Raw genomic sequence first — 54,050 nt, 5'->3', positions numbered from 1 at the left:
CGACATCGTCCTGATGCTGGCCCGCACGTCGGCCCTGGACACCGCGAAGGTCCGCACCTGGGAGCTCCCGCGCGACCCGGCTGCGGTGGCGCGGGCACGGAAGTCGGCGAGCGAGCAGGTGACGGCGTGGGGGCTGGGCGATGCGGCCTTCGCGACGGAACTGATCGTCAGTGAGCTGGTCACCAACGCCGTCCGCTACGGCGACGACCCGGTCGTCCTACGGCTGATCCGGGACGCGGCGCTGATCTGCGAAGTGTCCGACGGCAGCAGTACGGCTCCGCATCTGCGGCGGGCGAGGGTCTTCGACGAGGGTGGGCGGGGGCTGCTGCTGGTCGCGCAGATGGCGGAGCGGTGGGGGAGCCGGCAGACGGCCACGGGGAAGACGATCTGGGCGGAGCTGGGGTTACCGGGCGATTAGGTTGCCCTGGTTGCCCGGTGTGTACGGGACGGCAAACGGAACGGTGAATTCACCCGCCTGTGCGACGATGCGCCCGTGAACGCACCCTCCAGCCCTTCCCCAGGCGGACCGCCCACGGTGTCCGCCCCCAAGTCCCCTGGTTTCGCGGCCGAGTTCAAGGACGCCGTGACGTTCAGGGCCTTCGGCCTGGTTCTCGGCGGCCTGTTGGTCCAACTGGCCTTCGTCGTCTCGTACGTAGGCGCCTTCCACTCCCCCACCCCTCAGCGGATCCCCGTGGCCGTGGTGGCTCCTCAGCAGGCGTCCGCGAAGATCGTCGCCCAGTTGAACGCCCTGGACGGCGACCCGGTGAAGGCGACGGCGGCTTCCAGTACGGCGGTTGCCCGCGAGTGGGTCCTGACCCGCCGTACGGACGCGGCGTTCCTCTTCGACGCGGCGGGCACCCATGACACCCTGCTCGTCGCCTCGGCGGGCGGCCCGTCGGTCTCCCAGACGGCGACCCAGATCGCCCAGAAGATCGAGGCGTCGGAGAAGCGCCGGATCACGGTGACGGACATCCGCTCCCCCAACTCCGGCGACGGCCGCGGCATGACGTCCTTCTACCTGGTCCTGGGCTGGGTGATCGGCGGCTACCTCACCGCGACGATCATGGGCATGGCGTCCGGCTCCCGCCCGGCGAACCGCCCCCGCACTCTGATCCGCCTCGCGGTCCTGATCCCGTACGCGGTGGTGTCGGGCGTGGCCGGAGCGGTGATCGTGGGCCCGGTGTTCGACGCGCTCGGCGGCCACTTCTGGGCACTGAGCGCGATCGGAGCCCTCACGGTCATGGCCTCGGCGGCGACGGCACTGGGGTTGCAGACCCTGCTGGGCCTGCTCGGCACGGGACTGGTCGTCCTGCTGTTCGTGGTCCTCGGCAACCCGAGCTCGGGCGGCGTCTACCCGGCCCCCCTGCTCCCCGACTTCTGGAGCGCGATCGGCCAGGCACTGCCGCCGGGCGCGGGGACGACGCTGGTCCGCAACACGGTGTACTTCTCCGGGCATGCGACGAGTTCGGCGCTGTGGGTGCTGGGGGCGTACGCGGTGGGAGGAGCGGTGTTGGCGTGGGGGGCGTCCTGGTGGCGGGAAGGCCGGGGGGCCGACTCGGGGACGGGGGCGTCGGTGGCTGTCTGAGTGGAGCCCTGTTCCACGTCGGCGGGTACGCGTGTCGCCTGGTGGTAGTACATCCGCCACCCCGCGGCCCCGTCTCCCTTGCGCCAGATCGAACTGTGCCTGGTCCTGCGCTCGCCGAGGATGGTCTCGAACGTCAGATGGACCAGCCCCGGGGCCAGCAGCACGCCCGACATGTCCGAGGGCTCGTAGCGGGGACCGCTCGGTGAACTGCCCGGATTGTCGGGTAGTTCGGCGAGCATGGTCTCGTACGTCGACCGGCGCCCGGACCCGCCCACCTCTACGAACTGCGGGTCGAGAAGCTGTCCGGCGAGTTCACGCGAGCCGCGGACATGCGGATCCATGAGCTGCAACTCACCCGCGATCGCCTGGTCCACGTCGTCTCTCGCACTGTCCATGGACGTATCTCACCGGGCTCACCAGGACTACCGCAATCGAGTATCGCTGCGCCCGCCTCGTGATCATGTCACCGGCCTGTGACAACGCTGTCCTCAAACGGTGGCTCCGGGATCCCTTCGGCTCGCGGTCCCCTCATAGTGATCGAGCAGCACCGAGAAGCCGCAACCGCTTCGGCTTCAACCAACCGATTTCCAGGGGGATTTCATGTCCGGCAACCGTCGCAAGGCCTTCCTCGTGTCCGCCGCTGTCATAGGTGGAGCCATGATGATGACGGCGTGCCAGAACGCGGATGCGGGCGCCGCGCAGGGCTCTTCGTCCAGCAGCCCGGTCGCCAATGCGGCCACCCCGTCCGGCTCGTCGACCGGGGGCGGCGGCCAGAGCTCCGACGCGACGAACAACGACACGAGCACCGGCACCGGCACCGGCACCGGCAAGGGCTCCGAGGACGGAGCCGGCTCCGGCGTCGACACCGGGGGCGGCAAGCGCGAGCCCGTCGAGCAGGGCTGTGGGGCCAACGACATCTCCTGGAGCACCAGGTCCGAGAGCCAGGCCGGCGGTTACATCCTGGTCGTCGCGAAGGCGAAGGCGGGGATCACCTGTTACCTGCCCGCCGCGCTGCCGACCGTGGCGTTCGGATCCGACGGGACCCAGGCGGGTCCCGCGGAGCAGTCCGTCGGCGAGCAGATCAAGCTGAGCGGGAGCACCGCCGCCTACGCCGGGGTGAATCCGAAGACCACCGGCACCGACGGCGGCAAGGAGTTGGACAGCATCATCGTCGGCATCGGTGACGACGACTTCGACCCGGTGTCCCTGCCGGTCGGCACCATCACCGTCGACGAGCCGGTCGTCACCAACTGGCACACCGACCCCGCGGACGCCGTCCCCTTCAGCTGAAGCAACTCGAACACCTCACAAGGACCGGCTACACCTCGGCCGTGGCGAACAGTTCGAGGTGTCCGCACCTGGGGCAGCGGAACGCCACTATCTGCCGCCGGGGGCGCCCCATCCGCTTGGCGCCCCCGAAGATGCCCCGCTCCAACGCACCCTCGATCCAACGCGCGTATCCGCGCGAGTGCCCGCCGGTGTCCTCGATGAAACCGTCCACCAGACCGACGGTGCCACAGTGGGTGCATGGGTAGTAGTCAGAGTTGTTCATCCCGCGAGTTTGAAGTGCTCTCCCTCGTGAACGGGGGAGATTCCTGCCTACCTTGCGGTGGCGGGCTTGACGCCACGGGGACGCCTGACGACTGCCCTCCCGGCAGCCGGGATGAGCGCGTGGCCCATCCAGTACTGGTGCAGGACGTTGCGGGCTGCGTTCCAGTCGGCGTTGCCGGACCATCCGCAGTCGGAGTTCTTACATACGAACGTGGCCTGGTCCTCCCGACTGCCCGGCGTGGTGCAACCACAGGATGAGCAGCGTAGGGAGGTGCCGGGGGCGGGAACCTGGTGCAAGGCGCCGCCACAGCGGGCGGTCTTGTATGTCAGCATCGTCACGGTGCGGCCCCATGCCTCCTGGCTGATGGAGCGGTTCAGGCCGGACTTCTGGGCGACGTTCTTCCCGGGTTCCTCGATGGTGCCCTGGGCGGACTTGACCATGTCCTTGATGTTGAGCTGTTCGACCACGACGGTGCCGTAATGCCTGGCGATGGCGGTGGTGGTCTTGTGCTGCCAGTCAACGGCGCGGCGCGTGGCTCTTGCGCGGAGCTGCTTGATCTGGTCGTAGGTGTGCTGCAAGCGGCGAGATGTCTTCTCCCCACGCCCTCGGTGCTGCTTACGCTGGGCGGCGCGCCGTTCCAGGTGCAGCAACTTGGCCTTCTCGTCCGGGTTCAGCCACTTGTCCCGGTCGGCCTTCCCGCCGGGGAGGCGAGGCGGTCGGCCGTGGTCGCGGTGGTTGCCGTCCGAGAGAGCCAGAGGCAGGTTCACCCCGGCGTCGATGCCGACTTCCGGTCCCTGGTGGAGCTCGGGCTTGGGCTCCAGGGTCTGGACGCGGAAGGCGATGTGCCAGCCGAGCGCATCCTTGACCAGCCGGGCACCGGTAATACGGTTTTCGGTGTTCGCCCGCTTGCCGACCGGCAGGTCTTTGGTCCAGCGGAAGCGGACGCGGCCGATCCTGGGGATGTTGACCATGCCCCAACGGCGATGCACACGGGTGATGTTCAGATCCCGGCCCTGCGGGATGTCCACCGACATCACCGTGCGGAAGCGGGCCTTGAAGTTCGGTTCGCCGGCACGGCCGTCCCAGCAGTTCTTCCACGCCTGAAAGTACGTCTTCAGCACCGCCTGCGCGGCCTGGGCGGGCAGCGCACCGAACCAGTCGATCTCCTTGCGGGCCTGGCGGATCGCGTCATCGGCCGCAGCCAGGGAACGCTTCTCCTTCGCCAGCATCGTCCACCAGTCGTGCAAGCAGTTCCACAGGGTGCGAGCCGCGTGCGCCTGGTCGTCGATGAGCCGGGTCTGCGCGGGCGTCAGCGCCAGTCGGGCGCGATGCCCGAACCGCCGCTTTTCCTGCACACGTTCCGTACTCACGCCGTCACTCTATCATTTGGTTCATGTCACCACGCTGGAACCCAAATCCCGATGTACGCACCGGTCGTCATGTCGTCTACAACCTTCACGTCCACTTGGTGTTCGTAACCAAGTACCGGCGCAAGGCGTTCACGGACGAGATGCTGACCAGGTGCGAGGAGATCATGCGCGAGGTCTGCCAGGACTTCGAGGCCGAACTGAAGCAGTTCGACGGCGAAGAAGACCACGTGCACCTGCTGGTGCACTACCCGCCCAAGGTCCAGCTCTCCAGGCTGGTCAACTCCCTCAAGGGCGTCTCCTCCCGGTACCTGCGCAAGGAGTACGACGCGCATGTCCGCCGATACCTGTGGGGCGGACACTTCTGGTCCGGCTCGTATTTCGCCGGAAGCTGCGGCGGGGCACCACTGACTGTCGTACGCCGGTACATCGAGAACCAGCAGCACCCCGCGTGACCTGACTGAGGCGTCAGAGCTGTGTCGAGATGGGCCTCACCCCACCCGTGAACGGGGGAGCACTGCGCAAGATCAAAGGTAGAAACGGTGCCCTACGTCACCGCCGGCGCCGGCGCCGGCGTCGGTGCCCGCCCCACCCGCGCCCTCCGCAGGAACGGCTTCTCGATGGCGTAGTACGACAGCAGTGCCATCAGCAGCGTCAGCACCACGGTCGCCGCCAGCCGTCCCTCCTCCACGCCGAGGGAGGCGAGGAGCCGTACGACCGGGTAGTGCCAGAGATAGATGCCGTAGCTCAGGTTGCGGCCCACCCAGGCCAGCGGGGTCAGGGCCAGCAGGCGGGACATGGGGGCCTCGGGGCGTAGTTCGAGCGCCGTGACCAGCGTGGCGGACAGGGCCGCCACCGCGAGGAAGCCGACCGTGTACCACACGGCCGTCCAGACACCGAGGTCCTCCGTGACCGGTACCTGCCAGGCGACCAGTCCCAGCAGGGCGAGGGCCGGCCACGCGAGGCGGCCGGACCAGGTGCGCAGCAGGGTCAGACGGGGGTCGTCGGACCGCAGACGTGCCAGGGCCACGGCGACCAGAGCGCCGGCCAGCAGCTGGTCGGCGCGGGTGTCGGTGCCGTTGTAGATGCGGTGGGCCGCATCCGGGTTCCACAGGACGCAGCGCCACAGCAGCGGCAGCATGCACAGGGCCGCCGTGCACAGGAGGACCGTACGGGCCCGAAACCGTCGTAGGACAAAGAGCAGAACGAGCGGCCACAGCAGGTAGAACTGCTCCTCCACGCCCAGCGACCAGGTGTGCGCGAGCGGGCTGGTGAGGTCGGAGTAGGGGCCGGACTCCATGGCCCGTACGACGTTGGTGAGGAAGACGGCCGACAGGCCCGCGGCCGGGAGCGAGCCCCTGAAGCCCCACAGGGACGTCGTCGACGCCAGCAGCACGGAGACCGCGCACACGGCCAGCAGTGCGGGCACGAGTCGCAGCCAGCGGCGCCGGTAGAACGACATGAGGGAGATGCCACCGCGGCGGACGTACTCGGCGAGCAGCAGGCGGGTGATGACGAAGCCGCTGATGGTGAAGAAGACGTCCACGGCGACCGCGCCGCCCGGCAGCACATCGGGCTCCACGTGGTGGACGACGACCAGCGCCACCGCGAGGGTGCGCAGTCCGTCCAGCCCGCTCACCCGGCCGGTGCGGGACACCGCGGACGGAAAACCCCGGCTCGCACGGGGTGCGACCGGGGCTGGGGGTCTGCGGACGCCGACCGCCGTATCCGCTCCTTCCTGCTCCTTTTCCGCCACGGCCGTCGAGTCCGGTGCCTTCGCCATGAAAGAGATCTCTTCTCACCTGCCCGCTGAATCGAGTAATCCCGGTGCGCCTAACCGGAAATCACGCTCGCATGCCTCTCTGGGCGTGGGCTGTGAGGACTAATGACGTGTTCATGACAATAAAGGCTTGACGACCAACGGGGCCCGGGCCCCTGGCCGGCGCGTACGGCGCGAGCCAGGGAGACGGCCCGACCCGCAAGCGCGTCCGAAGAACGAGCTAGGCCGCCTCGGGTCGCGGAAAGTCCTCGTCCTCGTCCTCCCCGAAGTCCGGGGCCTGGAACGGGTTCGTGGTGGGAGGCGGCAGAGCCACGGGGGTGCGCTGGGGCTGCCCTTCCGGAGCGGAGAACAGCGAGGTCAGATCGATGAGAGAGGGTCCTTTCTCCTACAGCTTGGTCATCTTGGAGTACGGACTCAGGATCCGCATCTGCGACGAGCCGAAATCCACGAGCACGGCGATTCCGTCCTCGACGCCGATCACTCGGCCGAGGCCGTACATGTCGTGGGTGACCTGGTCACCGACGGCGAAGTGCTTCGGCGCGGGGGCGACCGGGGCTTTGAAGGGACTGGTGGGCAAATGACGCTTCGGTGCAGCAGGCTTTGTCATCCTCCTCAGTATGCGCCTACGGCGGCCCCGCCCGCTCCGTCTGTCCAGGTCCCGATTCGAACACGGACGGGCTACGGACCCGTGGAGCGCGTCGCGACCTCCGCTCCAGCCGATCAAGAAGTCGGTAAGAACCCGTCCCCGCCTACAACTTCCGCTCCGGCCGCGTCGTCCAACTCGCGCCCGGTGCCGGATCACCGCACCGGGGTCCTTTTGTCCCATGTGGGGTATGTCATGAGTTTTGTCCGTACCGGGGTCGTGGGGGCGCTGGTCGTCGCCGGGCTCGGGAGTGGGGTCGCGTTCGCCGATGACGCGGCGCAGAGCGACGGGCTGGAGATCCAGGCGCCGTACGAGCAAACGGCCGTCGTCGCGCCTGGTGACGGCGGTGCGGCGCAGTACCGGTCGATGGCGCTCGGGCTTCAGCACTACAACAGCGACTTCACCGTGACCGACGGGCGGCTGACCGTCGACGCCTCCGGGCTCGCCGGGGTCGCCGAGATCGCCTGGCCCGCCAACTGCGTACCGGACGACGCCGGTACAGTCGCCGTGTGCGACACCGGTGACGTGCCGGTCCGCTACAGCCCGCAGGTGCAGCTGAAGGTGCGGGCCGTGGCCGGCGCCGCCGTGGGCGCGCAGGGCGCGATCGAGTACTCCGCCACCGCCACCGGCGGTCCCGACGGCACTCTGACCGCCCCGGAGTACTCCGCTGAGACGTTCGTCACTGTTGGCTCCGGCCCCGACCTCGGCGTCAGCGCCCCGCAGGACGTCACCGGCGTCGCGCCCGGCACCGACCTCTCCGTGCCGTTCTCCGTCACCAACACCGGCAACGAGACCGCCCACGGCTTCAGTGTGAAGCTGTGGGCGACCTACGGCCTCGACGTCACCACCCGCTACCCGCAGTGCACCTACACGGGCCCGGACGACGCCGACACCCAGTACCCGGCCATGACGTACGTGACCTGCTCCTTCGACACCGATGTCGTGCCCGGCGCCACCGTGGAGCTGCCCGAGCCGCTGCGGCTCGCCGTCACCGGCCACGCGCTGTACGAACGGTTCGACTACGAGGTCGAGCCCGGCGGTGACGTCACCGACCTCGACACCTCGGACAACGGCCGCGCCTGGCACATCGACGCCGACAACACCGCCGACTTCGCCGTGCACGGCACCGAGGTGAGCGGTGCGCAGGGCGACACCGTCGCCGCCGGTTTCCGCTTCGTCAACCACGGCCCCGCCTGGGTCGCCGACGTCGCCTCGGGAGACCCTGTCCCCGCGATCGACTACTACCTTCCGCCGGGCACCACCGCCACCTCGGTGCCCAGCACCTGCCACAGTGCCTCGCCGTCCGCCGACGCCCCGGCGATCCCCCACTACGTCTGCACCCTGCCGACCTGGACCAAGCCCGACCTGAAGGTCGCCTTCCCGTTCCGGCTGCGCGTCGACCAGGTCGTCCCCGACGCCGAGGGCCGGGTCGTCGTCCGTCCCTACGACGGCAGTGCGGCCTTCGCCTTCGACCCGAAGACCAGGAACAACTCGGCGAAGGTGGTCGTCAACCCGTCCGCCTGACGGCGGTGAGGGGGGCGGGCCCGCGGCCGGCCCCCCTCATCCCCGTACGCTCCCCATCTCCGCCATGAATCCCGTCGGGTTGCTGTCGAACCCCCGGATCAGCTCCCTGAGGCGCCACGCCCCGGTCGCGTCCCTGGTGAACTCCGCGACGGTCGCGGCCGTGGCGTCCGCGACGCCCGCGAAGTCGTCGGCCAGCAGCCGGCGGTAGCCCTCGACGACGAGCACCCCGGCGTGGGAGAGGTCGCCGAAGGTGCGGGGGCCGCCGGTCTGGTGGATGGCGACGCCGACCACCACCCGCCCGTAGGCGGACGACAGGCGCTCGAACTCCAGCTCCATCACCTCGACGACCCCGAGGCCGAGGCCGGTCTCGCTGTGCCGGATCATGGTGATGGTGCCGTCCGGCGAGCGGCTCTCGGTGTGCACGACGTACTCCGGCCGCCCGTACGGGGCGTCGACCGCGTAGGTCGCGGCGACGATGTCGAGATGCCGGGCCGGTTCCCCGTAGGCGCTCGGGTCCCACTTGAGCCGCACCTGGACCTTGCCCAGACCCACACCGTCGGCACGCATCAAGCCGCTCCCCGTCAGAGTTCCGCCGGGACCCTCCCGCATGCTGAAGTATGTGCTCCGAGCAGCCTCTTGATACCTCACTGACGGTTATCTCCTGGTCAGATCTCCTCCAGGAAGCCGTCAGCCGGCCGCCGCCCCCGACCGGTGCCAGAGGTCGGTCGTCTCCTCGGCGGCGCCGGGCGCCACGAGCAGCAACGGCTGGTTGTGAGAGGGCAGTTCCGGCAGTGCCACCGCCCCCGCCTCCTGGGCGATCAGCAGCGCGGGGAGTCCGTCGACCGCGTGGAAGGAGCCGATCGCGGCCGCCGTCGCCCGGCCCGCCGCGACCTGCGCGAGGGAGAGGGCCGTGGAGCCCATCACGCGCACCGTGCAGTGCCGGTCGGCGAGTTCGGCCAGCAGGACGTCCATACCGGGCCAATGGGCGTGCGCCGCCCACTCGGTGAGGAAGACATGGCCGGTCAGGGTGGTGTGGGTGGCCACGTGGACCCGGGTGCCGTTCAGATACGCCCCCCTGCCCCGGACCGCGGTGAACGTCTCGCCGCGCCACGGGTCCGCCACCACGCCGAGCAGCGGAGTGCCGTCGGGGGCGGCCAGGCCCAGCGAGAAGGAGCACCAGCCCAGTCCGTGGGCGTAGTTGGTGGTGCCGTCGACCGGGTCGATCACCCAGTGCGGGGCACCGGCGGAGCCCTCCGTCGTGCCGTACTCCTCGCCGACGATCCCGTGGTCGGGGAAGACCCGCCCGAGCACCTCGCGGGTGTGGGTCTCCACCGCCTCGTCGGTGGCGGTCACGATGTCCGCGGGACCGTCCTTCTCCCGCACCTCGGCCCCCGGGTCACGCGGGCGCCGGATCGCCTCCGACGCCCGGGCCGCGAGTTCCGCCGCGACCTCCAGGGCCCTGTCGAGATCCACGTCAGCCATGCCGGCCACCCTACGGGGACGGGGCCCGGCGGCCGGCGACCTCCCGGTGAACCCCGGATGGATCCTGCCCCACCCTCACGCCGTCTCCTCCCCGCTCACCGAAGGCCGCAACGGCAACGCCGTACTCACCTCGAAGCCGCCCTCGGGCCGGGGCCCCGCCCGGAGTTCACCGCCGATGGAGTGGGCGCGTTCGCGCATGCCCATGACGCCGAACCCCTTCACGGGCTCGGGAGCGGCCGCGGTGGGCGGGCCCTCGTCGGTGACCGTGATGAGGAGGCGGGTGCCGGAGTAGACGAAGCGGACGTGCGCGGTCTGGGTGGCCGCGTGCTTGGTGACGTTGGTGAGCGCCTCCTGCACGATCCGGAAGGCCGTCAGGTCCACCCCCGGCGACAGGGCCTGCGGCTCCCCTTCCGTGGCGACGGTGACGGTGATGCCCGCGGAGGCGCACGAGGAGACCAGTTCGGGCAGCCTCGCGAGGCCGGGGGCCGGTTCCGGCGGTGCGGAGCCCTCGTCGCCGGTCTGCCGCAGCAGGCCCAGCGTGGCCTTCAGCTCACGCAGCGCGGACGAGGTCGTGCCGGTGAGGTCGTGGAGGATCTGCTTGGTCTGCGGCGGGTTGACCAGCGCGAGGTGCTCGGCGGTACCGGCCTGGGCGTTGGCGAGGGCCAGATGGTGGGCGACGACGTCGTGCAACTCCCGGGCGATCCGCATGCGTTCCTCGGTCACCCGGAGCCGCGCCTCCTCCTCCCGGGTGCGTTCGGCGTGCTCGGCGCGGGCCTGGGTGGCCTCGAGGTAGGCCCGTCGCAGCCGGGTCATGGTGCCGGCCGCCAGCGGCAGCAGCAGCCAGAAGAACGGGCCGATCGTGCGGAGCAGCAGCGACAGGTGGTCCATGGAGTCGGACACGGCCGCCGCGATCGTCAGCGCCGCCATGGTGGCGATGCCGTAGGAGCGGATGGTCTCCCGTTCGGTGCGGGTGGCCAGCAAGTACAGGGACGTCATGACCGGGGCGAGGAGGAGGGGGGTGAGCAGATAGCCCTGCGCGATCACGACGGTGGCGCAGGCCGCGTTCACCACGACGGTGACGCGGGGGTGGCTGCGGTGCAGGAACAGCGCGAGGCAGGAGACCCCCAGGAGGAGGACGGCGGTTCTGTCGTCGCCCGGCGTCTCCGCGTTGGGCAGGGTGAGCGAGGCTCCGAGGGTCGCGGAGCCCATCAGTACCGCGATCAGCGCCAGGTCGACGAGGAACGGATGGCGGTCCGCGAACTCCTCCAGGCGGTCCGTGTAGCGCCGCTCCGGGCTGGTGGTCATCGGGTTCTCCGGTGGGTGGGCTCAGGGACCCATGGTGAGGGAACGGGGCCGCCCGCGTCGTACGACGACACGGGCGGCCCCTGGTGGGGGGTGCGGGTCAGACGCGTGCGGCCTCCTGCTCGGCGGGGGCGGTCTCGGGGCTGTCGGCGCCTCTGGTGAGCGCCTCGCCCTCCACGTCCACCCGGGGCAGGATCCGGTCCAGCCACGTCGGCAGCCACCAGGCCCTGTCGCCGAGGAGGGCGAGCACGGCCGGCACGATGGCCATCCGGACCACGAAGGCGTCCAGCAGGACGGCGGAGGCGAGGCCGAAGCCGATCATCTTGATCATGGAGTCGCTCTCGCCGATGAACCCGGCGAAGACGGCGATCATGATCAGTGCGGCGGCCACGACCACCCTGGCGCTGTGCCGGAATCCGGAGGTGACGGCCTGGTGGGACGTCTCGCCGTGGACGTACGCCTCACGCATCCGCGAGAGGAGGAACACCTCGTAGTCCATGGCCAGGCCGAAGACGATGCCCACCAGGAAGATCGGCATCAGGCTCATGATCGGGCCGGTGGTCTCCACGCCCAGCAGTCCGGCGCCGTGCCCCTCCTGGAAGACCACGACGACCGCGCCGAGGGAGGCCAGGACGGAGAGCAGGAAGCCGAGAGCCGCCTTCAGCGGGACGAGCAGGGACCGGAAGACCACCAGCAGCAGCACGATCGCGAGGCCCACCACGACGATCAGATACGGCACGAGCGCGCTCTGCACCTTCTCGGAGATGTCGATGTTCAGCGCTGTGGTGCCGGTGACCTCGTAGGTCGCGCCGGTCTCGGACTCGATGCCGGGGCGCTCGCCGCGGATGGCCGTGACGAGGTCCTTGGTCTTCTCGTCGGTCGGCGCGGTGGACGGCACGACCGAGAAGACGGCGGTGTCGCCGGCCTCGTTGAAGCGGGCCGGGGAGACCGACACGATCCCCTTCGTCGCACCGATGTCCTTCGAGATCGCCGCCGCGGCCGCCTTCGCGTCGTCGTCGCCCTTCGCGTCCACCACGACGGTCAGCGGACCGTTGAAGCCCGGCCCGAAGCCCTCGGCGAGCGCGTCGTAGGCCCGGCGCTCGGTGGTGGACGTCGGCTTGGCCTCGTCGCCGGGCATGCCCAGCTGGAGGGAGGTCATCGGCAGGGCGAGGGCGCCGAGGCCGACCACACCGAGGATCAGCACGGGCAGCGGGCGGCGCAGGACGAACCGGGCCCAGCGGGTGCCGCCGTTGTCCTTGGCCTCTTCTTCGGTACGGCGCGGCCCGCGGTCCTTGCGGCGCAGCACCGCGTTCGGCCAGAAGCCGAGGAACGCCGGGACCAGGGTCAGCGCGATGAGTACGGCGACGACGACCGCGCCCGCCGCGGCCAGGCCCATCTTGGTGAGCATCGGGATGCCGACCACCGCGAGCCCGGCGAGGGCGATGACGACGGTGAGACCCGCGAAGACGACCGCGGAACCGGCCGTACCGACCGCGAGGGCCGTCGCCTCCTGGGGTGCCCTGCCATTGGCGCGTTCCTCCCGGTACCGGGAGACGACGAACAGGGCGTAGTCGATACCGACGGCGAGCCCCAGCATCATCGCGAGGGTGCCGGTGGTGGTCGACAGGCCGAGGGCGTCGGAGAGGGCGAGGATCGTGGCCATGCTGACGCCGACGCCGATGAGCGCGGTCAGCAGGGGCAGTCCGGCCGCGGCCAGTGAGCCGAAGGTGACGAGGAGGACGACCGCGGCGATCGCGACACCGATCAGCTCGGCCGTACCGCCCGCGCCACCGCCGTCGGCCATGGCGGAGCCGCCCGCGTCGACGGTCAGCCCGGTGTCCCGGGCCTCCTGGAGGGCGTGCTCCAGCTGCTCCTTGCTGGCGTCGGTGAGGTCGTCGGCGGCGACCTTGTAGGTGACGGTCGCGTACGCCGTCGTACCGTCCTTGCTCACGGCCTTCGCCTGGAACGGGTTCACGGCGCTCGCGACCTGCGAGCCGTCGGCCAGGCCCGCGACGGTGTCCTCGACGGCCTTCTTGTGGTCGGCGGCGGTGACCTTCTGGCCGTTCGGCGCGACGAAGACGACCCTCGCGGTCGCGCCGTCGGCCGTGGCCCCCGGGAAGCGCTCTTCCATCAGGTCGAACGCCTTCTGGGACTCGATGCCCGGCATCGAGAACCCCTCGTCGGCGGCGCCGGGCGCCTTCAGGGCTCCCAGCCCGACGGCCGCCAGGACGGCCGCCCAGACCAGGGCGACGTACCAGCGTCGCCGGAAGGCCAGGCGGCCCACGCGATAAAGGAAAGTAGCCACGGCGGGGAATCTCCACATCTGGTGCCGGACGGTCCACCCAGACTGTCCGGACGAGAGGCGCCGAGTCGTCGTGCGCCTGCCGACAATCCCCGCTACTGAGAACGCAGTACGCGGCGGTCCCCGCGTCCACCTCCGGGACTACCGCCTTTTCCGTTCCCTCACGGCCCGGCGGGAACCGGAACGTGTGTTCCTCTGTGTGTTCCCTGTGAGACCACCAGTTCTTTGAGGCTTGACCAGCCCAAGGGGGAACGAACACAGTGAAGTTCAGACGACTCAGACTCGCCGGAGCCGCGGCGAGCGCGCTCGCCGTGGCCTGCACCGGGCCGCAGGCGTGGGCCTCCGAGCAGCACGAGACCGCCCCGGTACCGACCCTGACCTGGTCGGACTGCCAGGGCGGTTTCGAGTGCGCCGACGCCCAAGTGCCCCTGGACTACCGGGAACCGCAGGGCAGGACCATCACCCTGGCCGTCATACGCAAGAAGGCCGCCGACCCCTCGAAGCGCAAGGGCACACTGTTCCTGCAGCCCGGCGGCCCCGGCAATTCCGGCGTGGACTTCGTGCGCGGCAACTACGACGACCTGCCGGCCGCGCTGCGCGACGACTTCGACGTCTTCGGGTACGACGTGCGCGGGGTGGGCCGCAGCTCCCAGGTGGTGTGCTGGGACGACGCGACGTACACGAAGGCGGTCACCGCCGCCAAGGGCGTCCCGGGCCCCGGCGCCTACAAGCCCGCCGTCCAGCAGGCCGCCGACTTCGACCAGGCCTGCCAGGACAACGCCGGCGTCCTGCTGCCGTACGTCGGCACCCAGTACGTGGCCCGGGACATCGACCTCCTGCGGCAGGCGCTCGGTGAGGACCAACTCACCTACTACGGCCGCTCGTTCGGCTCCTACATCGGTACGGTCTACGCCGCGATGTTCCCGGACCGGGTCCGCGCGCTCGCGCTCGACGGGGCGTACGACCCGGAGCACTACACCAGCCGGCCCTACGCCTACGACCGGCCGCAGTACCTCGCCCTGGACGGCGCGATGGGCCGCTTCCTGGACTGGTGCAAGGCCGACCAGGCGACCTGCGGTTTCGGCGACGGTGATCCGCGGGCCGCGTTCCAGAAGCTCAAGGCGCACCTGGACGCCAACCCGGTGCCCACCGCCAACGGGGGCCAGGCCAACGGCTACACGCTCGTCTACCGGCTGATGTTCAACATCAACGAGGGCAAGGTCATCTGGCCCTCCTTCGGCGAGGCCCTGCGCAAGGCGCAGCAGCGCGACAACACGTCGTTCCTGCTGCGGCCGCCGTCCCCGGCCAGCTTCGACTTCCTCAACCCGAACGTCGTCGTCGAGTGCGTCGACAAGAAGTACCCGACCGACCGGGCCCTGCTGAAGCGCGAGGTCACGACCAACGCCAGGCTGGCCCCGCTGCTGGGTCCCGCCATGGCCTACGGTCCGCCGACCTACGACCACCAGCACGCCACCGCGTGCGTCCAGTGGAAGGGCGAGCACACCAGCCGCTACGACGGCTCGTTCCGCGCGAAGGGCTCCGCACCGATCCTCGTCATCGGCAACACAGGTGACCCGGACACCCCGTATCAGGACGCGGTGGCCCTGTCCCGTGAGCTCGACAACGGCCGCCTGCTCACCTTCAGGGCCGAGGGACACACCGCCTTCGGCCGCAGCGCCTGCGCGTCGGACGCGATCACCAGCTACCTGGTGGACCTGAAGGTCCCGGCCCGCGGCGCGAGTTGCGCGGACGAGACCCAGCCGCCGTCCTCCGAGCCTACGGTGGCTCCGCCGGGGACGACGCTGAGCGAACTCCGCAACGGCGTCAACGAGCGGGTCGACCGCATCGGCTCGCTGCACTAGGCGGTACGGCGTCATGGAAGGCCCAGGTCACGGGAGTGGCCTGGGCCTTTCGGCGTTGGAGGTGGGGGTGCGTGATGAGGAGCAGCAACCTCGGTTCCGTCGCCTTTAGCTGTTCATGTCACGGGCCTGTGACGGTGTCGTCCTGGATCAAGGACGAGGCAACCGTTCGGATCCCGGGCCCCTCATAGTGATCAAGAACGCGCTGAGGAACCCGTCCGGCTTCAGCCCCCAACACCTCGAACACCCAAGGGAATTGCCCCATGATCCGCAACCGCCGCAAGGCATTCCTCGTCTCCGCCGCACTGCTGGGCGGCACCCTGTTGATGACGGCGTGCAACCCGGGCGACGACACCGCCGACAGCTCGTCCAGCACCTCCGCCACGCCCACGGCGACGAGCACGTCCGGCACCACGGGGGGCAGCGACACCTCCGCGACCCCCTCCCCCTCGGGTTCCGGGGGCACGTCCGGCGGCAGCGGCACGTCCGGCGGCTCCAGCACATCCGGTTCCGGCGGCACGTCCGGCGGCAGCGGCACATCAGGCTCCGGCAGCACGTCCGGCTCCGGCGAGACCGTCGTGGAGGGCCTCAACAAGGGCAAGGGCGTCAGCGGCACCTGGTACGGCATCGTGCGGTACGTGGCACCCGGCAAGTACCTGGTCGACGGTCCCGCGGCCAAGGGCTCCGGCGGTGCGCAGCAGGAGTTCTTCACCGCAGAGGACACCGTGATCCTGGGCGGGGGCCAGATCTGCGGCGTCGAAGGCTCGAAGGTGGACGCCCCGTGCGAGGAGGCCGACCTGGAGAAGGCCGCCAAGAAGGGCGTCGAGGCCCAGGTCGTCCTCAAGAACGGCATAGCCACGCAGATCACCGACGGTGCGCTTGTGTGATCCGTTGGCTCGCAACGAGCAGCGGCGTGACAGCTCATACGCGGAAGGGGTGCCCCTCGAGGAGGGGCACCCCTTCCGACCATCTGGTCAGGGTGCCGTCGCCGGGATCAGCCGTAGAGCGCGACCCTCGGCTGAACGGTCCCCCGGGCCTCGGGGTTCGTGACAGTGACCCCGTAGACCTGCTTGAGGGTCTGGCCCGGGTGCAGGGTGCGCCGGGCGTTCGTCAGGTCGGTGAAGAGGGTGCCGGTCTGGCTCGCGGTCGGGACGGTCCGCCAGCAGCCGTGCGCGGTGCGCTGCTCGACCACGAGGTCCGACGGGGCGAGGAACGGGCCCGCGTCCGGCGACTCGACCAGGAGCTGCGGGGCGACGGTGAGGTCCGCCGCGGTGTCGTTGCGGTAGGTGACGGTGACCTCGTGCCGCTGACCGTCGGCCAGGAGGGCCGTGGTGGGCAGGTCCACGAAGTCGACGGGCACGGCGGTCTGCTGGGCCTGCGCGGTGGCCGCGGCAGGCTTGGCGGGAGCGGCCGCGGCGGCGGGACCGGCGGCTGCCAGACCGGCGAGTGCCACGGCGACGGAAACGAATGCGATCTTGAGACGTCTGGTGCTCTTCGACACGTTCACTGTTCCTCGTGATGTGTGGGGGGTTTCGGGGATTACCCGTAGATGAGACCTCAACAAGGAGTAATACGTTGCCCGGATCTCGTGGATATTCCGTGGATACCGCCCGGTAGCCGACCTCGAACTCCCGTTGCCGTCATGGCGGACTGATAGCTTCCGCGGCACCGGCCTGGGGGAACTTCGTTGCCGGTAACCGACCTTCACAAATGAATCCAGGCGGAATTCCTTGCGCACGACTCGTGAATATCCAGGAGGAAGGCACCGCTGGGTGCCGAAAAGCCGGCGCGGGAGAATACTCGCGGCTTCGGGCATGTCCGTACTGGCGTTGGCCCTCGTCGCCCCTCTCGCGTCCGCGGCCCTGACCAGCCCCTCCGACCCGGCCACCCCGACACCGGGGGACCGTGTCACCAACACCTCCCAACTGCCGTCCGGCTGGCAGAAGTCCGGCGACCGGATCGTCACCTACGACGGTGACGGCACCGGGCTGCACGTCCTGGTCGCCGACGCGGCCGACGCCTACACGTGGCACACCGCGGCCACCCTGTCCGAGCCGGGCATCGACACCGACCAGTGGATCGGCCAGACCTGTGTGACCGGGTCCGGCGACCGTGCCGTCGTGGTCTACGCGCCCCGGCAGGCCGTCAACGACCAACAGGGCTTCCAGCAGGGCGCGTTCGCGGCCGTGGTCGACCTGGCCGACGGCACCGTGACCAAGCTGCCCGAGCTGGTCTCCCTCGCCTACTTCAACCCCGGCTGCGGCGACGGCGAACAGGCCGTCCTCACCCGCCCCGAGGGCACCGGCACACAACTGCTCACCGTCGACGCCCAAAAGGGAGAGCTGGTCGGCCAGCAGACCGTCGCCGGTCAGCTCACCTCCGCCGTGCCCTTCGGGAACAGGATCGCGGCAGCCCGGGGCGACTCCGTGGTCTCGGTGGACGCCAAGGGCGCGACCAGCACCCTGGCCAGGACCGACGGCACGCCGTTCCGGCTGGTGCCGGACGCGCACAGCGGGCTCGCCTACCAGGTCCCGGCCGGGAAGAAGGTGCAGGTCCGTCGGGTCACCTCGGCCGGCTCCGACAAGCTCCTCGGCTCCGGCGCGCTGGGCGCCCTCGCGGTGCACGGCAACGGCGGCCGGGTCTTCGTGACCGGCAAGGACGCCGAGGACGCCGTGCCGACCCTGCCGAAGAGCTGGCGGACGCTGGACGTGCCGGCCTCCGCCGAGGTCTCCACCACCGGGGACCTCGCGCTGACCTCCGTCGGCAACGGCACCGAGGCGGCCGGCGGCAGGAAGGCCGCCGCGGACATCGCCCAGTCGGTCGGGATCAACGCGGTGGTGCCCGGCTCCGACACCTCCTTCGGCTTCCGGGTGAAGCCCAAGACGCCGAAGGGGACTCAGGGCGATGAGCAGTCCCCGGCCCTGACGGACGGGATCCACACCAACAGCATCACCCCCGGCGACGACGACCCGTCGACCTCCACCACCGACCCCGACCGCGCCTGCGCCGTCACCCGCAACGACCCGAAGCTCCAGTCGCTCCAGCCCTCGACCGCGCAGGCCGAGTGGGCGACGGACCTCGCCGTGCAGGGCAAGCTCGACGTGCGCCGCCGCAGCGGCTGGAACGGCAGCGAACTCCCGTCGTACACCCCGCAGGGCCTGTTCCCGTCCACCGCGCTCAAGGGCGGCGGCCGGGTGCCCGCGCAGATCATGCTCGGGGTGCTCTCCCAGGAGTCCAACCTGCTCCAGGCCAGCTCCCGGGCGGCCGCGGGCGAGAGCAGCAATTTCATCCAGGGCGGCTACTACGGCAACGCGGGCAGCGTCCACACCGTCAACTGGGCGGCCGCCGACTGCGGTTACGGCATCTCGCAGGTGACCAGCGGCATGGCGAAGGCCGACACCACGTACACCGCCGAGCAGCAGCAGGCGATCACCGTGGACTACGCGGCCAACATCGCCGCGGGGCTCCAGATCCTCCAGGACAAGTGGAACCAGCTGTACGACAAGGGTCTGCTCGTCAACGGGGGCGACCCGCAGTACCTGGAGAACTGGTGGCTCGCGCTGTGGGCCTACAACAGCGGCTTCAACCTGCCCAGTGCGACCGACGCGAGCGCCCCGTGGGGTCTGGGCTGGTTCAACAACCCGGCCAACGGCATCTACCCGGCCGACCGGAAGATGTTCCTGTCGTCCGGCTACGACGACGCCCGCAACCCCAACCTGTGGTCGTACCCGGAGCGGGTGCTCGGCTGGGCGGCCTACTCCCAGCAGAAGACCGACCCGGCGACCGGGGCGACCGTGCGGGCGTTCACCGTCGGCGACTGGCCCACCGGCAACGCGCCCGACGCCCAGCCGCCGCACGACACGTTCTGCAAGCCGACGCTCAACGACTGCGACGTCACCAAGCCGCGCAAGGTCGAGGGGTCGAGCCAGCCCGAGGGGCCCTGTCAGCGGGACGACTTCAAGTGCTGGTGGCACCAGCCGGTGAGCTGGACGGACTGCACGACCACCTGCGGCACCGAGGTGCTGAAGTACCAGGCGACCGACCCCGAGCCGGCGGTCGCGGCTCCGCACCCGGCGGCCTGCGCGTCCACCCTCCCGGCGAACGCGCTGATCGTGGACGACGTGCCGAACACGGTGAAGTTCCGGGTCGGTGACGCCAACCCGTGTGCGGGCGAGAAGAACTGGACCAGCCGGGGGACGTTGAAGTTCACCTTCGGGTCGGCGCAGCAGAACGGCGCGACCGTGTACCCCTCGAAGATCGACTTCCATCAGCTGGGCGCGGGCTTCGGCGGACACTTCTGGCTCACCCACACCCGGGTGCCGAGCTACACCGACTCGGTCGTCACCGGCACGTGGACGCCTGACCGGAAGCTCGGCGGCTGGGCGGAGGTCATGGTGCACCTGCCCGACCACGAGGCCAACACCCCGTCGGCGACATACCGCATCGACGTCGGTGACGGCACGGTCGTGGAGAAGACGATCTCCCAGGACACCGGCGGCAAGAACACCTGGGTCTCCCTGGGCTCCTACGAGTTCAAGGGCACCCCGAGCGTCTCCCTGACCTCGGCCACGGCGGACGGCACCGGCGACGCCTCGATCGCCTGGGACGCGCTGGCATTCGTCCCGCTGAAGGGCAAACCGACGGACACGCCGTCCCCGTCCCCGTCCACACAGAAGTAACCCGCGAGGGAGCGAACTCCGAAGCGCCCGCCCCGGTCGATCTGACCGGCGGCGGGCGCTGTGGCGTGTACGGCGGATCCGCGGGCACGCACCAGCGGGCGGCACCGGCCACCTCACGAATGGGCCGAGCGGCACCGGGCGACGAATACGCGCCGCCCGACGACACCGGCCAACGCCGATCCCCCCGGGCCCAGGCCCGCCGGCCGCCGAACGGACCGAGGCGGCACCGCCAGAGGCAGACTTGCGGCCCCACACCCGCAGATGACACCGGATACCGACGAACGGGCCAACCACCACCGGCCAACGGCCGACCTGCGAACACGGGCTCGCCAACGACACCTGCCAACCCTCGAACGCGCCGAGACGGCACGACCAGCAGCCCGACCCACGACCACAGGCCGACGGACGACTCGGTCAACGGCCGATCCGTGAAGACAGGCCGGCCGACGACACCGCTCGGCCAACGAACGGACCGAGCCAGCACCGGCCGGCGGCCGACCCACGACCACGCGTAAGCCGACGGCACCGGGCATCCCACGTCACCGCTCGACCGACCCGGTGGCGGCCTTACCCGACCCCCTCGGCTTCAGGGGCTCACCCCCTGGCGTCGGCCCCGGCCCGCGCGGCCTCGACGAATGTGGTGATCAGGGTCGGGTCCTTGACGCCGCGGCTCGCCTCCACGCCGCTGGAGACGTCGACGCCCCAGGGGCGGGTGACGTCGACGGCCTCGCGGACGTTCTCCGGGGTGAGGCCCCCGGCCAGGAGCCACTTCTCGCCGGCGCCGGCCACCTGCTTGCGGGACCAGTCCCAGGCGATGCCGGACCCCGGCACCGGGGCGTCGAGCAGCAGCATGTCCTCGCCCAGTTCCCCGCAGCGCGGCACGGAGTCGCCGAAGGCGGCCGCGCGGATCAGGGTCCAGCCGCCGGTCGCGAGTGCGGCGTAGTAGTCGCGGTCCTCGGGTCCGTGCAGCTGGACGGCCCCGATCCCCGACTCCACGGCCACGGACCGTACGTACTCCAGGGGTTCGCGGCGGAACACCCCCACCGTCATGACGCTCTCGGGCACCCGGGCGGCCAGCCGCGCCGCCGTCGCGGGGTCGATGCGGCGCGGGCTGTCGGAGAAGACGAACCCGATGGCGTCGGCGCCGGCCTCGACGGCCGTGTCGACGTCCTGCTCGGTCCTCAGGCCGCAGATCTTCACGAAGAGCGTCATGCCGCCACCGTATCCAATTCGCGTCCATGAACAACGATCACATACATAACCGTTGACGCGACCATGGCAAGCGCTTACCTTCCGAACGATACGTGCCCCCGTCGCCGCACACCATGGAGACGAACGATGCACCTGAGACCAGTCATCACATCCGTCGGCCTCATCGCCGGCACGCTCGTCGCACTGTCCGGCACCACGGCCCAGGCCGCCACCACCCGCTACGAGGCCGAGTCCGCGCCCGCCACCTGCACCGGAGCCATCGAGACCGAGTACGCCGGATACTCCGGCAGCGGATTCTGCAACGGCACCAACGCCACCGGCGCGTACGCCCAGTTCACCGTGTCCGCACCCGCATCGGGCACGGCGACCCTGAGCGTCCGCTTCGCCAACGGCACCACCACCGCCCGCCCCGCGGACATCATCGTGAACGGCTCGACGGTCTCGTCGGCGTCCTTCGAGTCCACCAGTACCTGGACCGGCTGGACCACGAAGACGCTCACCGTCCCGGTGAACTCGGGCAGCAACACCGTCCGGCTGAACCCGACCACCGCGAACGGCCTGCCCAACGTCGACTACCTGGACGCCGAGACATCCGGCACGACGACCCCGCCGCCGTCGAGCAGCGCCCTGTACGTGTCACCGAGCGGCACCGACGGCGCGGCCGGCACGGTGACCGCCCCGACCACCCTCACCTCGGCGATCAGCCGCATCTCCGCCGGCGGCACGATCTACATGCGCGGTGGGACGTACCCCTACTCCTCGACGGTGACCATCCCGGCCGGCAGCAACGGCACCTCGTCCGCACGCACCACGCTCTCCGCCTACCCGGGCGAGACCCCGGTGCTCAACTTCTCGGCACAGACCGAGAGTTCGACCAACCGCGGGATCCAGCTCAACGCCAACTACTGGAAGATCTACGGCCTCGTCGTCGAACGCGCCGGGGACAACGGCATCTACGTCGGCGGCAGCAACAACGTCGTCGAGCGCACGGTGACCCGCTTCAACCGTGACACCGGCCTCCAGCTGGGCCGGATGGCCTCCTCCACCCCGGCGAGCCAGTGGCCGGCCAACAACCTGATCCTGAGCGCCGAGTCCCACGACAACGCCGACTCCGACGGCGAGGACGCCGACGGCTTCGCCGCGAAGCTCACCACCGGCACCGGGAACGTGTTCCGGTACGCCGTCTCGCACAACAACATCGACGACGGCTGGGACCTCTACACCAAGACCGACACCGGGGCGATCGGACCGGTGACCATCGAGTACTCGCTGTCCTACGGCAACGGCACGCTCAGCGACGGCTCCCAGGCCGGCAACGGCGACCGCAACGGCTACAAGCTCGGCGGCGACGACATCGCGGTCAACCACGTGGTGCAGCACAGCGTCGCCTACGGCAACGGCCATCACGGGTTCACCTACAACAGCAACCCCGGCTCGATGACCATCACGAGCAACGTCTCCGTCGCCAACACCGAGCGCAACTTCAACTTCGAGACCGGCACCTCGGTCTTCCGCGGCAACACCTCGTGCAACAGCGGCGCCAACGACCGGTACGCCGGTGACGCCGACAGCTCCAACCAGTTCTGGTCCGGCACCAACGGCTCCCGCTGCTCCACCTACGCGGGCGCCCTGGGCTGGTCCTTCGCCTCCAACGGCAGCCTGGTCGTGACCTTCGGCGGCAAGCAGGTCACGCTGTAGGACACGGCGGGGACCCCGGGATCCGTACCCGGGGTCCCTTCGCCGTCACTGCTTGGGCGCGGCCTGCTGGACGACCTCGAAGGTCCACAGCGTCGAGCCGGATGCTGCGGGCCTGGGGCGGCCCTGCTCGCCGCCGCCCCCGTGCGAGGCCTGTGCCATCCCGGACATCCACTTCTGGAAGTCCTCCTCGCCACGCCAGCGCGTGTAGACGAGGTAGGTGTCCGTGCCCTCGACGGGCCGCAGCAGCTCGAACCACTCGAATCCGTCGGAGTTCTCGACGGTCCCCGCGCGGGAGGCGAACCGCTTCTCCAGCGTCTCGCGCTGCTCCTCGGGGACCGTGAGTACGTTGATCTTGACGATGCTCATGGCGCCAATTGTGCGCCAAAGGGCATCAGAGGGACGTCAGCGTGCCGCGGCCCGGGCAGGCACCTCGCCCTTCGCGCCGACGACGGCGGTCTCCATCACGGCGCTGGTGCCGGCCAGGGTCTCGGTCGTGATGCCCCGGTCCGGGTCGGTGATGTAGAAGCGGGCGCCGAGCAGGGCGAGGGTCTCCTTGTCGAAGATCCACTCGTAGCGGGTGGCGAAGCCGGTGTCGTCGAGGGTGATGGCGATCCCGTGGCGGCCGGCCGCGTCGACGGCGTCGGGGATCTCCCGCACACCGGGCAGTTTCGCGGCCGCCTGGTAGAAGGCGGCCGCGTTCGCGGGCGGCATGACGGTGCCACCGATCAGGTCACCGATCAGGGAGAAGACCGCCTGGTCCCGCGACTCGCCCTCGACCGGCCTGGCCTCCTCGCGGAGCCTGGCGAGCAGGGCGTCGGGGTCGGTGGGCAGCGAGGCCAGCCACCGGTAGGTGGGGTGGTCGACCCCGACCGGGACGGGGTCGGTGGACTCGATCGGGCCCATCTGGCCCGGCATGATCGCGTCCTTGCCGCTGGCCCTGATCCACCCGGTGACACGGAGCGGGCCGGGGTCCTGGGAGGTCCAGCGCTCCTCGGTGTGCAGGGCGCCGAGCCTTATGGGGCCGGTGAAGGCGCCCGTGTTCTCGCGAACCAGCGTCCTGACGTACACGAACTGGTCGTCCCGCACCCGGACCGTGTCGCTCGCCATCGCGGCCGTGGCGATCCGGTTGAGGGTGACGGAGGCGCCGGCCGCGGTCGCGGACGGGGCGGGCCCGGTCGCCGGGCCACCGCCGTCCACGGAGAGGGTCACGAGCAGGGCGCCGGTCAGGGCCGCGGAGGCCAGCGGCACCAGTACCGCGGGCCGCAGGAGCCGGCTCCGCCGGGGCGTGACCGCTGTGTCGTGATCGATCTGCTGCATCAGTACGTCCTTGAAGTGACGGTGGCGCTCCGGCGGGAGGTCCCACTCCGCCGGGGTCGACAACAGCTCCTCGGCCTCGCTCATCGGGTCTCCTCCCGCAGGAACAGGGCCGCGAGCGCGGCCTCACTCTCCATCTCTCCGTGGGCCCGGGGTGGTTCCATCCCGGTTCGCCCCTGTTCCTCCGCGCTCAGTCGCGCGAGCCGGGCCCGGGCGCGGGACAGCCGGGAGCGCACCGTGCCGACCGGGACGCCGAGCGCCTCGGCGGCCTGCCGGTAGTCGAGCCCGGCGGACACGCACAACGCGAGCACCTCACGGTCCCGCCGTCCGAGCCGGCCCAACGCCCGGTGCACGACGGCCAGTCGGCGGGCGTCGTCGATCCTGCCCGCCGACTCCTCGGCGAAGTCCTCGACCGGGCGCGGCTCAGGACTGCGGGCCAGGAAGGCGAGCCTGCGCCGCAGACCCCGGTTGGCGTTGTACGCCTTGTGCGTGGCGATGCCGAGCAGCCAGGGCTTGAGCGAACCGCCCTCCGGCTCCACCGTCTCCCTCGTCCGCCAGGCGGCGAGGAAGGTCTCGGACATCGCCTCCTCGGCCTCCGCCCAGTTCCCGGTCAGCCGCAGGGCGTGGTTGTAGACCGCCCGCGCGTACCGGTCGTACAACTCCCCGAACGCCGCCCGGTCCCCGCCCCGAATCCGCGCCCGGTCCGGTTCCGCCACTTCTGTTTCCCTCACACCCGTAACGCTCCGCACCCCGCCCCGGAGTTCCTGTGCTCTACGACACACGCCTCGCGGCACACGCCGCCGACATCGCCCCGCCCCAGCCTCCCCGCGGAGCGCTTACGCTGCGTCCATGGAGCAGCGAGAGGTCATGCAGAACGTCGTCGGCATCCTCACCGAGGCACTGGAGATGCGACGGCAGGTCCGCGAACACCCCGACCGGCAGGCCGCGCTGACCGGGGCGATCTCCGCGCTTCTCGTGGAGACCCTGCCACGGATCCACCTGCCCGCGGACGCCAGTGGCCTCGCGGCGGCGGACGCCGTGGCCGAGGAGCTGGGGCCCGCCATCGCGAGCATCGCCAACTGCTTCGCGTTCGCCTTCGTACAACTGGCCGAGGTCCACGACGCGGGCCGCACCGACACCTCCGCGGAGGTGCTGCGGCGCATCTCCCTCCAGTTCGCGGGCGGCGCGCAGAAGTAGCCGCGAGCCCCGTCGACATTTCTGCGGCGAAACGACATCCGATCCGGCGCGAGCGACGAACAGCACCAGGGGAAGCACCGGAACGGGCTCCCGGGGCGACGAGGGAGGCGCCGGGAGCCCGTTCGTGTGCGCTGGGCGCGGGTCACCTTTTGGGCGGGCCCAGCCGGCCCCGACTCCCTGTACGGCAGGCTGTACTTCAGCGGGCCCTGCGCGCGTCCTCCAGGTAACGCAACACCGCCGCCACCCGCCGGTCCACCTGGTCCGTCGGCGCCAGGTCCAGCTTCGCGAAGATGCTCCGGATGTGCTTGTGCACGGCCCCGTCGGTCACGAACAGCTTCTCCGCTACGGCGCTGTTGCCCAGGCCCTCGGCCATCAGGGCGAGTACGTCCTTCTCGCGCGGGCTGAGCCGCTCCAGTCGCGCGTCCTGACGGGACCGCGTGAACAACTGCGCGACGACCTCGGGGTCGATGGCAGTACCGCCGGACGCCACCCGGCGCAGGGCGTCGAGGAACTCCTCGACCCGGCCGACCCGTTCCTTGAGCAGATAGCCCAGCCCGCCGACCCCGCCGGTCAGCAGCTCGGTCGCGAAGCTCTGCTCGACGTAGGCGGACAGCACGAGGACGGCGAGTTCGGGTCTGCGCCGCCGGGCCTCGACGGCCGCGCGGATCCCCTCGTCGGTGTGCGTGGGCGGCATCCGTACGTCGAGGATGGCCACGTCGGGCTTGTGCGCGTCGATGGCGTCGAGCGCCCCTTCGGCGGTGCCGGCGGTGCCGACCACGTCCAGCCCCTCGGCACGCAGCAGCAGGGCGAGCCCCTCCCGCAGCAGCGGGTCGTCCTCGGCGATCACGATCCGCATGACAGTTCCCTCTCCGGGCTCATCGGGCCACCCGACACACTCGCCGGGCGAACAGCGTCCTCACACAGGGCCGCGCCCCACCCCGCACGGCCGCTCACGCACCGCACGGCAGATCCGCCTCCAGTAGCGTCGGGCCGCCCGGTGGGCTTGTCAGGTGGAGGGTGCCGTCGTGGGCGGCGATGCGGTGGCGGATGCCGGTGAGGCCGGAGCCGGCGTGCTCGTCGGCGCCGCCCCGGCCGTCGTCCGTGATCCGCAGCAGGAGCCGTGAGCCGGGGGCGCGCACCGTGATCGTGGCCCGGGACGCCCCGCTGTGCTTGGCGATGTTGGTCAGCGCCTCGGCCGCGACGAAGTACGCGGTCGCCTCGACGGAGGCCGCACATCGCCGCGGCACCTCGACGTCGACCGTGCACGGCACCGCGCTCTCCGCCGCGAGCCCCGTGAGCGCCCCGGCCAGCCCCCGGTCCGAGAGCACCGGCGGCAGGATGCTGCGCGAGACGGTCCGCAGCTCGGCCAGCGCCTGTTCGGCCGCGGACTGGGCCCGCTCCAGGAGTTCGTCGGCCCCGGCCGGATCGCGGGCGACCATACGGCGGGCGGCCCCCAGCAGCACGGTCACCGTGACGATCCGGTTCTGCGTGCCGTCGTGCAACGAGCGCTCGATGCGCCGCAGTTCGGTGGCATGGGCGTCCAGCGCGGCGGCCCGAGTGGCGGTCAACTCGGCGACGCGCAGGGAGAGATCGGCGTCTGGACCGGCCGACAGCAGCCGGCGCCCCGGGCTCGCCTGCAGCCGTGCCATGCCGGGCGTGAGCCCCAGCATGATGGCGATCCAGCCCACGCCCAGCAGGCACACGGCCAGGGCGTCCGGCCAGGAGTGCGCGACGCCCACCCCGATGGACGTGGCGGTCGCGTCCTTCGGGGCGAGTCGCCAGTACAGCGGAAAGGCGGCGTCCCGTACGGCGAGCACCGGCAGGACGATTCCCAGCAGTCCCAACGGCAGGCCCGCGACCAGATGCCGGACCAGCCACAGCAGTTCACGCCGGGTCGTGGGGTCGGCGAGGGCGGCCCTCAGCCGCGTCGGCGGGGGCGCGGGGGCGATGACCTCGGGGCCCCACCGCGCGAGCCGGACGCGTTCCATGCCGGCCAGGGCGTGCAGCACGCGCACCCCGCCGGGCGCCAGCATCAGCCACAGCAGCACGAACGGTGCCAGGACGGCCGTACCGAGTCCGGAGACCAGTTGGCCGAGCGCGGCGGCCGCGGTCGTGGCGGTCGCCACGGCAAGGCTCTTGACGTCGGCGGTGGCCATCCGAACCTCCTCGGCTGGAGGACAACGACCCTAGGCGGAAAAGGAGTTCGCAGTACGGCCAGGAGTCGGAAAGTACAGCCTGCTGTACTCCCTCCCTACTTGAGGCCGATCGCCGCACAGTCCGCCGCGTACTGGGCGGTGCAGATCTGCTTCACGGTGTACACGTCGTCCTTGATCACCGTCTGCTGGATGTTGTCCCTGGTCAGAGCCACCACCGGCACCAGCAGGGACGGGATGTCCTTCTGGGTGGGGCTGTTGACCTTGTCGCGGATGAGCGCGTCGAACTGGAGGTCGCGGCCCTGGATCTTGTACACCGCGATCTGCGCCGCGTTGGTCGCCTCCAGCAGGAAGGACTTGTACACGGTCATGTACTGCTCGCCCGAGACGACCCGCTGCACCGCGGCCAGGCTCGCGTCCTGCCCGGTCACCGGCGGGATCTTCGTGGCCCCCGCCTCCTTGAGTTCGTCGATGACCGCGCCCGCCATGTCGTCGTTGGCCGAGTAGACGGCGGCGATGTTGTTCAGGCCGAACGAGGCGATCGCCGCCTTCATGTTGGCCTTGGCGACCGACGGCAGCCAGTCCTTGGTGTCGTACTGCTTGGCGATGACGACCTTGCCGTCGAGCTCGTCCAGCGCGCCCTTCTTGAAGAGGGCGGTATTGGGGTCGGCGAGGGAGCCGTTCATCATGACGATCTTGCTGGTCTCGGCCTTGTCGCCGAGCGCCTCGACGACGGCCCGGCCCTGCACCTCGCCGACGAGCTCGTTGTCGTGCGAGACATAGGCGTCGATGGGGCCCTGGGCGAGCCGGTCGTAGGCGATGACGGGGATGCCCGCGTCCTTCGCCTTCTGGACGTCCGGCTCGATCGCCTTGGCGTCCACCGCGTCCACCAGGATCACGTCCACCTTGTCGGTGACCATCTGCTGGAACTGCTGGCTCTGCCGCTTCTCGCTCGCCCCGGCGTTGGCGTAACTGACCTTGCCCTTGCCGCGGGTGAGGGTCGCGACCTCCTTCTTGATGAGCGGGTAGTCGAACCGGTCGAAGCGGCTGGTGTCCCGGTCGGGGAGCAGCAGCCCCAGCGTGATGTCGTCGCCCTTCTTGGGGCTCACCGCGGTGTCGCTGCTGCCCACTGCGCAGGAGGTGAGCAGAAGGGCCGACACGCAGACGGCCATGACGGGGGGGATGGGGCGCATGGCGATCCTGTGGGTGGGGGGCTGTCACGTAGGCGCAACAGTAAGTGCCCTCAATCCCGATCAAACACCCTGACGACTTCCTTCAAGGGATCGCCACTCGGCGTACGCAACTGGCCGTCGATGTACACACGTTGTACAGCGGTCAGCGCGCGCACCATGAGGATCCCGGCGACGGCCGCGCCGACGACGGCGAGATCGGCGACCAGCAGCGTGGTCACGCCGTTGTAGGCGCGGGCGATGAGGTCGTCCGTGTCGCCGTCGTACATCAGGCCGAGCCCGGTGACCATGCCGAGCAGCCACAGCGCCCACCACACGTTCACGACGACGGGCAGCTTCCGGTCCGGGGCGCTCTGGTGGTGGATGTCGGCGACGATGCCGCGCGGGAACCACAGGTTGACGATCGGCACGAACCAGGCGGCGTAGACCCAGATGCCGGAGTAGCGCGGGCGCTCGCCGGACAGGGCCCGCGCGTTGTCCCGCATCCGCCCCAGCCAGCCGATGAACAGGGCCGCACACACCAGCGTGAGGAGGCTTCCGGCCGTGCTGACCAGGTGGTACGAGTCCTCCAGGGCGTTCAGCGGCCGGTGCCGGCCCTCGCCCTGGTTCGGCGGCCCGGAGGCGGGCTCCCCCGCGACGGCGAGCCGGATGTCCCACACGGCCCGCAGCGCGTAGGCGGCACCGGCGAGCCCGAGCCCGGCGACGGCGAGGCGGGCGGAGCCACGCGCCGAGCGCACGGCGGGCCGGACGGTGTTCTCACTCACGGAGTCCCCCTTCGGAACGATTGGTTCACCCCCTCATCGTCCCGAACCCGGCAATCGGTTCACGCGGATGTTCTCGGGGGGTCCGGCGGAGAAACGGGGTGCCCCGGCGGGCCCTTGCGGTGAAAGGGCGACGGCAACAGGCGGCCGGCCACCCCGGCGGAAAGGCAGGGAGCGAGCCCCGGCGTGGCCCGCGGCAGGCAGGGAGCGGCGGGGCCGGGTGGGGAAACAAGATGCCCGGCGGGCCCTGGCGGTGGAACACGGAGCCCGGCGGTCCAGGTGGAACGGCAAGGAGCGGCGCGGAAAGGCAGGAGCGAGCCCGGCCGGTCCCGTGGAGAAGCAGGATGCCCGGCGGGCCCGAAGGCGAGAAGCCGAGAAGAAAGCCCGTGGGGCGAGGATCGTGGGAGCCATGGACGGACAGCGATACGACGTGTGGGCGTCCGGCGCCGCCTACGACCGTTACATGGGCCGCTGGAGCCGGGCGGTCGCGCGCGAGTTCACCGCCTGGCTCGGCCGTCCGGACGGGCTGCGGTGGCTGGACGTGGGGTGCGGCACCGGGGTGCTGTCGGCCGTGGTCCGGGAGCGCTGCCGGCCCGGCCTGGTCGTGGGCTGCGACCGCTCCGAGGGCTTCGTCCGCGCGGGCCGGTCCGGGGTCGTGGCGGACGCCATGGCGCTTCCCGTCCGGGACGGCTCCTTCGACGTGGCGGTCAGCGGGCTGACCCTGAACTTCCTGCCCGACCCCGCGGCGGCGGTCACCGCGATGGCCCGCGCGGTCCGGCCGGGCGGCGCTGTGGTGGCCGGGTACGTCTGGGACTACGCCGACGGGATGCGCATGGTGCGTCTCTTCTGGGACACCGCCGCCGAACTCGACCCGGCCGCGGCCGAGTTGGACGAGGCTCTGCGGTTCCCCGGCTGTCGTCCCCAGCCGCTGCACGACCTGTGGACGACCGCGGGACTCGCCGACGTGATCGTGCGCGCGATCGAAGTCCCCACGGTCTTCGCCGACTTCGCCGATCTGTGGGGCCCCTTCCTGGCCGGACAGGGCCCCGCGCCGGGCTATGTCACCACCCTCCCCCCGGCCGCCCGGGACGACCTGCGCGAAGCCCTGCGCGCGGCCGCCCCCACCGCCGCCGACGGTTCGATCCCCCTCTCGGCACGCGCCTGGGCCGTACGCGGACGAACGACGTGAACCACACCCCGAGCGAGGCCCGTGCGACACCTCACGCCCCGGTTACGTTTCGCTCAACCTCTGGTTGCGAGGCGGTGAGCGGGCGACGATGGGCGCATGACTCTGGCCGAGCGCGCCCTGGAGCGCCTGGAGGCGTGGTCCGACCTCAGCACGGGCCTGCCCAGCTGCGGGGCAGGGCTGGCGCTGCGCTCCGGGCACAGCGAGATCGTGCACTTCCACCCGGGGCGGGACGTGGATCTGCACCTCACCGAACCGGCCATCCGCAGATTCCACGACGACCTCCAGGAATCGACCGCGGTCCGGCTGCTGCCGGGTTCCCGCTGGGTCACCGTCCACCTCGACTGCGAGACCGACGTCGATCTGCTGATGAGCCTGGTCAGCGTGGCCCTGAAGGCCCACCAGGCGGGGACCGGGCCCGTCGGCCCGGCCGTGTGCAACTTCCACCGGGTCACGGTGGTCCCTCGGGACTCCCCTTTCGCCCCGATTGGGCGATAATCGGAGTATGAGTACCGCGACGTTTGTCCTGGCGGCCTCGTCGAGCGAAGTAATCAACGTGATCGCCGCCTTCGCCGGTGGACTGTTCATCGCCGGCGCGCTGGTGTGTGCCGTGGTGTTCGGCATGCGGGTCCAGGACCGGGAGCTTCCACGGCCGCTCAGCACGGAGCAGCCGCACCTCCCGGAGACCGGGCCGATCCGTGAGATGCGGGAGATGCGCGAGCCGGACGAGCTGCCGGTCACCGCGGACGAGCAGGAACGGCTGATGCCGTACCAGCTCCATCACTCGGGAAGCAGACGAGGAAAGGACCAGGACCGCAAACGCTGGCTGCCCGGCTCCAGCGGCGGCTTCGGCAGCGGCGGCCTCGGCCACGTGTGACCGGCCCGAGGGCGGCCGGGCACGCACGCGGTCCTGCCCCGCCACGAGGTCAGCCCCCGCCGCTCAGTGGTGCCGCCCCATCGCCTCGCGCGGGAGCACGCGACCCCGTCGTCGACGTCCCCGGCGCCCGATGCGGTGGGCCGAGTGCGGCACGCCTCATGCCGACGCCGCTGTCCGCCCCGCGTTCGGGATCGATCAGACCCGCCTCTCCGGCTTGTACACCGCCAGCGCCCAGATCACGAAGAAGTCGACGCCGACCATGATGAGCGACCAGAACGGGGCGTAGGGCAGGAAGAGGAACTGGGCGATCATGCTCAGCGAGGCCAGGAATATGCCGGTCATCCGGGCCCAGGCGGCGCCCCTGAGGACGAACGCGCCGGTGACGACCGCGAGGGCGCCCAGGCAGAGGAGGATCACACCCCAGCCGGTGAGGTTGATCTTGTAGACGTAGTCGCCGACGCGGGACCAGACATCGTCCTTCGCGAGCAGGGAGATTCCCTGGAAGATCGCCAGGACGCCCTTCACCAGCATCAGCACACCGGCGAAGACGACGCCGCCGGTGGCCCACGCGGTCTCGGTGGGGGTTGGGCCGAGACCCGGCGCGGGGGTCGGGGCCGGGGTCGATGCTGTGCCCGCGGACGGCTGTGTGGCGTGCGGTTGCTGCGTCATGACCGTGTCCCGCCTTTCGGGGTCGATGTGCTTCGACCATCGGGCGCAGCGGGGGCGGTCACCACGGGAGTGGGCCGTTCGGGTGACGCCGGGCGTGCGGCCGCAGGGGGAGGGCCCTTCACTGGAGGGACACCCCGCTGGAGGCGAGATGACACGCTGGACGACTGCCGCGCTGCTGACGACTCTGGCCCTCACCGGCCTGACCGCCTGCTCCGACGACGACAGCCCGTCGTCGGTGGCGAGCAAGGTCGCGTCGGCCGCGTCCCGCGCCGGGGAGGCGGTGTCGTCGGCCACGGCGGAGGCAGGCAGGCGGTTCGACGACATCAAGAACGGCGCCGACGCCAGGGACGACGTACGGCTCGGCGCCCCCGCCACCGCTTCGGACGGTCGTACGACGGTGGAGGTCACCGCCACCAACTCCGCGGACTCGGCGAAGTCCTTCACCGTCGAGGTCGACTTCACCGACAAGAACGGCAAACTGCTGGACGCGGTCGTGCTGACCGTGTCGGACGTACCCGCGGGTGGCACGGGGAAGGGAACCGCGCGCAGCACGCACGACCTGACGGGGGACGTGCGGGCGAGGGTGCCGAGAGCGGTCCGCCACTAGGGCCCGGTCACGCCATCCCGTCACGCCATCCAGAAGAAGACGGCCGTCATCCGCTTCTCCTCCAGCGTGCTGCCGGAGTAACCGGTCGCGCTGTGCACGAGGTTGGCGTTGTAGAGGAGCAGCCGGTTGTACCGGTGCGGTACCCGTACGTCCTCCTCGAAGGCGTCCGGCGCGACGAAGCGGGTGCCGAGGGCTTCGACGAGGTTGTTGTGCGGGGCCTGCACCACGTTGCCGCCGAGCCGGCCGCCGGGCATGGCCTGCCGGTAGAAGCTGGTGCCGCAGTCCTTGGGGACGCCGGGGTTGAGATACAGCACGGCGGCGTACCGGCACAGCGCCCGCGAGTCGGTGTGCGGCCGGGGCTCGCTCTCGCCCTCCCCCACGACCTGGACGCAGTTGTGGTTGAGGGTGCCCCCGCCGGGCGCCCGCTGCACCCACAGTTCCTTGGCCCCGGTCGCCTGCTTCACCAGCCGCTCGATCCTCCCGAGCTCACCGGGTTCGAGCCCCGGCATGGTCCGCAGTCCCGGCCAGGTCTCCGAGGTGTACGGATATCCCTTCACCCAGTCGTCCTTGGCGAGGCAGCGTTCCCGTACGGCGTCGACATCCGGGAGCACGTCGTCGATCACCCAGTAGTCGCGACCCTTGGTGGGCTTGCGGTAGGGCAGGACGGGAAGGGGCCGCTGCGACCGCTGTGGCATGGACATGCGGCGAATCTAGGTCCGGGGCCCGTCAGGTCTCTCCCGCGATTTCGCCAGGACTTTCCCGCGAACCGGTCAACGGACGGTCAACCGGCGGCCGGGGGTCTGTCCTGACGGTGCGTCTGTGAGCCCGGTCATCCTCCGGAAGAGGTGGTGAACAACTACGGCCCCGCGTGCGTACTCCTGTGCGTCCGACCCGCCTCCCGGCGGGGAACCCTACCGGGCAGGAGGCACGGTGCCACTCTCGCGCAACGCGATGGGAACGCTGGTCGTGGGCGGAGCCCTCACACTGACGCTGGCCGCTCTCGCGTACCCGTCCATGCTGGGTGTCAGTCAGGCGGCGACCGCTCAGGACAGAATCATCGCCCAGACGCAGTGGGGTCCGCTGACCGAGCTGGACCGGGACTTCGTCGTCAAGGTGCGTGCGGCGGGCCTGTGGGAGTACCCGCTGGGAGAGGTAGCCCTGCAGAAGGGCACCACCCCGGAGGTGAAGGAAGCCGGAAGGCATCTCATCGACGGACACGCGGCGCTGGACGCCGCCTGCCGCAAGATCGCCCCGATGCTCAACATCACCATCCCGAACGTGGCGAGCCCGCAGCAGGTCGGCTTCGTGAACACGATCGAGTCGAGCAATGGCCAGCAGTTCGACACGAACTTCGCCAACATCCTGCGGGTGACGCACGGCTCGATCTTCAACACGATCTCGAAGGTGCGCTCCACCACCAAGAACTCACTGGTGCGGTCGCTGGCCGACATGGCCAACGACACGGTGCTCGACCACATGACGGTCATGGAGAAGACCGGCTTCGTCAACTTCGACCAGGCCCTCTTCATGCAGACCACTCCGCCGAAACTGCCCGACACCGACCTCACGCCGCCGGCCCCGCAGCCCGGCGCGCCGATGGTCGTGCTCACCCCGCCGCCGAACCCGACCTCGACACCGCTCGGCGTCCCCGGCGAGAACGCGAACGGCGCCACCCCGGCCGCGGGCGCGGCCCCGACCCCGACGCCGACCGTGGGTTAGCCCTAACCGAGCCAGGCGGTCGTGTCGGGTCCCAGCAGCCCGTCCTCCAGCGGGCTGCTGGTGAGCAGTACCTCCCCCGCCGGGAGCGGGACGGCCCGGTCCGACAGATTGGTGACGCACCGCCAGCCCTCGTGCCGGGCGAAGTCCAGCACGTCGGCCGGGGAGGCGTCCGCCCACGTGAGGTCCTCCCCCTGAAGGAGCTTGCGGCGCAGGCGCAGGGCGGTGCGGTACAGCTCCAGCGTGGAGCCCTCGACACCGTCCTGGGCCTCCACGGCGTACCCGGCGAACCACTCCGGCTGCGGCAGCCAGGCACCGCCGGCTCCGAAGCCGTACGACGGACCGCTCGTCGTCCACGGCAGCGGCACCCGGCATCCGTCGCGCCCCTTGCGGACCCGGCCCGTCTGCTCCCAGATCGGGTCCTGGAGCACCTCGAAGGGCAGGTCGGCGACCTCGGGCAGACCGAGTTCCTCGCCTTGGTAGACGTACGACGATCCCGGCAGCGCGAGCATGAGCAGCGTGGCCGCGCGAGCGCGTCGCAGGCCCTGGTGTCCGTCCACGGCGGGTGCGTGGCCGCCGGACAGCAGCCAGGCGTTCTCGTCGGTGCCCGGCGGGAGCACGAGGCGGGAGGCGTGCCGTACGACATCGTGGTTGGAGAGCACCCAGGTGGCCGAGGCGTGGGCCGCGCGGGCGGTGGTCAGGGAGTCGGTGATGACCTGGCGCAGCTCGCCGGCGTCCCAGGCCGTCTGCAGGTACTCGAAGTTGAAGGCCTGGCCGAGTTCGTCCGCGCGGGCGTACAGCGCACGGCGCGGGCCCGGGACCCAGGCCTCGGCGACGGCCATGCGGGGCGGGGTGTAGGAGTCGAGGATCGTGCGCCAGTCGCGGTAGATCTCGTGGACCTCGTCGCGGTCCCAGTAGGGGTGGCCGCCCGGCGGCAGGTGGCCCAGGGCCTCCTCCGCTACGCCGGGCAGGTCCCCGAGGTCGCGCAACGGCTCGGTCAGGTCCTTGGCCAGCGCGTGCGCCACGTCCACGCGGAAGCCGTCGACCCCGCGGTCGGACCAGAAGCGCAGGGTGGTGCGGAAGTCCTCGCGGACCTCGTCGTGCGACCAGTTGAGGTCGGGCTGCTCGGGGGCGAACAGGTGCAGGTACCACTGCCCGTCCGGCACCCGCCGCCAGGCGCTGCCGCCGAAGACGGACTGCCAGTCGGTGGGCGGGAGTTCGCCGTGCGCGCCGCGTCCGTCGCGGAACACGTACCGCTCGCGCGCCGCGGACCCGGGGCCGGCCGCGAGGGCCTCCTGGAACCATACGTGCTGGTGGGAGGTGTGGTTGGGGACGAGGTCGACGATCACCTTCAGTCCGAGCCGGTGCGCTTCGGTGACCATCGCGTCGAAGTCGTCGAGCGTCCCGAGGCGCGGGTCGACGTCCCGGTAGTCGGCGACGTCGTAGCCGCCGTCGGCGAGCTCGGAGGGGTAGAAGGGGCTCAGCCACAGCGCGTCGGCGCCGAGGGCGGCCAGGTGCGTGAGGCGCTCGGTGACGCCCTGGATGTCCCCGAGGCCGTCACCGTCGGCGTCGGCGAAACTGCGCGGATACACCTGGTAGACGACGGCCTGCCGCCACCAGTCGGGGTCCTTGCCGGAGAGGTCGGGCGTGGTGGTGCGGGCGGTCACGCGGGCTCCTCTGCAATATGTCCGTGCGGGAAATAAAGGGGATATCTGCCCACTGGTCGGAAACGTGAACCGGGGTTATGCGGAGTTGACCGTTCCCGGTGTGTCGAAATTGTGATGGCTCCTGAACCGGCGTTGTATCACCGCAGGTTGACAGCATTCCGCAGAGAGATCCACGATGTGTGAACACCGTGGCGCATGTGACCAATGGGCCCAGTGTTTTCTGAGATCACTCACTCTCATTCTGACGGGATACGTATGTCCATAGCGAGACGTGTCACCCTGCGGCGCCTGCTGGGGACGGGCGCCGCGACGCTCGCCTTCTCCGCTGCTCTCGCCTCCGTCGCCTCGGCATCCGACTGCCCCGGTGGCAAGGGCTGGGAGGACGGCGGAAGCTACAAGCCGGGTACGGGCGCCGGCTCGAAGACCGAGACCGACCGCTGCGAGTTCTCCCTCGACGGCAAGAACTTCTTCGCCTCGGTCAAGGTCGACGACCTGAACCTGAAGCCGACCGACGACGGCAAGGTCCACGTCAAGGTCCGCGCGGCGGGCGACGCGTCCACCTGCACGGCCTCTCTCGCGTCCTACCGCGCGCACGGCCCGACGTTCGCCACCTCCGGCGAGCAGGTCTTCCACGACTTCGACACCGTGACCGTCAAGGCCGGCGCCGTCGACTCCCTCGACATCTCGATCCCGGACGTCGGCTGCTACGCGCAGATCGACCTCTACCGGGGCAACACCAAGTTCGACGGCAAGCTGGACGCCAACGACGGCCTTCCGCACGGCGACCTCCCCAAGGGCCCGGACCACCCGGTCATCAAGGACAAGCTGATCGCGGCCTGGAACGGCGGCACGAAGGACTGCACGGCCACCCCGCCGTCGACGCCCCCGGCGACGCCTCCGGCCTCGGAGACCACGCCTCCGGCCTCGGAGTCGACCCCGCCGGCCTCGGAGTCCACCCCGCCGGCCTCCGAGAGCACGCCTCCCGCCTCGGAGACCCCGTCGACGTCCACCCCGACCCCGTCGGCCTCGGAGTCCACGACGACTCCGGCCGCGCCCACCCCCAACGGTGGCGGCGGCGACAACCTCGCCGAGACGGGCGCCAGCAGCAACACCCCGCTGATCGCGGGCGGTGCTGCGGTGCTGCTCGCGGGTGGCGCGGGCATCGTGCTGGCCACGCGTCGCCGTAAGGCCTCGCGCGCCTGACCCTTTCTGACTGACGGGGCCGTCCCACCGTTCGCGGTGCGGGCGGCCCTTTCGGTTGTCCGCGGCGCTCAGTGAAGGGTGGGCCGGTAGACGAGTTCCTGGGTGTGACCGTCGAGCGTCCGGCTCTCCAGCAGCTCCAGATCGAAGTCGGCCGCACCCCGGAAGACCGGGTCCAGGCCGGTCCGGCCGGTGATGACGGGGAAGAGCGTCACCTGCACGCGGTCGACCAGACCGGCGGCCATCAGCGCCCGGTTCATCGACAGGCTGCCGTGTGAACGCAGCGGCACGTCGGACTCCTTCTTGAGCCGCGCTACGACATCCACGGCGTCGCCGCTAGCGACGATCGCGTCCGGCCAGTCGAGGGGGCCTTCCAGCGTGGTCGACACGACCGTCGTCGGCAGGTTCCTCATCCGGGTGACCCAGGGGTCGCGCACATCGGAATCCTCGGTGCTCTCGGCCGTCATCTGCGCGAACGCCCGGTAGGTGGTGGCCCCGAACACCATCCGCTGCTCCTCGCGGTAGAGGGCGAGGCGGTGGTCGAGCAACTCGGGCCCTTGCTTGCCCCAGTAGCCGGTCCAGTCACCGCCGGCGGCGGCGTAGCCGTCGAGGCTGGAAAAGACGTCGAAGGTGTAGGTGGCGGTCATGTCGTTCTCCGGCCTTCTCGATGGACTTCTGAGGGGACTTCTCAGTGGACATCTCGGTGGTCTTCCTTCGTCCCTGTAGACCCGGCACCCCTCCGGAACTCATCGCCGGGCCCGCCATGGCCCAATAAATCGAACACATGATTGAATCCGGGCATGCGATCGTTCCCCGACGACCTCGCCCGGGCACAGCGTGAGTGGAGTGCCATCTACCACGAGCTCGCCGAGCGCCCCGGCCACACCGAGCTGCGCCGACGCCTGCACCGGCTGTCGGCCCAGGTCTTCTTCCATCCCCACTGGCAGCGCGGGCGCCCACGCCCCGCCGAGTGGCGGGAACTGCGTGACCTGGGGCGGTCGGGCATCGGCAGCGTGAGCGAACGGCTCGAGCGATGACGGACCGAAGTGCGGGACCGTACGCCCCGGACGATCCTGAGGACATGTCCGGACCGATCCGCGTGATCGTGCACCCCCCGTCCCCCACGGGCGGCCGCCGCGTACGCGTGGACGGCGAGATCCTCGGCCTGGCCCACAACCTGACCGACGTCGCGGAGTTCCTCCGGCGAGCGGGCCTGGAGATCGACGCGGCGGAGGTGGCGCAGTCGCCGTGGATCGAGTGGAAGGGGGGTGGGCCCGAGCGGTGGGGGGCGGAGGGGTGAGGTCCTGGTGGGTCGGAGTGACTGTGGCCCATGGAGCCGGCAACACGATCACGATCCCGGCTTCCTGAGGCGTGTCCACGCACACGCGGGTCGTCGGCGGTGCGCGCCCCGAAGGCGCGATGTCCTTCGGGGCGTGCGGCAGGGGTTCGGGTTCAGGCGTTGTAGCCGCCGTGGGCGTCCAGCACCGCGCCCGTGACGTACGACGCGGCCGGGCTCGCCAGGAAGGCGATCGCCGCGGCGATTTCGTCGGGGTGCCCCATGCGCTGCAGGGACAGCGAGCTGACCAGGGCCTTGAGGGTCTCGGGGTCCGGCGGTTGCATGCCGCCCTCCATCAGTCCCGCCTCCACGACGTTGGCCGTGATGTTCCGGGGCCCGAGGTCTCGTGCGGCCCCCATGGTGTACCTCTCGATCCCGGACTTGGTCGCCGAGTAGTCGGCAAGGCCGGGGGCGCCGACCCGGGAGCCCAGTCCGGAACTCACCGTGATGATGCGGCCGCCGGTGCGCAGCACTCGGGAGGCGGCCCGGATGACGGCGATCACGCCGAGGTAGTTGGTGGCGTGCATCCGGTCCAGTGCGGCGGTGTCGGCGTCCGGGTCGTCCACCGCGCCGGCCACGGAGATCGCCGCGTTGTTGACGAGGATGTCCAGGCCGCCGAAGTGTGCGACCACGTCGTCGATCAGCGCCGGCGCCCGGCTCGTGTCCGCCTGGTCGGACTGGAAGGCGACGGCCTTGGCTCCCTTGCCGTGCACCTCGTCGACGACTGCCTGCGCCTGCTTCTCGGAGCTGACGTAGGTGAAGGCGACGTCGGCGCCCTGCTCGGCCAGCAGCCGTACGGTCGCGGCTCCCAGTCCGCGCGACCCCCCGGTGACCAGGGCGACCTTGCCCATGAGTGGCTTGCTCATTCTTCTCACCTCGTTGATTGACCCTTCCCGGCAGTCGCAACGTTAATTGTTACGACAGACTGTTGCAACCATCGCTGTTACGACTGAGCTGTCGTAACATAAAGCGTTGCGCCCGAGAGGAGGGGCTCATGAGTGCCAACAGCAGGCTGACCATCGCCGCCCACGCGCTGGCCTGGATCGGCCTCTATCAGCGCCAGGGCCATGAGGTCGCCACCTCCGAGCAGATCGCGACCAGCGCGAACACCAACCCAGTGGTCATCAGACGGCTGCTCGGCGAGCTGCGCAGGGCCGGGCTCGTGGAGTCCCGGCGGGGCGCGGGCGCGGGCTGGTCGCTGGCGCGCGAGCTGGAGTCGATGACCCTGCTCGACGTGTACGAGGCAGTGGAACCCGGCCCGCTGTTCGCGATGCACCGCACCACCCCGGACCAGGAATGCGTGGTGGGTCACGGCATCCAGCCGGCAATGCAGGGCATCTACGAGGGCATCGAGGAGACCCTGAGACAGGAGCTGGCCCGCGTCACGCTCGAGAACGTACTCCGGGACGTACTCGCGGCACCTCGCTAGCGCCTCCGTTGCGACCTGGCATCACCACGGTCCGCCGACCGCAGGCCGGCATGGCGATCAGCCGTGAATGGTGTTGAGGACTGCGGCAAGCTTTTCGGGCGCACTGATCATTGCCATGTGACCGGTGTCGAGGTCGATGACGTCGGGCCGGAGCAACGCTATGGATCGCTGCTGGAGTTCCTCGACGTAGCACTGGTCCCGCGTGAGGTGCACGTAGGTCCGGGGGATGTCGCGTCCGTAGCCGCTGAGGTCCACTGTCTCTCTCAGCAGGGCGGCCGAATCGTCGGTGAGCCGGTCCAGGACGGACGTGGTGGTCGCCTCGTCCAAGTCGTTGCACAGCATCGCGGCGGCACCCTCGCGGGTCTGGTGGTAGACGCCGTCGGCGATGGACTGCTCCACCAGGCCCCGTACTTCGGGATCGATCTGGTCGAGCACCCGGGATCTGTCCGTCGGCACCACGGCCGACACGAGGACGACGTGGCGGATCCGGTCGGGTATGAGATCCAGGACGCGCGGCATCGTGACTCCCGCGAAGGAGTGACCGACCAGTACGACGTCCCGCAGGTCCTTCGCCTCGACGTCCTCCCGGACCGCATCGGCGCAGTCCGCGAGAGTGATCGTGCCCAGGTCGACTCCGGCCCTGCTGCCGCGCCCGGGAAGATCGACTGCCAACGCTTCCGCACCGAGATGGGGGATCAGCTCGTCCCAGCAGTTCGCGCCGAAGCTCGCACCGTGGATCAGGACAAACGCCATGGTTGACCTCCTCGTCAATGACTTCACCGAACCTTAAGTGAATTCAGTTCGATTGTGGAGGTCTGCGGCAGAGCAAAAGGGGAGGCAAGACGTGAATCGAGTGGGGAGAGTTCGACGAGGTGGCCGCGTTCGAAGCGGGCTCCGGCGCCGACGAGGGGCGCAAGGTGGGGTGCGTTCACGGATCGCCGGCCTGCCTGGGCCGGGCCGGCGGCGCGATGAGCAGCCCATGCCGCTCGTAGTAGCGCACGGCGGGCACTGGGACGCCTGCGCCTCGTGCCACCTCGCCGATGCGGATCAACCGCTCGGCCGCGGCCATCACTTCCCAACCCCTGGGTTGGCGACAGCACTTGCCTCTGACGCTGGCGTCAGGTTTTAGCGTACGGGCCATGGACATCAACAACTCAGTTGCCCTTGTCACCGGAGCCAACCGCGGCCTGGGCCGCGCCTTCGCCCAGCGCCTGCTCGAACGGGGCGCCCGCAAGGTCTACGCGACAGCCCGCCGACCGGAGACCGTGGACCTGCCCGGGGTCGAGGTGCTGCCCCTCGACATCGCCGATCCCGCATCCGTGAGGGCCGCCGCCGAGGCCGCCGCGGACGTCTCGCTGCTCGTCAACAACGCGGGGATCCAGACGGGGACCGACCTGGTGACCGGCTCGCTGGACGCGGTGCGGCACGAGCTGGAGACCAACGTGTTCGGCCACCTGGGAATGATCCGGGAGTTCGCGCCGGCGCTCGCCAGGAACGGCGGGGGCGCGATCGTCAACGTCCTCTCCGCCATGTCGTGGTTCGGGGGCCAGGGGGCCAATGCCTACCACCTGACCAAGGCCGCCGCCTGGGCCATGACCAACGGCGTCCGCCTGGAGCTCGCCGAGCAGGGCACGCTCGTCACAGCGGTGCACCTCGGCCTGGCCGACACCGACATGGCCGCGGGCTGGCCCGTGGACAAGATCGCGCCGTCGGACCTGGCCGACGCGGCGCTCGACGGTGTCGAGGCGGGCTCCGCCGAGGTCCTCGCCGACCAGTGGAGTCGGGACGTCAAGTCCCGTCTGCCGCTGACGCCGGAAGAGTTCAACGCCGCGATGGATCGCGCCCTGGCGGCGCTGATGACGGCCTGAGGGGTGCCCCCGTGCGTGGCAGCTCAGTTTCCGGACTGCTCGGCGAGGGTGTGCGCGACGAGGGCATTGGCGTGACCGTGGCCCAGCCCGTGCTCGGCCTTGAGCCAGTGCACGAGCTCCATGTGCTTGGTCAGAGGCGAGGAGTGGATGAGGTCCTTCCACTCCGCAATCGGGCGGCCGTACTTCTTCTCGATGGAAGGGAAGTAGCTGGCAGGGCCCTTCACGGTGGCGGTCATGTCAGTCATCCTGTCCGTCCGTTGTGTTGCTCCGGTGTTGTCGCCGGTATGACCGAGGGGCACCAACGGAGTCATCGGTCGAGGAAGGTGCGCTGCGTCACACCTCGCGCTCGCCGATATGCGGGGCAGCATGTTCAGCTCCTCCAATAGCTCTCCTCGCCTCCGTGTAGCCACGCATCCTGCTTCTTCGGCAGGTCCAGTTCCGCCCATACCGTCTTGCCGACCGTGAGCCTCTCCACCGCCCAACGGCCCGCCAGCACGCGGACGATGAGCAGGCCCCGTCCGAACTGGTCGTCAGGGCGGGGCGGTCGGGTGCCGGGGAGGCGTTCTCCCCTCGGGTCGGTCACCGCGATGCGGAGGGCGGTGGTGGTGAGGGTCGTCTCGACCCGGAAGAGACGGTCTCGTAGGCAGCCGTGCAGCAGGGCGTTCGTGCACAACTCGCTTGCCAGCAGTGCCGCGTCGCCGGCGAGGGCCGGATGACCCCAGTCGACGGCGAGTCCGGCGACGCGTCTGCGGGCGAGGGGGATGCTGCGCGGGTACGGGGTGTAACTGACCTCGTCGTAGCGGTCGTAGGACGTGGGCGGGCGGGGAGGGCAGGAGTCGTTCACGGTGTCCTCCGGGTGTGCGGGGGCTGGGGTGTTGGGGTGGCTTCGCCGTGCGGGCAGCACGGTGCGCTTCCGCCAACTGGTTTCTTTGTGTAGGCGATCGAGTACTGAAGGTAGTGATGCGCCTGGTGTCCGCGCAAGCGGTCTCGGGGAAATATGTCTCCAGTTTCGGTTGTGCTGTGGCTCCGGTGAACCGCACACTGGCCACGATCAGGAGGTGACCCGAGGTGTCCACAGGCCAGTTCACGCGCGGAGCCCGCGTATCCACCGTCCTCGCGCGCAAGTTGGGCGGTGAACTGCTGAGGCTGCGGGACCGGGTCGGCCTGACCCAGCCGCAGGCTGCGGAGGCGCTGTCGGCGACGGCCGCCAAGGTGGCCAAGATGGAGCGCGGGTGGGTGCCTTTCCGCGATCCCGACATCAAGATCCTGTGCGAGTTGTACGGGGTAACCGATCCGAAGGCCGTGGAGCGGCTGTTGAGCCTCGCCAGGACCGATCGGGAGCGCCGCAAGGCCAAGGGGTGGTGGAACCAGTACCCCGAGCTGCGTTCCCTGGTGGAGTACGTCGCCCTGGAGGACATCGCGACCAGCATCCGCACCTGGCAAGGGGCCTTCGTCCCGGGCCTGCTGCAGACGCCGGACTACGCCAGGGCGCTGGCGATCGGCAACGCCGACTGGGACGAGCCAGGTGAGATCGAGCGGTTCGTGGAGGCGAAGGTCGCCCGGCAGGGGCGGCTGACGGACAGCAGCCCGCTCGAGCTGTGGACCGTTGTCGGCGAGGGAGCGCTGCGTCAACTGGTCGGCGGCCGCGAGGTCATGCGGACCCAGCTGGAGCACCTGGTCGAGGCATCCCGGCTCCCCAACGTAAAGCTTCAGGTGGTCCCGTTCCTCGCGGGCTCCCACCCCGGCATGACCAGCGCCTTCAGCGTCGTCTCCTTCGCCGAACCCGGCGCGATGGACGTGGTCTACATGGACACGACCTCGTCTACGCTGTGGCTGGAGAGCGAGGCGGACGCCGCCCGTCACAACACCAAGTTCGAGCGGATCGCAAGGAACGGACTCGCTCTTCACGATTCCGTCGAGTTGATCGAACGCATCCGCAAGGAGCTGTGACCGTGCCGCACTTCGAGTTCGCCAAGTCCAGCCACAGCAGCGGCAACGGCGAGTGCGTCGAAGTCGCCCGCAACCTGCCCAGCGTCATCGCCGTCCGCGACTCCAAGACCCCCCACGGACCGATACTCCAGATCGTCCCCGACACCTGGACCACCTTCATACGGTCCCTGCACCAGGCTCATCCCTGACCAGGCCCCACATGACCTGGACCGAAGCCCACGGCGGCATGTCCCCCGATTACCGGACCCTGACCTGACCCACTCCGGACCACGGCAGCAGACGCGGCCAGTTCCCGAAGGGTCCCCACAGGCGCCCAAAAACCCTTCGCCCCACCCCCACCCCTCCCCCTACCCTCACCCCATGCAGCGCGCCCAAGCCATCCCCTCGATCACGACGACGCCGGAGCAGGTCCCGGTGCGCTGACAGCTGACGCAGTCCGAAGCCCCGGGGCGAGTGCCCCGGGGTTTTGTCGTTCCCGTCGGTTCCTCGCCCCCCGCCGCGAGGGAGAACCCCGTGAACCCCATGCACGACCACCGCCGGCTCGGCCGCGAGCTCGATCTGTTCGACACCGATCCGCTGATGGGCGCGGGGCTGCCGTACTGGCTGCCCGACGGGGCCGTCGTACGGCATGTCCTGGAGGAGTACGTCAGGGAGGTGGAGCGGGCCGCCGGGTACCGGCATGTGTACTCGCCGGTGCTCGGGAAGCGGGAGCTGTACGAGATCTCCGGGCACTGGTCGCACTACGGCGACGACATGTTCCCGCCGATGCGGCTGGGCGGCGAGGAGGTCGTGCTGCGGCCCAGCCTTTGCCCGCACCACGCCCTCATCTATCGGTCGCGGTCCCACAGTTACCGTGAACTTCCGCTGCGGATCGCCGAGTTGGGCGGCATGTATCGCTCCGAACTCTCGGGCGTCCTCGGCGGTCTCACCCGCGTCCGTTCCATCCAGCTCAACGACGCCCACATCTTCTGCACCCCGGAGCAGGCCGTGGCGGAGGCCCGCGCCGCCCTCGCACTCATCCGGCGCGCCTACGACGACCTCGGCATCCGAGCGTCCAGGTACCGGCTGTCCCTCCCGGGCGACTCCGGCAAGTACGTCGCGGACCCCGCGCTCTGGCGCCGCGCCACCGCCCTGCTCGAAGAGGTCCTGGACGGCGTCGAGTACGAGTCCGTCGAGGGCGAGGCCGCCTTCTACGGTCCCAAGATCGACGTACAGATCACCGACCCCGCCGGCCGCGAGTCCACCCTCTCCACCGTCCAGATCGACTTCCACCAGCCCGAACGCTTCGACCTCCACTACATCGGCCCCGACGGGGGCAAACACCGCCCGGTGATGGTCCACCGCAGCATCATCGGCAGCGTGGAGCGGGCGGTCGCCCATCTCATCGAGGCGCACGGCGGCGCCTTCCCGGTGTGGCTCGCGCCCGTACAGCTGGTGGTTCTGCCAGTGGGCCACGCCCAGGAGGAACGGGCCCTTGACCTCGTACGGCGGGCCGAAGCGCGCGGTGTCCGGGCCGAACTCTCGGGCCCCGGCCACGGCACCCTCGGCACCCGCGTCCGTGCCGCACGCCTCGTGCCGTACCAGGCGGTGATCGGAGAGCGGGAGGCCGACTCCGGCTGTGCGGCCGTACGACTGCGGGACGGCCGTAGGCCAGGAGCGGTGCCGGTCGACGAGCTGCTGGAGAGGATCGGTGCCCGGGCCGGTGATTGCGGGGCCGAACTCTGGGCGGCTGCGTAGGGTCGGACCCGTACGCCAGTGACGAAAGGACCCCCGCCGTGACCGGTCAGCCCACCCCGGTGATCATCGACTGCGACACCGGTGTCGACGACGCCCTTGCCCTGCTGTTCGCCGTACGGCATCCAGGGATCGACCTGCGCGCGGTCACCTGTGTCGCCGGGAACACCGACGTCGACGGCGTCGTCCGCAACACGCTGACCGTTCTGGAGCAGGCCGGCGCCGGGGACATCCCCGTCGCCCGCGGTGCCGCGCGGCCGCTGATCGAGCCCGTGCGCACCGCGCAGCACGTGCACGGCCTCGACGGCATGGGTGACCTGGGGCTGCCCGCGCCGACCCGGGTGGCGGTGGACGTGGACGCGGTGACCCTGCTCAGGCGGGAGATCCTCGCCTCGCCCCGCCCGGTCACGCTGATCCCGACCGCGCCGCTCACCAACATCGCGCTGCTCCTTCGTACGCACCCCGACGTGGTGCGGAACATCGAGCGGATCGTGTTCATGGGCGGCGCGGTGGCGACGGGGAACGCCACGCCGGTCGCGGAGTTCAACGTCTGGCACGATCCCGAGGCGGCCGCCGTGCTGCTCACCGCGGGCGTGCCGATCACCATGTACGGCCTGGACGTGTTCGAGCAGGTGGTCGTCCCCGCGGCCGACGTCCAGCGGCTGCGGGCGAGTTCGGAGCCCAGCCTGCGCATGGCCGGCGAGCTCCTCGCCCACCGCGACCCGGCCACCTCCGGCGACCCCACCCCCACGGGCGGCCTCGGAGACGCGGGCGCGGTCTGCGCGGTCGTCGACCCGGACGGACTGACCACCGAACTCCTGCCGGTGGAAGTGAGCCTGGCCCCGGGCCCGACCCGCGGCCAGACCGTCGTCGACCGCCGCCGCCGTCCCGGGGAGTCCGAGATCCACGAGGGCGAGCGTGAAGTGACACTCGTGGACGTGGGGTTGGGAGTGGATGTGGAGCGGTACGTGAAGTTGTGGCTGACGGCGGTGGAGGGGGCCTGACAGCCCGTACCAATGGCTTCCTGGCGGTAGGGGCCTCTTGCCATGCCCGCAGCACCGGCTCGCGGTTCGCCCACGCGGTAGCCATGCAGGCATATAGCGAGGAAATCGGCAAAGTGCCCTAAAAAGGACTCTGTGCGGCCCTCCCTGTACCGCACCCCGCGATTCCCGGGCCTTTCTCGAATCGCCGGACGTGACCACTTGCCATCGACCGACGGTCCCCCTATGGTCGTACGAACGTAAGACATACGACCGTAAGGCATACGGACGTAACTCAAAGCTCAGGGAGCTCGTGATGGCGACAACTCGACCGGTGGTCCTCGTGACAGGTGCCTCATCAGGCGTCGGCAAGGAGACGGCCCGCGCTTTCGCCGCGGCGGGCTTCGAGGTGATCGGAACCGCCCGCAACACCGCGCGGGTCACCGCGCCCGCCGGGGTGACCTACCTCGACCTCGACGTGACCAGCGACGCATCGGTCGCCTCCGTGGTCAAGCAGGTGATCGACCGGTTCGGGCGTATCGACGTCCTGGTCAACAATGCCGGCGTCGGCGCCAACGGTGCCGGCGAGGAGTTCTCCGTCGCCCGGACGCAGGAGGTCTTCGACGTCAACGTCTACGGCATCATGCGGATGACCAAGGCGGTTCTGCCGCACATGCGCGCGCAACGGCGCGGACGCGTCATCAACGTCTCCTCCCTCAGCGGGTTCGTCCCCAGCCCGTTCATGTCCATCTACACCTCGACCAAGCACGCGGTCGAGGGCTACTCCGGGTCGCTGGACCACGAGGTCCGCGAGCACGGCGTGCGGATCCTGCTCGTCGAGCCCGGCCCGATCAACACCCCGTTCGGGGACCACAGCGTGCAGGGCGACACCCCGTTGCCGCTCTACGCGTCGGGGCGGCGCACCTTCGACGAGGTGCTGGCGAAGAACACCAGCGGCGGCGACGATCCGGCCACCGTGGCCAAGGTGATCGTCGCGGCGGCCACCGACCGGAACCCGAAGCTGCGGCGCACCGCCGGCTCGACGGCCGCCGGCATCAGCGTGTTCCACCGCGTCCTTCCGGCCCGGATCTTCGACCGCATCGTCCGCAGGTTCAACCGGATGCCGAACTGACCTACGGACGCCGGTCTCACGAAGCTGCTTCTCCGTCCGTCTCGCTTCGCGTCTTCCAGCCGACCGGCCTGAAGGCAGCGGCTCCGGCGCTGCTCTGGATCCACGGAGGCGGACTGATCTTCGGCGCACCCGAGCAGGACGACCGTACGAACATCGCCTTCGCCCGCGAACTCGGCATCACCGTCGCCGCGGCCCGCTATCGACTGGGGCCGGACCATCCCGCGCCCCCCGCGGTCGAGGACGCCTACGCCGCGCTGCGCGGACTGGCCGAGCGAGCGGACGACCTGCACATCGACGTCGATCGCATCGCGATCGGCGGTGCCAGCGCAGGCGGCGGACTCGCCGCGGCCCTCGCCCTGCTCGCCCATGACCGGGCCGAGATCCGGCCGACGTCCCAATTGCTCCTCTACCTCATGCTGGACGACCGCACGACGACGAGAACCGACCTGGACACCCTCAAGGTGCGCGTCCGGACGCCCAAGAGCAACCGGTACGGCTGGTCGTCCCACCTCGGCGATGCCGTCGCAGGCCCCGACGTCTCCCCGCGCCGGGCTCGCCCGCTGCCGTCGGAGGCCCGCGCCCTGGCCGACGGCGAGCCCTCGGCTGGGCCCGCCTGCCCGGCAGCCCCGCGCCCGGCGGTGACCTCGGCGCCCTCATCGGCCGGACCCGCGCGGCGATCCTGGAAGACGTCGTCACCGGCCGTACGACCGGTGAACTCGCCGACCGCCTCGGCATCTCCGGCGCGGCCGCGAGCCAGCACACGGCGGTGCTGCGCCGGGCGGGCCTGCTGCTGAGCGTGCGCCACGGCAGACATGTGCTGCACACCATCACGCCGGCGGGGAGCGCCCTGCTCGAAGGGACCGGATCCGTCGGGGCGGGCTCCGTTTAAGGCAGGGCTTCAGGTTGTGGCGGGGACCAGCAGGTCGAAGCAAGCCTGTGGGCGCGAGAGATGTCCTTTTTCCACAGGGGGTGCGACATCACATGCGCGACATACGACGTTCTCTGCTCGCGGGCCTCGGCGCCCTGGGGCTGGCGCTGACGGCCGTGTTCATGGCGGGCCCCGCCGGTGCGGCCCCGGCCGGTGCGGCCCCGGAGAACCGGGACTTCGGCCAGATCCTGACCATGCCGGCCGCGCCGCCCGCCTCGGCACTGCCGGCGGGGGCGGCCGCCGAGCCTCCGACGGCCTGGCCGAAGCCCAGCAAGATCCTGCACGTCGCCGCGCGTGAGTCCATCACCTGCGAGAGCGGCAACCTGTGCACCGCGACCTACGACCCCACACGGGGCGACTACGTCGTCTACTACTTCTACTACTGCGACACCTACACCCTGTCCAACTGGGTCGGCACGGGCTCGTACCGCAACTCCCAGACCGGTGGTGTGACCGCGCACTTCTACGGCAAGGACGGCGGGACCGTCACGTCCGTCGGGCCGGGTGGCAGCAGCAACTCGTACAACTGGAGCCCCATCTGGTCCCTCAAGAACTGCTGACGCCCCACCGCTGTTCCACCTTCGCGAGCCGCCAGTAGGCGATCGCCGCCGCCCACACCACCACGAACAGGCCGACGATGACGTAGCCGACGTTGTCGAGATCGATGTCGGCGATCCAGGTGGTGAGGGCGTCGGTGAGGTCGAACTTGTCGTGCAGGACGCCGACGAGCTCGATCGTGCCGATGAAGAAGGCGACCGCGATGGACAGCCCGGTGATGGCGAGGTTGTAGAAGACCTTGCGGACGGGGTTGGAGAAGGCCCACTGGTAGGCGAAGTTCATGAACGTGCCGTCGAGGGTGTCGAACAGGCTCATGCCGGCGGCGAAGAGCAGCGGCAGACAGAGGATGGCGTACCAGGGAAGCCCCGCGGCCGCACCCGACCCGGCCATCACCATCAGCGTCACTTCCGTGGCCGTGTCGAAGCCGAGCCCGAACAGGAAGCCCAGCGGAAACATCTGCCCCGGCCGGGTGATGGACTTGGTGAGCCGCCCGAGGATCCGGTTCATGAACCCGCGCGAGTCGAGGTGCTGCTCCAGTTCCTTCTCGTCGTACGTCCCCTCCCGCATCGCCCGGAAGACCTTCAGGATGCCCATCAGGGCGACCAGGTTGAGAGCGGCGATGAGATAGAGGAACGACCCGGAGACCGTCGTACCGAGAAATCCGAGCACCTGGTGGGTACGTGACCCCTCGTTCATGACCTTGCCGGCCAGCTGGGTGCCGCCGGCGATCAGCGCGGCGAGCAGGACCACGACACTGGAGTGCCCGAGCGCGAACCAGAACCCTCCGGACACCGGCCGCTTGCCGTCCGCCATCAGCTTGCGCGTGGTGTTGTCGATCGCGGCGATGTGGTCGGCGTCGAAGGCGTGGCGCATACCGAGGGTGTAGGCGGTGATGCCGAGTCCGATACCGAAGGCCTTGTCGCCCACCTCGTAGTGCTCCGGGACGACCAGCAGGAAGAGGATGCCGAAGGCGACGACGTGCAGGGCGGCTATCGCGGCCATCAGACCGACCGTCTTGACGGTGTCCTCGCGCCGCCAGCGGAAGGAGGATGAGGCGGCGGTCTCGGGCAGCGCAGGATCAGTCATACGGTGGTCACTCCAGCACCTCGTGGATGAACGCGTGAGCTGCCGTGGCCGGTCTCCTGGCTTACGGGTCGTGCGTTTCCCTCCCGCCTTCCCGGCCTGATGGTGACGGCCAGTGGCTGTCCCGCGAGGGACGTGGGAGGGAAACTCCCCGATCACAGTGGCGAGGGCCGCACCGGACTGGACCTTTGAGGGGTCGTCACCGGCTTCCCGAGCACCACGGCCCGCCCACCGTAGGCGGGCGCGGGGTCTCCTGCATAGCTGCACACCTGCGCAGGTATGGAAGATCACACAGGGCTGCCTGCGAGGATGAGCCCCATGCACCTCGTCCCGGCCGACCGAGCCGACCGCCGCACGATCGACGGACACCGGGTGTGCGACGCCATCGCCGCGATCGGCGACCCGGGACACGTCCGCACCTGGTCCGACCGCTTCGCCCTCCTGGCCGACCCGAACCGCCTCTCCCTGCTCCTGGCCCTGCACCGGACCGGCCCACTGGCGGTCTCCGACCTCGCGATCGCGACGGGGATGAACGACCCCGCCGTCTCCCAGGCGCTACGGCTGCTGCGGGCGGCCGGGGTGGTCGCGGGGGAGAAGGAGGGGCGCGTGGTGCGGTACCGGGTGGTGGACGAGGCGGTGCGGGGGTTGCTGGCGCAGGTGTCCTGAGCCGGTGAAGGTACGTGCCGTTCAGCGTGGCTCGCCGGTCCGGTCGAAGGTCTCCACGTCGGAACGGAACAGATCCTGTTCGGGACCAGTGGGAGAGACGAGTACGACGAAGTCGGGCAGAGCAGCGGCAGAGGGAGTGCCGTCTTCGTTGACGCCGCCCTCCTCGTCCTCCCACGCGATCAGATGGATCACCACCGCGTAGCGGCCCACGGGCAGATCGAACTGGACCGTGCCCGGCCACACTTGGGCACCCACCGCCCCCGCCGACACGGACCAGGACCCGAAGGCGCCGTCACTTCGGATGTTGATGGGGACCAGGGAGCCCGTACGGATGTGGCGTTCAACGTCCTCGTCCTCGCCGAGCTGCGGGTCCCACGTGTCGTAGTCCACGATGGCGGGGCGAAAGAGTCACCGGGGAATCCTGCCACGCGCGTGCGCCATGGCAACGGCTCCGTCTCCTCACCACTTGTTGGGCGACGTACCACTTGTCCGAGATCTGCACCAGTAGGAAGATCCTCTGACGATGCACCCGAGGAGGCCACATGCTGCAAGCCGTACGGCACGGCGACTACGCGCCACTGGCCTTCTATGCGGTGGCAGTCATCTTCTGCCTGGCACTCGCTCTCGACGCAGGGAAGATCAACTCCCGTATCGAGACCCGCCTCAAGAACGGACCACAGGGAGCTACGTTCAGACTCGTCCCCACGTGGCTCTTCCGGTACTACCCCATCTTCGGCCTGGCCTTGATCACCGTAGGTCTTCTCATCCTCTAGCCAGCGGTCTCCGCCGTGCCCGCCATGAACATGTCGTGAATGGCAGACTGTATGGACTGTGAGGGACGGGGGCGCTGGTGAGCAAGAGGCAAGTACGGAAGATGCTGCGGGAGATGGCAAGCGGGGAGCCGGTTCGGATGACCCTCTCCGGGTGGTCGTGGAAGCGCCTGGCCCGACTCGCCTTCATCGCCGAGCAGTTCGGGTACGAGTACGCGGACCTGCAGATGACCAGCGACAACAAGTTCGCACTGTTCATCGTGCCCGACCCCAGCCCGCAGGGCCGACAGCGCGCCGCGCAGAACCGGGCGCAGTACCCCGACGCCGATGAGGGCGTAGCGCTGCCGCCCGTCGTGCCCGACGCCATCGATCTCCTCAAGGCCCGCATGGTGGTCGACACCGGCACTCAGGACAGCGACAAGCTCCGGACGGGGATACTGATCTCCTTCCTCACCGTGACCGCCGCGGCCATCATCTTCAGACTGCGAGCGGAGACTGCAGCGATCGTCATCGTCGGCATCATCTGGGCCGCACTCATGGCCCTGCTGCCCTTCCTGCTCGCCTACAGCCGACGTTACAGAGCCAAGTACGCCGCTCGGCTGAAGGCCGCCGGGTTCACGCCGGTGACCGACGAGAGCGGGCGACTGCGGTATGTGCCACCGGGCGGGCAGCTTCCCGGACACGGCAATCCGTTCGGCGCAGGGGCGTAGTGGCGGTGCCGGTGGGGCCCAGCAACCACCCGTGGATGGCCCGAGCGTCCCAGGCGTCCGGGAACCCGCGTGGTGGACCAGCCGCTCTGCCGCCTGAGTGGCTTCGGGACGAAGGGTTCATCGCGCCGCCCCACGATGATCGGTGTGACAGACACCGCTGACCTTGCTGGATCGGCTCCGGCAAGTGCTGCTACAGGCACGGCCGATGCTGTCTTCCTCATCCTTGTGGGAGCCGGCCTGCTGTGCGCAGGGATCGTCTTCGCCACCGACTACAAGAAGACGGCGACCCGCTTCTACGCGAAGGCGATGAGTACGCAACGGAACAAGCCGCCCCGCATCTACGGCGGTCCTCCAGCAGGGGTGTTGCACCTCAAAGCGATCGCGCTCGTGCAGATCCTCGCGGGCAGCGGCGCGGTTGCGGTCGGCATCCACTTCCTCAGCCGGTAGACGGCCGCCTCCGCACGGGGCGCGTCCGCTGGGCCCGTTCCCTGAGCCGCGCAAGGCCGCTGAGCAGTCGTCAGCGACGACCACCGGGCGCACGGTTCCACGTCACTACGCGAGCGCGGTAGACCTAGACCTTCCCTACTTCATTGGGGCCGCCTTCTGTGCAGGTTTCGCACGATGTCGTCAATTCGTCCATTGCTGGCTTCGTACCCCTCACCCCCATCTTCCAGGAGCATTATTTCCCGGATCTTGGAAGGTGTCAGCCCTCGGTCATGCAGAGCTATCACCTGGTCTCGCCAGGCGATAGCCGACATAGCCCCGTCGATGTTGTAGTGCGCTTGCAGCGTGCGTTCCGCGATTTGCTGCGCCTGTGTCAGTGCCGCGTCTGCTCTCGCGAGGCTGCGTTCCGATTGAGCTTCGGACTGAGCCAAGGCACGCTCAGCCTTGCGCAGGCTGAAGATGGCTACGAGGACAGCAATCAAATTTCCCAAGAGTCCCGACCACGCGGCAATGCTCTCCGAGTCCACTTCCGGCCCCCTATGAAGTGTTGGCCGAAGAGAGACGTATCGGAAGACATACTGGTTCCCGCGACATTGTCATCTGTGGAATTTCGCGGTCGTTCACGGCCGTGTCGGCACTTGGTGACACGCAGTACGAGCCTGAACTACCAGGAACAGCGGCCAGCACAGTTGCAAGGCGTGCGCCTGCCACGGTTGGGTCCCGGACGAGTCTCCGGGCCTGCCCCGGACAGGCCAGGGATGCAACCATTCCCTACAGAGCTGGAACCCCCGGAAGCCGACCGCGCGCTTGAGACCATAACTGCAGGCACTGACAACGGACCCGCCAGTGATCGACCGTTAGGTGTCGCCGCCAGTCGGCCGCACACCGCAACCGCACCCAGGCGTACTCCCTCATTGCTGATCACCGCCGCACGCTAGCG

The 54,050-nt window shown here is 70.0% G+C and carries 60 protein-coding genes, 2 pseudogenes and 1 riboswitch (1 of these 63 cut by a window edge); of the genes and pseudogenes, 32 read left to right on the top strand and 30 right to left on the bottom strand.

Translation table 11 applies throughout. From position 1 onward, the window contains the following. Both AQJ46_RS28840 and AQJ46_RS54400 read left to right on the top strand, forming a co-directional pair. Window positions 1-418, top strand: the final stretch of a protein-coding gene (locus tag AQJ46_RS28840) for a SpoIIE family protein phosphatase (protein ID WP_059208333.1). It extends 2,009 nt beyond the left edge of the window; 418 of the gene's 2,427 nt are visible here — the last part of the coding sequence; the start codon falls outside the window, past its left edge; the stop codon is at window positions 416-418. A 75-nt stretch (window positions 419-493) separates the two neighbouring features. Then, window positions 494-1,585 carry a DUF3533 domain-containing protein gene (locus AQJ46_RS54400; protein WP_059208332.1) on the top strand — a complete coding sequence of 364 codons (1,092 nt, stop codon included), beginning with the start codon at window positions 494-496 and terminating at the stop codon, window positions 1,583-1,585. Window positions 1,586-1,647: 62 nt separating this feature from the next. On the opposite strand, the pseudogene AQJ46_RS54395 reads toward AQJ46_RS54400, so the two are convergent. Beyond that, window positions 1,648-1,926, bottom strand: a pseudogene (locus AQJ46_RS54395) (DUF4440 domain-containing protein); the annotation flags it as partial. Between the two features lie 259 nt (window positions 1,927-2,185). Between AQJ46_RS54395 and AQJ46_RS28830 the strand changes: the two are divergent. Then, the gene (locus AQJ46_RS28830) at window positions 2,186-2,875 is read left to right on the top strand and encodes a DUF4232 domain-containing protein (protein WP_059208331.1); all 690 of its coding nucleotides are present in this window, start codon (window positions 2,186-2,188) and stop codon (window positions 2,873-2,875) included. Between the two features lie 28 nt (window positions 2,876-2,903). Here the strand turns inward: AQJ46_RS28830 and AQJ46_RS28825 are convergent, their stop codons facing one another. Next, window positions 2,904-3,137: a hypothetical protein gene (locus tag AQJ46_RS28825; RefSeq protein ID WP_059208330.1), complete on the bottom strand. Its 234-nt coding sequence runs from the start codon at window positions 3,135-3,137 to the stop codon at window positions 2,904-2,906. A gap of 47 nt (window positions 3,138-3,184) precedes the next feature. After that, a complete protein-coding gene (locus AQJ46_RS28820) occupies window positions 3,185-4,426 on the bottom strand; it encodes an RNA-guided endonuclease InsQ/TnpB family protein (RefSeq protein WP_107117348.1) in 1,242 nt (413 codons plus the stop codon). Window positions 4,427-4,530: 104 nt separating this feature from the next. Here AQJ46_RS28820 and tnpA point away from each other — a divergent pair, with 104 nt between their 5' ends. Continuing rightward, window positions 4,531-4,959 carry an IS200/IS605 family transposase gene (tnpA, locus tag AQJ46_RS28815; protein WP_079072456.1) on the top strand — a complete coding sequence of 143 codons (429 nt, stop codon included), beginning with the start codon at window positions 4,531-4,533 and terminating at the stop codon, window positions 4,957-4,959. Between the two features lie 92 nt (window positions 4,960-5,051). Here tnpA and AQJ46_RS28810 read toward each other — a convergent pair whose 3' ends face one another. After that, on the bottom strand, window positions 5,052-6,287 hold the full coding sequence (locus tag AQJ46_RS28810) for an acyltransferase family protein (protein WP_059208327.1): 1,236 nt from the start codon (window positions 6,285-6,287) through the stop codon (window positions 5,052-5,054). 382 nt (window positions 6,288-6,669) lie between these two features. Next, a complete protein-coding gene (locus AQJ46_RS28805; RefSeq protein WP_037706913.1) occupies window positions 6,670-6,891 on the bottom strand; it encodes a hypothetical protein in 222 nt (73 codons plus the stop codon). Between the two features lie 231 nt (window positions 6,892-7,122). On the opposite strand from AQJ46_RS28805, the gene AQJ46_RS28800 reads away from it, so the two are divergent. Then, on the top strand, window positions 7,123-8,451 hold the full coding sequence (locus tag AQJ46_RS28800) for a COG1361 family protein (RefSeq protein ID WP_059208326.1): 1,329 nt from the start codon (window positions 7,123-7,125) through the stop codon (window positions 8,449-8,451). A 36-nt stretch (window positions 8,452-8,487) separates the two neighbouring features. Here AQJ46_RS28800 and AQJ46_RS28795 read toward each other — a convergent pair whose 3' ends face one another. The 4 genes from AQJ46_RS28795 to AQJ46_RS28780 all read right to left on the bottom strand — a co-directional run bounded on the left by AQJ46_RS28795 (window position 8,488) and on the right by AQJ46_RS28780 (window position 13,540). Further along, a complete protein-coding gene (locus tag AQJ46_RS28795; protein WP_059208325.1) occupies window positions 8,488-9,018 on the bottom strand; it encodes a TerD family protein in 531 nt (176 codons plus the stop codon). A 120-nt stretch (window positions 9,019-9,138) separates the two neighbouring features. Next, the gene (locus tag AQJ46_RS28790) at window positions 9,139-9,942 is read right to left on the bottom strand and encodes an inositol monophosphatase family protein (protein ID WP_079072455.1); all 804 of its coding nucleotides are present in this window, start codon (window positions 9,940-9,942) and stop codon (window positions 9,139-9,141) included. A gap of 66 nt (window positions 9,943-10,008) precedes the next feature. Continuing rightward, on the bottom strand, window positions 10,009-11,238 hold the full coding sequence (locus tag AQJ46_RS28785; RefSeq protein ID WP_059208323.1) for a sensor histidine kinase: 1,230 nt from the start codon (window positions 11,236-11,238) through the stop codon (window positions 10,009-10,011). Window positions 11,239-11,335: 97 nt separating this feature from the next. Further along, entirely contained in the window at window positions 11,336-13,540 is a 2,205-nt protein-coding gene (locus AQJ46_RS28780) for an MMPL family transporter (protein ID WP_079072454.1), read from the bottom strand. Window positions 13,541-13,797: 257 nt separating this feature from the next. Here AQJ46_RS28780 and AQJ46_RS28775 point away from each other — a divergent pair, with 257 nt between their 5' ends. Further along, window positions 13,798-15,399 (top strand): alpha/beta hydrolase, encoded by a 1,602-nt coding sequence (locus AQJ46_RS28775; RefSeq protein WP_059208321.1) that lies wholly within the window; start codon window positions 13,798-13,800, stop codon window positions 15,397-15,399. Between the two features lie 260 nt (window positions 15,400-15,659). Then, a complete protein-coding gene (locus tag AQJ46_RS28770; protein ID WP_059208320.1) occupies window positions 15,660-16,283 on the top strand; it encodes a hypothetical protein in 624 nt (207 codons plus the stop codon). Between the two features lie 107 nt (window positions 16,284-16,390). On the opposite strand, the gene AQJ46_RS28765 is transcribed toward AQJ46_RS28770, so the two are convergent. Next, window positions 16,391-16,897: a hypothetical protein gene (locus AQJ46_RS28765; RefSeq protein WP_208616997.1), complete on the bottom strand. Its 507-nt coding sequence runs from the start codon at window positions 16,895-16,897 to the stop codon at window positions 16,391-16,393. Window positions 16,898-17,210: 313 nt separating this feature from the next. Between AQJ46_RS28765 and AQJ46_RS28760 the strand changes: the two genes are divergently transcribed. Continuing rightward, window positions 17,211-20,075: a golvesin C-terminal-like domain-containing protein gene (locus tag AQJ46_RS28760; protein ID WP_059208319.1), complete on the top strand. Its 2,865-nt coding sequence runs from the start codon at window positions 17,211-17,213 to the stop codon at window positions 20,073-20,075. A gap of 594 nt (window positions 20,076-20,669) precedes the next feature. Here AQJ46_RS28760 and AQJ46_RS28755 read toward each other — a convergent pair. Beyond that, complete coding sequence (locus AQJ46_RS28755) at window positions 20,670-21,287, bottom strand: phosphoribosylanthranilate isomerase (protein ID WP_059208318.1); 618 nt, start codon at window positions 21,285-21,287, stop codon at window positions 20,670-20,672. 126 nt (window positions 21,288-21,413) lie between these two features. Here AQJ46_RS28755 and AQJ46_RS28750 point away from each other — a divergent pair, with 126 nt between their 5' ends. Further along, window positions 21,414-22,985, top strand: a complete 1,572-nt coding sequence (locus AQJ46_RS28750) for a carbohydrate-binding protein (RefSeq protein ID WP_107117344.1) — start codon at window positions 21,414-21,416, stop codon at window positions 22,983-22,985. 45 nt (window positions 22,986-23,030) lie between these two features. Here AQJ46_RS28750 and AQJ46_RS28745 read toward each other — a convergent pair whose 3' ends face one another. From AQJ46_RS28745 to AQJ46_RS28735, 3 genes are read right to left on the bottom strand one after another with little or no spacing between them, the layout of a single operon-like run. Beyond that, on the bottom strand, window positions 23,031-23,351 hold the full coding sequence (locus AQJ46_RS28745; RefSeq protein WP_059208317.1) for an antibiotic biosynthesis monooxygenase family protein: 321 nt from the start codon (window positions 23,349-23,351) through the stop codon (window positions 23,031-23,033). A gap of 36 nt (window positions 23,352-23,387) precedes the next feature. After that, window positions 23,388-24,386 carry a CU044_5270 family protein gene (locus AQJ46_RS28740; RefSeq protein ID WP_059208316.1) on the bottom strand — a complete coding sequence of 333 codons (999 nt, stop codon included), beginning with the start codon at window positions 24,384-24,386 and terminating at the stop codon, window positions 23,388-23,390. Then, window positions 24,383-25,030, bottom strand: coding sequence for an RNA polymerase sigma factor (locus AQJ46_RS28735; protein WP_079072453.1), 648 nt, complete (start codon window positions 25,028-25,030; stop codon window positions 24,383-24,385). Before AQJ46_RS28735 ends, AQJ46_RS28740 begins: the two co-directional genes overlap by 4 nt. 118 nt (window positions 25,031-25,148) lie before the next feature. Here AQJ46_RS28735 and AQJ46_RS28730 point away from each other — a divergent pair, with 118 nt between their 5' ends. Further along, window positions 25,149-25,496: a hypothetical protein gene (locus tag AQJ46_RS28730; protein ID WP_059208314.1), complete on the top strand. Its 348-nt coding sequence runs from the start codon at window positions 25,149-25,151 to the stop codon at window positions 25,494-25,496. A 196-nt stretch (window positions 25,497-25,692) separates the two neighbouring features. Here the strand turns inward: AQJ46_RS28730 and AQJ46_RS28725 are convergent, their stop codons facing one another. From AQJ46_RS28725 to AQJ46_RS28710, 4 genes are all read right to left on the bottom strand, one after another. Next, window positions 25,693-26,352, bottom strand: coding sequence for a response regulator transcription factor (locus tag AQJ46_RS28725; protein ID WP_059208313.1), 660 nt, complete (start codon window positions 26,350-26,352; stop codon window positions 25,693-25,695). Window positions 26,353-26,446: 94 nt separating this feature from the next. Next, a complete protein-coding gene (locus AQJ46_RS28720; RefSeq protein WP_059208312.1) occupies window positions 26,447-27,652 on the bottom strand; it encodes a sensor histidine kinase in 1,206 nt (401 codons plus the stop codon). 95 nt (window positions 27,653-27,747) lie between these two features. Continuing rightward, a complete protein-coding gene (locus AQJ46_RS28715; protein ID WP_059208311.1) occupies window positions 27,748-28,842 on the bottom strand; it encodes a sugar ABC transporter substrate-binding protein in 1,095 nt (364 codons plus the stop codon). 50 nt (window positions 28,843-28,892) lie between these two features. Next, window positions 28,893-29,603, bottom strand: coding sequence for a DUF4328 domain-containing protein (locus tag AQJ46_RS28710; RefSeq protein WP_059208310.1), 711 nt, complete (start codon window positions 29,601-29,603; stop codon window positions 28,893-28,895). Window positions 29,604-30,009: 406 nt separating this feature from the next. On the opposite strand from AQJ46_RS28710, the gene AQJ46_RS28705 reads away from it, so the two are divergent. The 3 genes from AQJ46_RS28705 (at window position 30,010) to AQJ46_RS28695 (ending at window position 31,663) form a co-directional block, all read left to right on the top strand. Next, a complete protein-coding gene (locus AQJ46_RS28705; protein ID WP_059208309.1) occupies window positions 30,010-30,789 on the top strand; it encodes a class I SAM-dependent methyltransferase in 780 nt (259 codons plus the stop codon). Window positions 30,790-30,885: 96 nt separating this feature from the next. Beyond that, entirely contained in the window at window positions 30,886-31,284 is a 399-nt protein-coding gene (locus AQJ46_RS28700; protein ID WP_059208308.1) for a luciferase domain-containing protein, read from the top strand. A gap of 7 nt (window positions 31,285-31,291) precedes the next feature. After that, window positions 31,292-31,663 carry a DUF6479 family protein gene (locus AQJ46_RS28695; RefSeq protein WP_059208307.1) on the top strand — a complete coding sequence of 124 codons (372 nt, stop codon included), beginning with the start codon at window positions 31,292-31,294 and terminating at the stop codon, window positions 31,661-31,663. A 195-nt stretch (window positions 31,664-31,858) separates the two neighbouring features. On the opposite strand, the gene AQJ46_RS28690 is transcribed toward AQJ46_RS28695, so the two are convergent. Next, window positions 31,859-32,332 (bottom strand): DUF7144 family membrane protein, encoded by a 474-nt coding sequence (locus AQJ46_RS28690; RefSeq protein WP_059208306.1) that lies wholly within the window; start codon window positions 32,330-32,332, stop codon window positions 31,859-31,861. A gap of 148 nt (window positions 32,333-32,480) precedes the next feature. Here AQJ46_RS28690 and AQJ46_RS28685 point away from each other — a divergent pair, with 148 nt between their 5' ends. Continuing rightward, a complete protein-coding gene (locus AQJ46_RS28685; protein ID WP_059208305.1) occupies window positions 32,481-32,939 on the top strand; it encodes an FxLYD domain-containing protein in 459 nt (152 codons plus the stop codon). A 20-nt stretch (window positions 32,940-32,959) separates the two neighbouring features. Here AQJ46_RS28685 and AQJ46_RS28680 read toward each other — a convergent pair whose 3' ends face one another. Beyond that, complete coding sequence (locus AQJ46_RS28680; RefSeq protein ID WP_208616996.1) at window positions 32,960-33,640, bottom strand: DUF6445 family protein; 681 nt, start codon at window positions 33,638-33,640, stop codon at window positions 32,960-32,962. A gap of 250 nt (window positions 33,641-33,890) precedes the next feature. Here AQJ46_RS28680 and AQJ46_RS28675 point away from each other — a divergent pair, with 250 nt between their 5' ends. Then, a complete protein-coding gene (locus tag AQJ46_RS28675) occupies window positions 33,891-34,658 on the top strand; it encodes a DUF4142 domain-containing protein (RefSeq protein ID WP_208617001.1) in 768 nt (255 codons plus the stop codon). A 2-nt stretch (window positions 34,659-34,660) separates the two neighbouring features. Here the strand turns inward: AQJ46_RS28675 and AQJ46_RS28670 are convergent, their stop codons facing one another. After that, the gene (locus AQJ46_RS28670) at window positions 34,661-36,322 is read right to left on the bottom strand and encodes a glycoside hydrolase family 13 protein (RefSeq protein WP_059208304.1); all 1,662 of its coding nucleotides are present in this window, start codon (window positions 36,320-36,322) and stop codon (window positions 34,661-34,663) included. 255 nt (window positions 36,323-36,577) lie between these two features. Here AQJ46_RS28670 and AQJ46_RS28665 point away from each other — a divergent pair, with 255 nt between their 5' ends. After that, window positions 36,578-37,525, top strand: a complete 948-nt coding sequence (locus AQJ46_RS28665; protein WP_059208303.1) for an LAETG motif-containing sortase-dependent surface protein — start codon at window positions 36,578-36,580, stop codon at window positions 37,523-37,525. A gap of 68 nt (window positions 37,526-37,593) precedes the next feature. Here AQJ46_RS28665 and AQJ46_RS28660 read toward each other — a convergent pair whose 3' ends face one another. Beyond that, entirely contained in the window at window positions 37,594-38,169 is a 576-nt protein-coding gene (locus AQJ46_RS28660; RefSeq protein ID WP_059208302.1) for a dihydrofolate reductase family protein, read from the bottom strand. 153 nt (window positions 38,170-38,322) lie between these two features. Here AQJ46_RS28660 and AQJ46_RS28655 point away from each other — a divergent pair, with 153 nt between their 5' ends. Both AQJ46_RS28655 and AQJ46_RS28650 read left to right on the top strand, forming a co-directional pair. Then, window positions 38,323-38,559, top strand: coding sequence for a hypothetical protein (locus AQJ46_RS28655; protein WP_059208301.1), 237 nt, complete (start codon window positions 38,323-38,325; stop codon window positions 38,557-38,559). Window positions 38,560-38,603: 44 nt separating this feature from the next. After that, a complete protein-coding gene (locus AQJ46_RS28650) occupies window positions 38,604-38,822 on the top strand; it encodes a hypothetical protein (RefSeq protein WP_057609435.1) in 219 nt (72 codons plus the stop codon). Between the two features lie 152 nt (window positions 38,823-38,974). Here the strand turns inward: AQJ46_RS28650 and AQJ46_RS28645 are convergent, their stop codons facing one another. Further along, window positions 38,975-39,724, bottom strand: coding sequence for an SDR family NAD(P)-dependent oxidoreductase (locus AQJ46_RS28645; protein ID WP_059208300.1), 750 nt, complete (start codon window positions 39,722-39,724; stop codon window positions 38,975-38,977). Between the two features lie 128 nt (window positions 39,725-39,852). Between AQJ46_RS28645 and AQJ46_RS28640 the strand changes: the two genes are divergently transcribed. Further along, complete coding sequence (locus AQJ46_RS28640) at window positions 39,853-40,287, top strand: Rrf2 family transcriptional regulator (protein ID WP_059208299.1); 435 nt, start codon at window positions 39,853-39,855, stop codon at window positions 40,285-40,287. Between the two features lie 57 nt (window positions 40,288-40,344). On the opposite strand, the gene AQJ46_RS28635 is transcribed toward AQJ46_RS28640, so the two are convergent. Both AQJ46_RS28635 and AQJ46_RS52550 read right to left on the bottom strand, forming a co-directional pair. Continuing rightward, a complete protein-coding gene (locus tag AQJ46_RS28635; protein WP_059208298.1) occupies window positions 40,345-41,040 on the bottom strand; it encodes an alpha/beta fold hydrolase in 696 nt (231 codons plus the stop codon). A 175-nt stretch (window positions 41,041-41,215) separates the two neighbouring features. Next, window positions 41,216-41,356 (bottom strand): MerR family DNA-binding transcriptional regulator, encoded by a 141-nt coding sequence (locus AQJ46_RS52550; protein ID WP_225887412.1) that lies wholly within the window; start codon window positions 41,354-41,356, stop codon window positions 41,216-41,218. Between the two features lie 70 nt (window positions 41,357-41,426). Between AQJ46_RS52550 and AQJ46_RS28630 the strand changes: the two genes are divergently transcribed. Further along, a complete protein-coding gene (locus AQJ46_RS28630) occupies window positions 41,427-42,155 on the top strand; it encodes an SDR family oxidoreductase (RefSeq protein WP_059208297.1) in 729 nt (242 codons plus the stop codon). Between the two features lie 23 nt (window positions 42,156-42,178). Here AQJ46_RS28630 and AQJ46_RS28625 read toward each other — a convergent pair whose 3' ends face one another. Both AQJ46_RS28625 and AQJ46_RS28620 read right to left on the bottom strand, forming a co-directional pair. Beyond that, window positions 42,179-42,391 (bottom strand): DUF4287 domain-containing protein, encoded by a 213-nt coding sequence (locus tag AQJ46_RS28625; RefSeq protein ID WP_059208296.1) that lies wholly within the window; start codon window positions 42,389-42,391, stop codon window positions 42,179-42,181. 134 nt (window positions 42,392-42,525) lie between these two features. After that, entirely contained in the window at window positions 42,526-42,999 is a 474-nt protein-coding gene (locus AQJ46_RS28620) for an ATP-binding protein (RefSeq protein ID WP_059208295.1), read from the bottom strand. Window positions 43,000-43,223: 224 nt separating this feature from the next. Between AQJ46_RS28620 and AQJ46_RS28615 the strand changes: the two genes are divergently transcribed. The 8 genes and pseudogenes from AQJ46_RS28615 to AQJ46_RS28585 all read left to right on the top strand — a co-directional run bounded on the left by AQJ46_RS28615 (window position 43,224) and on the right by AQJ46_RS28585 (window position 49,439). Continuing rightward, window positions 43,224-44,105, top strand: a complete 882-nt coding sequence (locus tag AQJ46_RS28615; RefSeq protein WP_059208294.1) for a helix-turn-helix domain-containing protein — start codon at window positions 43,224-43,226, stop codon at window positions 44,103-44,105. 2 nt (window positions 44,106-44,107) lie between these two features. Beyond that, a complete protein-coding gene (locus AQJ46_RS28610; protein WP_059208374.1) occupies window positions 44,108-44,293 on the top strand; it encodes a DUF397 domain-containing protein in 186 nt (61 codons plus the stop codon). Window positions 44,294-44,627: 334 nt separating this feature from the next. Beyond that, on the top strand, window positions 44,628-45,842 hold the full coding sequence (gene thrS / locus AQJ46_RS28605) for a threonine--tRNA ligase (RefSeq protein ID WP_059208373.1): 1,215 nt from the start codon (window positions 44,628-44,630) through the stop codon (window positions 45,840-45,842). A 38-nt stretch (window positions 45,843-45,880) separates the two neighbouring features. Beyond that, window positions 45,881-46,843 (top strand): nucleoside hydrolase, encoded by a 963-nt coding sequence (locus tag AQJ46_RS28600; RefSeq protein WP_059208293.1) that lies wholly within the window; start codon window positions 45,881-45,883, stop codon window positions 46,841-46,843. Window positions 46,844-47,135: 292 nt separating this feature from the next. Next, window positions 47,136-47,951, top strand: coding sequence for an oxidoreductase (locus AQJ46_RS28595; protein WP_059208292.1), 816 nt, complete (start codon window positions 47,136-47,138; stop codon window positions 47,949-47,951). Further along, window positions 47,948-48,445: pseudogene (locus AQJ46_RS59100) on the top strand (alpha/beta hydrolase); the annotation flags it as partial. The gene AQJ46_RS28595 and the pseudogene AQJ46_RS59100, both read left to right, overlap by 4 nt. Then, window positions 48,349-48,840 (top strand): ArsR/SmtB family transcription factor, encoded by a 492-nt coding sequence (locus tag AQJ46_RS58825; RefSeq protein WP_318656726.1) that lies wholly within the window; start codon window positions 48,349-48,351, stop codon window positions 48,838-48,840. The pseudogene AQJ46_RS59100 and the gene AQJ46_RS58825, both read left to right, overlap by 97 nt. A gap of 92 nt (window positions 48,841-48,932) precedes the next feature. Next, the gene (locus AQJ46_RS28585) at window positions 48,933-49,439 is read left to right on the top strand and encodes a hypothetical protein (RefSeq protein WP_059208290.1); all 507 of its coding nucleotides are present in this window, start codon (window positions 48,933-48,935) and stop codon (window positions 49,437-49,439) included. Here AQJ46_RS28585 and nicT read toward each other — a convergent pair. Next, window positions 49,426-50,523, bottom strand: a complete 1,098-nt coding sequence (nicT, locus tag AQJ46_RS28580; RefSeq protein WP_059208289.1) for a Nickel transporter NicT — start codon at window positions 50,521-50,523, stop codon at window positions 49,426-49,428. The two genes, AQJ46_RS28585 and nicT, sit on opposite strands and share 14 nt — an antisense overlap. A gap of 29 nt (window positions 50,524-50,552) precedes the next feature. Next, window positions 50,553-50,757: riboswitch (cobalamin riboswitch) on the bottom strand. An 81-nt stretch (window positions 50,758-50,838) separates the two neighbouring features. On the opposite strand from nicT, the gene AQJ46_RS28575 reads away from it, so the two are divergent. Next, complete coding sequence (locus AQJ46_RS28575; protein ID WP_059208288.1) at window positions 50,839-51,186, top strand: ArsR/SmtB family transcription factor; 348 nt, start codon at window positions 50,839-50,841, stop codon at window positions 51,184-51,186. 21 nt (window positions 51,187-51,207) lie between these two features. Here the strand turns inward: AQJ46_RS28575 and AQJ46_RS28570 are convergent, their stop codons facing one another. Further along, entirely contained in the window at window positions 51,208-51,576 is a 369-nt protein-coding gene (locus tag AQJ46_RS28570; protein WP_059208287.1) for a hypothetical protein, read from the bottom strand. A gap of 152 nt (window positions 51,577-51,728) precedes the next feature. On the opposite strand from AQJ46_RS28570, the gene AQJ46_RS28565 reads away from it, so the two are divergent. The 3 genes from AQJ46_RS28565 to AQJ46_RS28555 all read left to right on the top strand — a co-directional run bounded on the left by AQJ46_RS28565 (window position 51,729) and on the right by AQJ46_RS28555 (window position 53,113). Then, window positions 51,729-51,959, top strand: a complete 231-nt coding sequence (locus AQJ46_RS28565) for a hypothetical protein (RefSeq protein ID WP_059208286.1) — start codon at window positions 51,729-51,731, stop codon at window positions 51,957-51,959. A gap of 77 nt (window positions 51,960-52,036) precedes the next feature. Further along, window positions 52,037-52,666: a hypothetical protein gene (locus AQJ46_RS28560; RefSeq protein ID WP_159064058.1), complete on the top strand. Its 630-nt coding sequence runs from the start codon at window positions 52,037-52,039 to the stop codon at window positions 52,664-52,666. Between the two features lie 144 nt (window positions 52,667-52,810). Beyond that, entirely contained in the window at window positions 52,811-53,113 is a 303-nt protein-coding gene (locus tag AQJ46_RS28555) for a hypothetical protein (RefSeq protein ID WP_159064057.1), read from the top strand. 140 nt (window positions 53,114-53,253) lie between these two features. Here AQJ46_RS28555 and AQJ46_RS55545 read toward each other — a convergent pair whose 3' ends face one another. Next, window positions 53,254-53,637: a hypothetical protein gene (locus AQJ46_RS55545; protein WP_159064056.1), complete on the bottom strand. Its 384-nt coding sequence runs from the start codon at window positions 53,635-53,637 to the stop codon at window positions 53,254-53,256. Window positions 53,638-54,050: the final 413 nt, after the last annotated feature.

The sequence above is a fragment of the Streptomyces canus genome (genome assembly GCF_001514145.1).
GTDB classification, from domain to species: Bacteria; Actinomycetota; Actinomycetes; order Streptomycetales; family Streptomycetaceae; genus Streptomyces; species Streptomyces canus.
This window is presented reverse-complemented; position numbering and strand designations above follow the sequence as displayed.

Coding starts and splice junctions, on each gene's coding strand:
- AQJ46_RS28630 (WP_059208297.1), top strand. CDS start 41,427: ATGGACATCAACAACTCAGTTGCCCTTGTCACCGGAGCCAACCGCGGC.
- AQJ46_RS28645 (WP_059208300.1), bottom strand. CDS start 39,724: ATGAGCAAGCCACTCATGGGCAAGGTCGCCCTGGTCACCGGGGGGTCG.
- AQJ46_RS28725 (WP_059208313.1), bottom strand. CDS start 26,352: ATGCGGATCGTGATCGCCGAGGACGACCCGCTGCTGCGGGAGGGGCTC.
- AQJ46_RS28730 (WP_059208314.1), top strand. CDS start 25,149: ATGGAGCAGCGAGAGGTCATGCAGAACGTCGTCGGCATCCTCACCGAG.
- AQJ46_RS52550 (WP_225887412.1), bottom strand. CDS start 41,356: ATGGCCGCGGCCGAGCGGTTGATCCGCATCGGCGAGGTGGCACGAGGC.
- AQJ46_RS28705 (WP_059208309.1), top strand. CDS start 30,010: ATGGACGGACAGCGATACGACGTGTGGGCGTCCGGCGCCGCCTACGAC.
- AQJ46_RS28595 (WP_059208292.1), top strand. CDS start 47,136: ATGGCGACAACTCGACCGGTGGTCCTCGTGACAGGTGCCTCATCAGGC.
- AQJ46_RS28715 (WP_059208311.1), bottom strand. CDS start 28,842: ATGCGCCCCATCCCCCCCGTCATGGCCGTCTGCGTGTCGGCCCTTCTG.
- AQJ46_RS28680 (WP_208616996.1), bottom strand. CDS start 33,640: ATGTCCATGCCACAGCGGTCGCAGCGGCCCCTTCCCGTCCTGCCCTAC.
- AQJ46_RS28635 (WP_059208298.1), bottom strand. CDS start 41,040: ATGGCGTTTGTCCTGATCCACGGTGCGAGCTTCGGCGCGAACTGCTGG.
- AQJ46_RS28685 (WP_059208305.1), top strand. CDS start 32,481: ATGACACGCTGGACGACTGCCGCGCTGCTGACGACTCTGGCCCTCACC.
- AQJ46_RS28795 (WP_059208325.1), bottom strand. CDS start 9,018: ATGCGTGCCGACGGTGTGGGTCTGGGCAAGGTCCAGGTGCGGCTCAAG.
- AQJ46_RS28755 (WP_059208318.1), bottom strand. CDS start 21,287: ATGACGCTCTTCGTGAAGATCTGCGGCCTGAGGACCGAGCAGGACGTC.
- AQJ46_RS28720 (WP_059208312.1), bottom strand. CDS start 27,652: ATGGCCACCGCCGACGTCAAGAGCCTTGCCGTGGCGACCGCCACGACC.
- AQJ46_RS28830 (WP_059208331.1), top strand. CDS start 2,186: ATGTCCGGCAACCGTCGCAAGGCCTTCCTCGTGTCCGCCGCTGTCATA.
- AQJ46_RS28760 (WP_059208319.1), top strand. CDS start 17,211: ATGTCCGTACTGGCGTTGGCCCTCGTCGCCCCTCTCGCGTCCGCGGCC.
- tnpA (WP_079072456.1), top strand. CDS start 4,531: ATGTCACCACGCTGGAACCCAAATCCCGATGTACGCACCGGTCGTCAT.
- AQJ46_RS28695 (WP_059208307.1), top strand. CDS start 31,292: ATGAGTACCGCGACGTTTGTCCTGGCGGCCTCGTCGAGCGAAGTAATC.
- AQJ46_RS28660 (WP_059208302.1), bottom strand. CDS start 38,169: ATGACCGCCACCTACACCTTCGACGTCTTTTCCAGCCTCGACGGCTAC.
- AQJ46_RS28655 (WP_059208301.1), top strand. CDS start 38,323: ATGCGATCGTTCCCCGACGACCTCGCCCGGGCACAGCGTGAGTGGAGT.
- AQJ46_RS28810 (WP_059208327.1), bottom strand. CDS start 6,287: ATGGCGAAGGCACCGGACTCGACGGCCGTGGCGGAAAAGGAGCAGGAA.
- AQJ46_RS28575 (WP_059208288.1), top strand. CDS start 50,839: ATGCACCTCGTCCCGGCCGACCGAGCCGACCGCCGCACGATCGACGGA.
- AQJ46_RS28650 (WP_057609435.1), top strand. CDS start 38,604: ATGTCCGGACCGATCCGCGTGATCGTGCACCCCCCGTCCCCCACGGGC.
- AQJ46_RS28690 (WP_059208306.1), bottom strand. CDS start 32,332: ATGACGCAGCAACCGCACGCCACACAGCCGTCCGCGGGCACAGCATCG.
- AQJ46_RS28700 (WP_059208308.1), top strand. CDS start 30,886: ATGACTCTGGCCGAGCGCGCCCTGGAGCGCCTGGAGGCGTGGTCCGAC.
- AQJ46_RS28585 (WP_059208290.1), top strand. CDS start 48,933: ATGCGCGACATACGACGTTCTCTGCTCGCGGGCCTCGGCGCCCTGGGG.
- AQJ46_RS28785 (WP_059208323.1), bottom strand. CDS start 11,238: ATGACCACCAGCCCGGAGCGGCGCTACACGGACCGCCTGGAGGAGTTC.
- AQJ46_RS28625 (WP_059208296.1), bottom strand. CDS start 42,391: ATGACCGCCACCGTGAAGGGCCCTGCCAGCTACTTCCCTTCCATCGAG.
- AQJ46_RS28665 (WP_059208303.1), top strand. CDS start 36,578: ATGTCCATAGCGAGACGTGTCACCCTGCGGCGCCTGCTGGGGACGGGC.
- AQJ46_RS28770 (WP_059208320.1), top strand. CDS start 15,660: ATGATCCGCAACCGCCGCAAGGCATTCCTCGTCTCCGCCGCACTGCTG.
- AQJ46_RS28745 (WP_059208317.1), bottom strand. CDS start 23,351: ATGAGCATCGTCAAGATCAACGTACTCACGGTCCCCGAGGAGCAGCGC.
- AQJ46_RS28805 (WP_037706913.1), bottom strand. CDS start 6,891: ATGACAAAGCCTGCTGCACCGAAGCGTCATTTGCCCACCAGTCCCTTC.
- AQJ46_RS28565 (WP_059208286.1), top strand. CDS start 51,729: ATGCTGCAAGCCGTACGGCACGGCGACTACGCGCCACTGGCCTTCTAT.
- AQJ46_RS28740 (WP_059208316.1), bottom strand. CDS start 24,386: ATGAGCGAGGCCGAGGAGCTGTTGTCGACCCCGGCGGAGTGGGACCTC.
- nicT (WP_059208289.1), bottom strand. CDS start 50,523: ATGACTGATCCTGCGCTGCCCGAGACCGCCGCCTCATCCTCCTTCCGC.
- AQJ46_RS28750 (WP_107117344.1), top strand. CDS start 21,414: ATGCACCTGAGACCAGTCATCACATCCGTCGGCCTCATCGCCGGCACG.
- AQJ46_RS28825 (WP_059208330.1), bottom strand. CDS start 3,137: ATGAACAACTCTGACTACTACCCATGCACCCACTGTGGCACCGTCGGT.
- AQJ46_RS28675 (WP_208617001.1), top strand. CDS start 33,891: ATGGGAACGCTGGTCGTGGGCGGAGCCCTCACACTGACGCTGGCCGCT.
- AQJ46_RS28800 (WP_059208326.1), top strand. CDS start 7,123: ATGAGTTTTGTCCGTACCGGGGTCGTGGGGGCGCTGGTCGTCGCCGGG.
- thrS (WP_059208373.1), top strand. CDS start 44,628: ATGCACGACCACCGCCGGCTCGGCCGCGAGCTCGATCTGTTCGACACC.
- AQJ46_RS28640 (WP_059208299.1), top strand. CDS start 39,853: ATGAGTGCCAACAGCAGGCTGACCATCGCCGCCCACGCGCTGGCCTGG.